Annotated in this window: 53 protein-coding genes and 1 tRNA gene (2 of these 54 only partly in view); 26 read left to right on the top strand and 28 right to left on the bottom strand. The window is 64.1% G+C overall.

Going from position 1 to position 55927, the window contains the following annotated elements; all coding sequences use genetic code 11:
- Together ACYPXD_RS24205 and ACYPXD_RS24200 are read right to left on the bottom strand one after the other, a co-directional pair.
- Window positions 1-821, bottom strand: partial view of a TCR/Tet family MFS transporter gene (locus ACYPXD_RS24205; protein ID WP_459717002.1) — the 5' portion only. 400 nt of this gene lie to the left of the window's left edge; the window shows 821 of its 1221 coding nt (coding positions 1-821); it begins with the start codon at window positions 819-821; the stop codon falls past the left edge of the window.
- Window positions 818-1570: an SDR family NAD(P)-dependent oxidoreductase gene (locus tag ACYPXD_RS24200; RefSeq protein WP_459717000.1), complete on the bottom strand. Its 753-nt coding sequence runs from the start codon at window positions 1568-1570 to the stop codon at window positions 818-820. The genes ACYPXD_RS24205 and ACYPXD_RS24200 overlap by 4 nt, the downstream gene beginning before the upstream one ends.
- An 858-nt stretch (window positions 1571-2428) precedes the next feature.
- On the opposite strand from ACYPXD_RS24200, the gene ACYPXD_RS24195 reads away from it, so the two are divergent.
- The gene (locus ACYPXD_RS24195; RefSeq protein ID WP_459716997.1) at window positions 2429-2746 is read left to right on the top strand and encodes a DUF736 domain-containing protein; all 318 of its coding nucleotides are present in this window, start codon (window positions 2429-2431) and stop codon (window positions 2744-2746) included.
- A gap of 70 nt (window positions 2747-2816) precedes the next feature.
- On the opposite strand, the gene ACYPXD_RS24190 is transcribed toward ACYPXD_RS24195, so the two are convergent.
- On the bottom strand, window positions 2817-3110 hold the full coding sequence (locus ACYPXD_RS24190) for a helix-turn-helix domain-containing protein (RefSeq protein ID WP_186151757.1): 294 nt from the start codon (window positions 3108-3110) through the stop codon (window positions 2817-2819).
- Window positions 3111-3428: 318 nt separating this feature from the next.
- On the opposite strand from ACYPXD_RS24190, the gene ACYPXD_RS24185 reads away from it, so the two are divergent.
- From ACYPXD_RS24185 to ACYPXD_RS24150, 8 genes are all read left to right on the top strand, one after another.
- Window positions 3429-3779: a DUF2958 domain-containing protein gene (locus tag ACYPXD_RS24185; RefSeq protein ID WP_459716992.1), complete on the top strand. Its 351-nt coding sequence runs from the start codon at window positions 3429-3431 to the stop codon at window positions 3777-3779.
- Window positions 3780-4105: 326 nt separating this feature from the next.
- Window positions 4106-4861 (top strand): DUF2285 domain-containing protein, encoded by a 756-nt coding sequence (locus tag ACYPXD_RS24180; RefSeq protein ID WP_459716989.1) that lies wholly within the window; start codon window positions 4106-4108, stop codon window positions 4859-4861.
- A gap of 125 nt (window positions 4862-4986) precedes the next feature.
- Entirely contained in the window at window positions 4987-5268 is a 282-nt protein-coding gene (locus ACYPXD_RS24175; RefSeq protein ID WP_459716987.1) for a helix-turn-helix transcriptional regulator, read from the top strand.
- 26 nt (window positions 5269-5294) lie between these two features.
- The gene (locus ACYPXD_RS24170) at window positions 5295-6134 is read left to right on the top strand and encodes a replication initiator protein A (protein WP_459717069.1); all 840 of its coding nucleotides are present in this window, start codon (window positions 5295-5297) and stop codon (window positions 6132-6134) included.
- Between the two features lie 229 nt (window positions 6135-6363).
- Window positions 6364-7002 carry a ParA family partition ATPase gene (gene parA / locus ACYPXD_RS24165; protein WP_459716985.1) on the top strand — a complete coding sequence of 213 codons (639 nt, stop codon included), beginning with the start codon at window positions 6364-6366 and terminating at the stop codon, window positions 7000-7002.
- Window positions 6999-7250, top strand: coding sequence for a chromosome partitioning protein ParB (locus ACYPXD_RS24160; protein WP_459716982.1), 252 nt, complete (start codon window positions 6999-7001; stop codon window positions 7248-7250). Before parA ends, ACYPXD_RS24160 begins: the two co-directional genes overlap by 4 nt.
- Entirely contained in the window at window positions 7247-7735 is a 489-nt protein-coding gene (locus ACYPXD_RS24155; protein ID WP_459716980.1) for a DUF2840 domain-containing protein, read from the top strand. The genes ACYPXD_RS24160 and ACYPXD_RS24155 overlap by 4 nt, the downstream gene beginning before the upstream one ends.
- Window positions 7732-8319: a S26 family signal peptidase gene (locus tag ACYPXD_RS24150; protein WP_459716977.1), complete on the top strand. Its 588-nt coding sequence runs from the start codon at window positions 7732-7734 to the stop codon at window positions 8317-8319. Before ACYPXD_RS24155 ends, ACYPXD_RS24150 begins: the two co-directional genes overlap by 4 nt.
- 457 nt (window positions 8320-8776) lie before the next feature.
- Here ACYPXD_RS24150 and ACYPXD_RS24145 read toward each other — a convergent pair whose 3' ends face one another.
- Genes ACYPXD_RS24145 through ACYPXD_RS24120 form a run of 6 tightly spaced genes read right to left on the bottom strand, consistent with a single transcriptional unit; the run spans window position 8777 to window position 13186 of the window.
- A complete protein-coding gene (locus tag ACYPXD_RS24145) occupies window positions 8777-9673 on the bottom strand; it encodes a LysR family transcriptional regulator (protein ID WP_459716975.1) in 897 nt (298 codons plus the stop codon).
- 54 nt (window positions 9674-9727) lie between these two features.
- Window positions 9728-10522 (bottom strand): SDR family NAD(P)-dependent oxidoreductase, encoded by a 795-nt coding sequence (locus ACYPXD_RS24140; RefSeq protein WP_459716972.1) that lies wholly within the window; start codon window positions 10520-10522, stop codon window positions 9728-9730.
- Window positions 10523-10570: 48 nt separating this feature from the next.
- On the bottom strand, window positions 10571-11431 hold the full coding sequence (locus tag ACYPXD_RS24135; protein WP_459716970.1) for an NmrA/HSCARG family protein: 861 nt from the start codon (window positions 11429-11431) through the stop codon (window positions 10571-10573).
- A 26-nt stretch (window positions 11432-11457) separates the two neighbouring features.
- Window positions 11458-11961: an SRPBCC domain-containing protein gene (locus ACYPXD_RS24130; protein WP_459716968.1), complete on the bottom strand. Its 504-nt coding sequence runs from the start codon at window positions 11959-11961 to the stop codon at window positions 11458-11460.
- 29 nt (window positions 11962-11990) lie between these two features.
- Window positions 11991-12485, bottom strand: coding sequence for an SRPBCC domain-containing protein (locus tag ACYPXD_RS24125; RefSeq protein WP_459716966.1), 495 nt, complete (start codon window positions 12483-12485; stop codon window positions 11991-11993).
- Window positions 12486-12538: 53 nt separating this feature from the next.
- Window positions 12539-13186, bottom strand: a complete 648-nt coding sequence (locus ACYPXD_RS24120) for an NADPH-dependent F420 reductase (RefSeq protein WP_459716964.1) — start codon at window positions 13184-13186, stop codon at window positions 12539-12541.
- Between the two features lie 51 nt (window positions 13187-13237).
- Here ACYPXD_RS24120 and ACYPXD_RS24115 point away from each other — a divergent pair, with 51 nt between their 5' ends.
- Window positions 13238-14119, top strand: a complete 882-nt coding sequence (locus ACYPXD_RS24115) for a LysR family transcriptional regulator (protein ID WP_459716962.1) — start codon at window positions 13238-13240, stop codon at window positions 14117-14119.
- Window positions 14120-14833: 714 nt separating this feature from the next.
- Here the strand turns inward: ACYPXD_RS24115 and hpnD are convergent.
- Window positions 14834-15667 (bottom strand): presqualene diphosphate synthase HpnD, encoded by an 834-nt coding sequence (hpnD, locus tag ACYPXD_RS24110; protein ID WP_459716959.1) that lies wholly within the window; start codon window positions 15665-15667, stop codon window positions 14834-14836.
- A gap of 417 nt (window positions 15668-16084) precedes the next feature.
- On the opposite strand from hpnD, the gene ACYPXD_RS24105 reads away from it, so the two are divergent.
- Window positions 16085-16171 (top strand) — tRNA-Leu (locus tag ACYPXD_RS24105).
- 122 nt (window positions 16172-16293) lie between these two features.
- Here the strand turns inward: ACYPXD_RS24105 and ACYPXD_RS24100 are convergent.
- Both ACYPXD_RS24100 and ACYPXD_RS24095 read right to left on the bottom strand, forming a co-directional pair.
- Window positions 16294-17349 carry a DUF1501 domain-containing protein gene (locus ACYPXD_RS24100; protein WP_459716957.1) on the bottom strand — a complete coding sequence of 352 codons (1056 nt, stop codon included), beginning with the start codon at window positions 17347-17349 and terminating at the stop codon, window positions 16294-16296.
- A 90-nt stretch (window positions 17350-17439) separates the two neighbouring features.
- Window positions 17440-17805 carry a hypothetical protein gene (locus tag ACYPXD_RS24095; RefSeq protein ID WP_459717066.1) on the bottom strand — a complete coding sequence of 122 codons (366 nt, stop codon included), beginning with the start codon at window positions 17803-17805 and terminating at the stop codon, window positions 17440-17442.
- 228 nt (window positions 17806-18033) lie between these two features.
- Between ACYPXD_RS24095 and ompR the strand changes: the two genes are divergently transcribed.
- The 4 genes from ompR to ACYPXD_RS24075 all read left to right on the top strand — a co-directional run bounded on the left by ompR (window position 18034) and on the right by ACYPXD_RS24075 (window position 21691).
- Window positions 18034-18768: an osmolarity response regulator transcription factor OmpR gene (gene ompR, locus ACYPXD_RS24090; RefSeq protein ID WP_007585880.1), complete on the top strand. Its 735-nt coding sequence runs from the start codon at window positions 18034-18036 to the stop codon at window positions 18766-18768.
- A gap of 43 nt (window positions 18769-18811) precedes the next feature.
- Entirely contained in the window at window positions 18812-20161 is a 1350-nt protein-coding gene (locus ACYPXD_RS24085) for an ATP-binding protein (RefSeq protein WP_459716953.1), read from the top strand.
- A 380-nt stretch (window positions 20162-20541) separates the two neighbouring features.
- Window positions 20542-21090 (top strand): peroxiredoxin, encoded by a 549-nt coding sequence (locus tag ACYPXD_RS24080; RefSeq protein WP_459716951.1) that lies wholly within the window; start codon window positions 20542-20544, stop codon window positions 21088-21090.
- A gap of 76 nt (window positions 21091-21166) precedes the next feature.
- Window positions 21167-21691, top strand: coding sequence for a carboxymuconolactone decarboxylase family protein (locus tag ACYPXD_RS24075; protein ID WP_459716949.1), 525 nt, complete (start codon window positions 21167-21169; stop codon window positions 21689-21691).
- Between the two features lie 201 nt (window positions 21692-21892).
- Here the strand turns inward: ACYPXD_RS24075 and ispF are convergent, their stop codons facing one another.
- Together ispF and ispD are read right to left on the bottom strand one after the other, a co-directional pair.
- Complete coding sequence (gene ispF / locus ACYPXD_RS24070) at window positions 21893-22372, bottom strand: 2-C-methyl-D-erythritol 2,4-cyclodiphosphate synthase (RefSeq protein ID WP_459716947.1); 480 nt, start codon at window positions 22370-22372, stop codon at window positions 21893-21895.
- Window positions 22373-22402: 30 nt separating this feature from the next.
- A complete protein-coding gene (ispD, locus tag ACYPXD_RS24065; RefSeq protein ID WP_459716945.1) occupies window positions 22403-23131 on the bottom strand; it encodes a 2-C-methyl-D-erythritol 4-phosphate cytidylyltransferase in 729 nt (242 codons plus the stop codon).
- Window positions 23132-23318: 187 nt separating this feature from the next.
- Between ispD and mfd the strand changes: the two genes are divergently transcribed.
- The 5 genes from mfd (at window position 23319) to mscL (ending at window position 31455) form a co-directional block, all read left to right on the top strand.
- Window positions 23319-26861, top strand: a complete 3543-nt coding sequence (gene mfd / locus ACYPXD_RS24060; RefSeq protein ID WP_459716943.1) for a transcription-repair coupling factor — start codon at window positions 23319-23321, stop codon at window positions 26859-26861.
- Between the two features lie 7 nt (window positions 26862-26868).
- A complete protein-coding gene (locus tag ACYPXD_RS24055; RefSeq protein ID WP_459716940.1) occupies window positions 26869-28335 on the top strand; it encodes a M20 family metallopeptidase in 1467 nt (488 codons plus the stop codon).
- Window positions 28336-28494: 159 nt separating this feature from the next.
- A complete protein-coding gene (gene argE / locus ACYPXD_RS24050) occupies window positions 28495-29805 on the top strand; it encodes an acetylornithine deacetylase (RefSeq protein ID WP_459716938.1) in 1311 nt (436 codons plus the stop codon).
- A gap of 55 nt (window positions 29806-29860) precedes the next feature.
- Complete coding sequence (locus ACYPXD_RS24045) at window positions 29861-30883, top strand: threonine/serine dehydratase (RefSeq protein WP_459716935.1); 1023 nt, start codon at window positions 29861-29863, stop codon at window positions 30881-30883.
- A 131-nt stretch (window positions 30884-31014) separates the two neighbouring features.
- Window positions 31015-31455, top strand: a complete 441-nt coding sequence (mscL, locus tag ACYPXD_RS24040) for a large conductance mechanosensitive channel protein MscL (RefSeq protein WP_459716933.1) — start codon at window positions 31015-31017, stop codon at window positions 31453-31455.
- 33 nt (window positions 31456-31488) lie between these two features.
- Here mscL and ACYPXD_RS24035 read toward each other — a convergent pair whose 3' ends face one another.
- From ACYPXD_RS24035 to ACYPXD_RS24025, 3 genes are all read right to left on the bottom strand, one after another.
- The gene (locus ACYPXD_RS24035; protein ID WP_459716930.1) at window positions 31489-33480 is read right to left on the bottom strand and encodes a hybrid sensor histidine kinase/response regulator; all 1992 of its coding nucleotides are present in this window, start codon (window positions 33478-33480) and stop codon (window positions 31489-31491) included.
- Window positions 33481-33571: 91 nt separating this feature from the next.
- Window positions 33572-34063: a response regulator gene (locus ACYPXD_RS24030; protein WP_459716926.1), complete on the bottom strand. Its 492-nt coding sequence runs from the start codon at window positions 34061-34063 to the stop codon at window positions 33572-33574.
- 179 nt (window positions 34064-34242) lie between these two features.
- Entirely contained in the window at window positions 34243-35856 is a 1614-nt protein-coding gene (locus tag ACYPXD_RS24025) for a sensor histidine kinase (protein WP_459716922.1), read from the bottom strand.
- Between the two features lie 606 nt (window positions 35857-36462).
- Here ACYPXD_RS24025 and ACYPXD_RS24020 point away from each other — a divergent pair.
- Window positions 36463-36954, top strand: coding sequence for a hypothetical protein (locus ACYPXD_RS24020; RefSeq protein ID WP_075157283.1), 492 nt, complete (start codon window positions 36463-36465; stop codon window positions 36952-36954).
- A 204-nt stretch (window positions 36955-37158) separates the two neighbouring features.
- On the opposite strand, the gene ACYPXD_RS24015 is transcribed toward ACYPXD_RS24020, so the two are convergent.
- Window positions 37159-39702 (bottom strand): AsmA family protein, encoded by a 2544-nt coding sequence (locus ACYPXD_RS24015; RefSeq protein WP_459716918.1) that lies wholly within the window; start codon window positions 39700-39702, stop codon window positions 37159-37161.
- Window positions 39703-39893: 191 nt separating this feature from the next.
- On the opposite strand from ACYPXD_RS24015, the gene ACYPXD_RS24010 reads away from it, so the two are divergent.
- Window positions 39894-40676 (top strand): ABC transporter ATP-binding protein, encoded by a 783-nt coding sequence (locus ACYPXD_RS24010; protein ID WP_459716915.1) that lies wholly within the window; start codon window positions 39894-39896, stop codon window positions 40674-40676.
- Window positions 40673-41470 (top strand): ABC transporter permease, encoded by a 798-nt coding sequence (locus tag ACYPXD_RS24005; RefSeq protein ID WP_459716911.1) that lies wholly within the window; start codon window positions 40673-40675, stop codon window positions 41468-41470. The genes ACYPXD_RS24010 and ACYPXD_RS24005 overlap by 4 nt, the downstream gene beginning before the upstream one ends.
- Before the next feature lie 11 nt (window positions 41471-41481).
- Here ACYPXD_RS24005 and ACYPXD_RS24000 read toward each other — a convergent pair whose 3' ends face one another.
- Window positions 41482-42063: a DUF6013 family protein gene (locus tag ACYPXD_RS24000; RefSeq protein WP_459717064.1), complete on the bottom strand. Its 582-nt coding sequence runs from the start codon at window positions 42061-42063 to the stop codon at window positions 41482-41484.
- 158 nt (window positions 42064-42221) lie between these two features.
- On the bottom strand, window positions 42222-43238 hold the full coding sequence (locus tag ACYPXD_RS23995) for a zinc-binding alcohol dehydrogenase family protein (RefSeq protein WP_459716909.1): 1017 nt from the start codon (window positions 43236-43238) through the stop codon (window positions 42222-42224).
- 132 nt (window positions 43239-43370) lie between these two features.
- On the opposite strand from ACYPXD_RS23995, the gene ACYPXD_RS23990 reads away from it, so the two are divergent.
- Window positions 43371-44351 carry a LysR family transcriptional regulator gene (locus tag ACYPXD_RS23990; RefSeq protein WP_459716906.1) on the top strand — a complete coding sequence of 327 codons (981 nt, stop codon included), beginning with the start codon at window positions 43371-43373 and terminating at the stop codon, window positions 44349-44351.
- Window positions 44352-44377: 26 nt separating this feature from the next.
- Here ACYPXD_RS23990 and ACYPXD_RS23985 read toward each other — a convergent pair whose 3' ends face one another.
- The 3 genes from ACYPXD_RS23985 to ku all read right to left on the bottom strand — a co-directional run bounded on the left by ACYPXD_RS23985 (window position 44378) and on the right by ku (window position 48680).
- A complete protein-coding gene (locus ACYPXD_RS23985) occupies window positions 44378-44680 on the bottom strand; it encodes a hypothetical protein (protein WP_459716903.1) in 303 nt (100 codons plus the stop codon).
- A 72-nt stretch (window positions 44681-44752) separates the two neighbouring features.
- Window positions 44753-47662 (bottom strand): DNA ligase D, encoded by a 2910-nt coding sequence (ligD, locus tag ACYPXD_RS23980; RefSeq protein WP_459716900.1) that lies wholly within the window; start codon window positions 47660-47662, stop codon window positions 44753-44755.
- A gap of 10 nt (window positions 47663-47672) precedes the next feature.
- The gene (gene ku, locus ACYPXD_RS23975) at window positions 47673-48680 is read right to left on the bottom strand and encodes a non-homologous end joining protein Ku (protein WP_459716898.1); all 1008 of its coding nucleotides are present in this window, start codon (window positions 48678-48680) and stop codon (window positions 47673-47675) included.
- A 354-nt stretch (window positions 48681-49034) separates the two neighbouring features.
- On the opposite strand from ku, the gene serB reads away from it, so the two are divergent.
- A complete protein-coding gene (gene serB, locus ACYPXD_RS23970; protein WP_459716895.1) occupies window positions 49035-49880 on the top strand; it encodes a phosphoserine phosphatase SerB in 846 nt (281 codons plus the stop codon).
- 6 nt (window positions 49881-49886) lie between these two features.
- Here serB and ACYPXD_RS23965 read toward each other — a convergent pair whose 3' ends face one another.
- From ACYPXD_RS23965 to rimO, 5 genes are all read right to left on the bottom strand, one after another.
- On the bottom strand, window positions 49887-51110 hold the full coding sequence (locus ACYPXD_RS23965) for a cystathionine beta-lyase (protein ID WP_459716893.1): 1224 nt from the start codon (window positions 51108-51110) through the stop codon (window positions 49887-49889).
- A 78-nt stretch (window positions 51111-51188) separates the two neighbouring features.
- On the bottom strand, window positions 51189-51824 hold the full coding sequence (locus ACYPXD_RS23960) for a hypothetical protein (protein ID WP_459716890.1): 636 nt from the start codon (window positions 51822-51824) through the stop codon (window positions 51189-51191).
- A gap of 154 nt (window positions 51825-51978) precedes the next feature.
- The gene (gene bktB / locus ACYPXD_RS23955) at window positions 51979-53163 is read right to left on the bottom strand and encodes a beta-ketothiolase BktB (RefSeq protein WP_459716886.1); all 1185 of its coding nucleotides are present in this window, start codon (window positions 53161-53163) and stop codon (window positions 51979-51981) included.
- 136 nt (window positions 53164-53299) lie between these two features.
- Window positions 53300-54238 (bottom strand): sugar kinase, encoded by a 939-nt coding sequence (locus tag ACYPXD_RS23950; RefSeq protein WP_459716883.1) that lies wholly within the window; start codon window positions 54236-54238, stop codon window positions 53300-53302.
- Window positions 54239-54241: 3 nt separating this feature from the next.
- Entirely contained in the window at window positions 54242-55702 is a 1461-nt protein-coding gene (rimO, locus tag ACYPXD_RS23945) for a 30S ribosomal protein S12 methylthiotransferase RimO (protein ID WP_459716880.1), read from the bottom strand.
- Window positions 55703-55868: 166 nt separating this feature from the next.
- Here rimO and ACYPXD_RS23940 point away from each other — a divergent pair, with 166 nt between their 5' ends.
- Window positions 55869-55927: the 5' end (the start) of a type II toxin-antitoxin system RelE/ParE family toxin gene (locus ACYPXD_RS23940; protein WP_459716878.1), read on the top strand. It continues 289 nt past the right edge of the window; 59 of the gene's 348 nt are visible here — the first part of the coding sequence; the start codon lies at window positions 55869-55871; its stop codon lies off the right edge, out of view.

Genomic DNA, 55927 nt, shown 5'->3' with positions numbered 1-55927 from the left:
TCTCCCAACATCTGTACCGCGCGGCCCGGTAGGAACGCTTGCGCCAGCGTCTGAAACACGCCGAAGGTGCCCAGTGAAAGGCCGATCCATCGGCCGTTCCACTGGAACACGTCATGGCCCCACAAGGCCCAGCAGGTGCCGTACACCTCGCCGGTCGCGCTCAGGAGGAAGAAGACGGTGACGACCGGCATCAGCGGTTTCATCGAGAGCGCCCAGCGCAAGGGGCGCAGCGGATTGAGCGCGGCCAGATCGATCTTCTCGCGGCTGGGCGTGCGGGATTGCGGCAACAGGAACAGCGCCAGCAACAGGTTGCCCGCATTGAGTACCGCAGCAGCGATGAACGGCAATCGCAGCCCGTAATCGCCGAGAGCGCCGCCGAGCACCGGGCCGAGGATGAAGCCAATGCCGAACATGGAGTTGAAAATGCCAAAGCGTTTTGCGCGCAACGCCTCGGGCGAGATGTCGGTGATGTAGGCCGTTGCGACCGAGATGTTGGCGCTCGTAAGCCCCGCGATGGCACGGCCGACGATCAGCAGCCCCAGCGATGGCGCGAACGCCATCAATACATAGTTGACGGCCGCGCCGCCCAGAGAGATCAGCAGCACGGGCCGGCGGCCCAGCCGGTCGCTCAAGGCGCCGAGGACAGGCGCGAAGAAAAACTGCATCGCGGCGTACAGCGCGGTGAGGATGCCGACGTAGGAGGCAACATTCGCGGCATGGGTCACGTCCTCGATCAGGCGCGGCAGGATCGGAAAGATCAAGCCAATTCCAACCGCATCGAGCGCGATGGCGGCGAAGATGACAACGAGAGCCTTGTTCATTGCGACATCGCTTGCACGGGCTGGCGATCACGGAAGACGCCGCCCGTGGGGCCATCGGCGCCCAGCGTTGCGGCCCAGACAATGCCCTTGGCGGCTTCGGCCGGAGGCAGATCGTTGGCGTCATCGCCGCGTTCGGGATGGGTGGCGACCGATCCCGGATCGACGGCATTGACGAGGATCGACGTATCGGCGAGGGCCGTGGCCAAGATCGCCGTCAGTGCGTTGACGGTGTATTTGGCAAAAGAATGGGCAGGTGAAAAGAAGGGGCCGGGTTCAGGCGTTTCTACTTGGCGTGTCGCCACGCTGGTGACATTGACGATCCGTGCCGCCGGTGCCCGCCGCAGCAGAGGAAGCAGGGTCTGGGTCAGGCACCAGCAACCGAACACGTCCACCTCGAACGCGGATTGCAGTTCATCGAAATCGACCTCCAGCACCGAGCGCGTATTGAAGTCGGGCATGGTGCTGGCGTTGTTCACCAGTACGTCCAGATGACCGATCGTTCGAGTGAGGTGGCTGGCCGCTTCGTGGATGCTGGATCGGTCGGCCAGATCGAGACGCAGTGCGGTCGCAGCATGGCCTGCTTCGCGCAATTGCGCGGCAAGCTGTTCTGCCTGGCTCTGCTTCCTTGCCGTCAGGATGACGTGATGGTTCAGTTCGGCAAGCTGCCTGGCAACCGCGAAGCCGAGGCCCAGCGAACGGCTGACGCCTGTGATCAGCGCCGTACGGGATACTGGGGGAAGGGTTTGCATGGAACGCTCCTTGGTCGGTGTTCGACCGGAGCGGTTCCATCGAAGTGAGGAGCCACACGGACGAACAGAAGATGCCCAAACGGCATCGGGTGTTCGTCGTGGGGTCCCTTGCGATGGCAGGAGACAGAGCTTTCGTTTTCCGAAAGGACTTGGGCTTACCAAACCAAGTCTGCCTTTTCCGACGGCGTCATTTTAGCAGTGGCTCTGTTTCACCTCAATTTGCCCGACGACCGCCGAGCTGACGGAAATGGCGGCGCGCGGCGCAGCAATCGGTGCATATTGACCCGGGCAATGTTTCGACAGTACCCCGCCGCAATGGGCAGCGCGCGGGCGGCTACGCCGTGGCCTGCTGCGGCAGGTTGTGCCAAAGCGTGCCGTCCTCGACGCTGGCGGTTCGCCTGTCCGTCACGAAGGACGGTTCACCGATGCGCCGTTCGGCCTTGCTTATGGAGCTTCCACACCACGCCTCACGCATGAGGCCGCCTGCTGCGGCGGGGGCATTCCCGTCTTTGTCGTTGGTGTTGGCCTTGCCCGCGTCAGGGTACAAGCCGGTGCAGCCGTTATGCACGGATGCCGAGGTCGGCCATATCTCCTTTCGGAAGCGGACGGCCACTGCGTCCTTGGCTTGTCGTGAATCCTGGCGAGGGCACGGCTGCGCCTTGGGCTTGATGGCTGCAACCTTCCAGCGAAAACAATTTCCCCGCCGCTACGCGGCTTCCTCGCGGAACAAATTGTTTTCGCTTCCAGGTGCTCCACGCTGTTGCGCCCGCTGAGCGATGCAGCCCGCCCATCCCCCGTCGGCCGGTTCACAACAAGGACGCACTGGCGCGACCTTGGTTCACCGAAAGGAGAAACATCATGGCTAACATCGGCACCTTCACCGCAGAGAAAGACGGCTTCACCGGCACGCTCCGCACCCTGACGCTCAACGTCAAGGTCAAGCTGGTTCCCAACGACAAGGGCGACAGCGAGCACGCCCCCGACTTCCGCGTGCAGGCGGCGGGTCACGACATCGGCGCGGCGTGGAAGAAAATCAGCAAGGCCGAACGGCCCTACGTGTCCGTGACCTTGGACGATCCTTCGTTCCCGGCAACGGTCTACGCCCGCCTGATCGAGAACGAGGACGGCACGCACGACCTGATCTGGTCGCGCAGCAAGCCGCAGGCGGCGGACTAACCGCCGCCCACCGCACCCCGCCCCATGCGGCGGGGTGCGGTGCTGCTAACGCAGCACGTCACGCACACGCCTATGGCGCGTCGCGCTCCTTCAAGACAGCCTCAAGTTCCTGGCGCACCTGCGCCAGAAGCTGATCGGCCTTGCGCGTGCTGTCGCCGGCGTAGGCCAGCGTCAGCAACGTCAACGGATGCACTTCCATGACCTCGCACAGCTCGGTCAGCTTGTGCATGGTCGGGCTTTTCTGGTCGCGCTCCAGCGAACTCAAATAGGTACGGCTGGACACGTCGGAGAACGCTTCCTGGCTCAAGCCGCGCGCTTTCCTGACTGTCCGTATCGCCGTCGCCAATGAGTTCTTCGCCGCCACCAATGGTTTTCCCTGAAAAACCAAGATGACAGCCGATTGCGCCCTATAGGGCTACAATCTATAGTGTTCATTTGGTGGTGTTGATTTCCGCATTAGTGCTTTTACGGAAATCAGCATCAGCGGATTCCGACAGAATCAGGGAACCGTATCCGTGCTTTTCCTGACATCCACGATTCCTCTTCTGCATTTCCGTGCTTGTACGGATTCGATAGCTTGTGCCTTCGTACATTCACACGAAAGCACGCATCCGCTTCGTCAGTTCCGTGCTTCGCAAGAAAAGCGCATCCTTGCACTGTCGGATTCGTGGGATTCCCGCCCATGACCCAGCAGCTCGTCACCGCAGAACAGCGCGCGCAGTTGCTCGCCGCCGGCGCGGCGCGTGCTGCGGGGGAGAACATTGACCCACTGCCTGCGGTGCGTCTGTTTACGCCGGACGCGCACGCGATCTGGCTACTGGCCGCGCTTGATCCGGCCGATGGCGATACCGCGTGGGGATTGATCGACCTCGGCATCGGGATGCCGTCGCTGGGAACGGTCAAACTGTCCGACCTGGCCAGCATCGTCGGGCCGCAGCAGCGGCCCGTCCTGCGTGATCTGTATTTCCACGCCGCACGGCCACTATCAGAGTACGTCAGGCTGGCGCAGCGTGACGGCTCCATTCCTGACTAAGCGGAGTGCATTGTGTCTTTCCCGGTCTTGTTCAAGACGGCTGCGGTCTAAATCAGCGTTCTTGCACCAGTCAAGTGCAACTATGACCGAAAAAGACATGGTGCATGGCGCGGTTTGCGGCAGGGTGTCCGACGCTGCACGCCATTTTTGCGCGGCGCAGCCGTCGCACCCGGACGACCCCTGCAAGGTTTCGGAGCCAATCGGTCTTGACACCCCTCGTTACCGCTTGAATTTATGTGTTCCTGATGGCGTTTTGATGTTGCTGATGCCGTAGCTCCCGTGTTCAACGCCCGCCGCGACGTTCCTGTTGAACAGGAGGTCGCGTCATGGCTGATCGAAGCGTCGAAGCCTGGTATCCCACTGCCGCGTATCTGTATGTGCTGCACTTGGATGGCCCCGCGCTGGCCTGGGAATATCTGCGCCGCCATCCTGATTATCGACGCGACTGGCTGCTCCGTCGCCGCCAGCAGGAAGCGGCGCACGCCTGGGGACTGCGCCTGCTGGAAGACCCGGCACTGGACGCGCGCGATGCGCATCCAGACTGGTTCCCAGATTCTGATGGCGTGCTCCAGCTCTACCCGGATGCCGACCCGCCACCGGGAGCTGACGCCTTCGAGTTCTGGCGTATCCCAGGCCGCAAACACCTGATCCATGACGGCAAGCGCCTGGTGTTGACGGCGCGCTGGCCCGGTTGCTGCGTGCGACTCGCACTGGCGCCCGGCCTGGCCGATGGCATGGCCTATCTCTATGCCGTCCGCGCGTGCTCGGCGCCCTGCGCGAGCTACCGCACGATCACGGCCGAGCTGGACATGTTGGCGACGGTGGACGCGACCGTGCCTGTGGCAGCGGTCCGTTCGCGGCCTACGCCCGCCGCGTTGCTGGAACTGCACACCTTGCAGGCGCTCGACGCGACCCTTGCGGGTGCGTCCTTGCGCGAAACCGCTGTCGGGTTGTTCGGCGCCGAGGCCGTGGCTGCTGGCTGGTACACCGATGGCGGCTTGCGCTCGCGTGTTCGCCGCCTGGTGCAGCGCGGTCGGGCGCTGATGCGCGGTGGCTACCGCCGCCTGGCACAGCTCGATTGACCTGTGCAGGGCCGTTTTGCCTGCGCTGCAAAACGACCCTCTGCGCAACGCATCGCTTTCCCAAGACTGCCTCCATCCGGTCACGTTGTGTGGCCGGGCGTTCCTGACCGATGGAGGTTCATCCGATGCGTCCCGCTCCCTTGCGGCCTGCTGCCGCTGCTGTCGCTACGACCCCGCAACCCCAACGCTACCTCACCAACGACGAAGCCGCCGAGTATTTGCGGCTATCACCGCGCACGCTCGAAAAGCAGCGCGTGATCGGCAACGGGCCGAAGTTTCGCAAGTTTGGCCGCCGCGTCATGTACGCGGTAGCCGACCTTGATGCCTGGGCCGACCAGCGCAGCTACGAAACCACGTCCGAACCCGAATACGCCGAGCACCACTCGGCCGACAGTCGTGCGCGCTGACAGGTGGCTCGCCGGTGGCCATCACCATGCCCACCAGCCCATCGGAGGAGCGGAAACAGCTCGACCTGTTTCGCGCGCTACCGGGCGATGGCATGGTGCCGCGCGACAGCCAGGACTTGATGGCCTTTCCGTTTTTCTCGCTGGCAAAGTCGCGGCGCACGGCGCCGATCGACTTCAAGAGCGGGAACGTCACTATCCGGGTGGAAGGGATGCAGGAGCACGGCATCGCCACGATCTGGGATGCAGACGTGCTGATATGGGCGGCCTCGCAGATCGTGGAAGCGCGCGACGCGGGCCTGCGCCCGTCGCGGCTGATGCAGGCCACGCCCTACGAGATCCTGCGCTTCATCGGACGCGGGGTGTCGCTGCGCGACTACCAGCGCCTCAAGGCCGCGCTCGACCGGCTGCAATCGACCACCGTAGCAACGTCCATCCGCGAGACGACCGGGCGGCGCCTGCATCGCTTCTCGTGGATCAACGAATGGAAGGAGCTGGCCGACGCCCGCGGCACGCCGCTGGGCATCGAATTGATCCTGCCAGACTGGTTCTATGCCGGCGTGCTCGACGCCGCGCTGGTGCTGACCATCGACCCGGCGTATTTCCGGCTGACTGGCGGCATCGAGCGGTGGCTGTACCGGCTCGTGCGCAAGCACGGCGGCAAACAAGCCGGTGGCTGGCAGTTCGACTTCCGGCACCTGCACAAGAAATCGGGCAGCACGGCGAAGCCTTACGACTTCGCCTGCGATCTGCGCGCGCTGGTCGCGCGGCAGTCGTTGCCCGGCTACGTGCTCGGCATCGAGCGAATGCCGGACAGCAATGCCGAACTGCTGACCTTCCGGCCCGTGCCGTTCACGGCACGGGGATAACTCGGGGAAAACTGGTGGACGGCCTCGTGCTATCAGGCGTGTCCCTATCGTGCTATCAGGCGTGCGAAATCGCTGCAAAGCCAATAACGGCGCGGGTTTGCGCTCCCACTAACTTCTCTAACTTAAAAGCTCTAACTGGTAGTAAGAGCACGCCGTTTCGGTGGACAACCGCCGAACGGCACCACGCGCAGCCGCGAAAGCTAGGCTTTCCCGCACGGAGGGCCGCGCCATGATCGTTGCGCTGCTCAACCAGAAAGGCGGTGTCGGCAAGACCACGCTCGCCACCCACATCGCCGGCGAGCTGGCGATGCGCGGCACGCACGTCATCCTGCTCGATGCCGACCCGCAAGGCTCGGCGCTGGACTGGACGCAGCGACGCGCCCAGCAGGGCTTGCCACGGCTGTTCAGCGCCGTGGGCCTAGCCCACGAGACGCTGCACCAGGAAGCACCGGAGCTGGCCCGTCGCGCCGATCACGTCGTCATCGACGGCCCGCCGCGCATCGCCGCCCTGGCGCGCTCCGCGCTGCTGGCGGCCGAGCGCGTGCTGATTCCGGTGCAGCCCAGCCCCTACGACTTGTGGGCGTCTGCGGAGATGGTGGCACTGATCCGCGAAGCGCAGGTGTTCCGGCCTGCGCTGCGCGCGGCCTTCGTCGTCAATCGGCGCGTCAGCACTACCGTCATCGGCCGCGAAGCGCGCGGCGCACTGGCCGACCAGCCGCTGCCGGCGCTGCGTGCGGAAGTGCATCAGCGCATCGTGTTCGCCGACAGCGTGGCCGCTGGCCGACTTGCACGCGAGACGGTGCCCGATAGCGCCGCCGCGCGAGAGATCGCGGCGCTCACCGACGAGCTGCTGCGGTGGCCGACATGAGCCAGCGCAACGGCAAGCGCGTCGGCATCGGCGCGCGTCCGCCGGCGAACCCTCACGCCGAGGCGTGGGTTCGGCAAGGCGACGCCGACGGCATCCAGAAAGGCGACCTCTACACCGCGCGCCTGACCCTCGACATCACGCCCGCGATGCGGGCGCGCATCAAGGTGTCGGCCTTCACGCAGGGCGTGACCGTGGCCGAATTGCTGCGCGCACTGCTGGAACGCGAGTTCCCGGAGAAGACCCCATGAACGCATCCGCTCTTGCGGCTACTGCTACGCCGTCGACCCGCGTATCGCTTGTCTACATTGAGCAACGCATCGACCTGTATCTACGCTTCGGCGAGCCGAACCGCACCGTCCGGCTTGACCGCTGGCGTCGCGTCGCGGTGTTCCTTCCGGGCGCGTTGTTCTGTCGCATCCGCTGGCACGCCAACGACTACGGCACGATCCGCTGGCAGATCATGGTGATGCAGGCTTGCACACCGCTGGACGCGGCGCAGCGCATCCCTGGCGTGCTGCCGGGTGCGCGCCTGCTGCTGCACGCCGAAGGTGAACCCGCCGTGCGCGCCATGCTCGCGCAGCTCGACGCCATCGAGGCGCAGGGCATCACGCCCGCCGACGTGTCGCCGGCGTACTGGCGCACGCTCGGCAACCGGCTCGCTGCACGCTTGCCGTTGCCCGCGTACACCGCCGAGCGGCACGCCGCCTGGCTGGCCGGGAGGGCGCTGCCATGACGACCGCTTCCACACCTGTTGCCCCGTCACGTCCTCACTCGCGCGGGCGCGCTCGCGTCGTCGTGGCGACAATGGCCGCCTGCGGCTTCGCTGCGCTGGCCTGGGCGTCCTTCGTGTCGCCGCTGCCGCGTCTGACCTACAACCCGTCCAATAGCGTGGCGATCGGCTGGTATCGCATCGATCCTCTCGACCACCAGGCCGGCTCGCTGCCACGTCCGTTGTCTGTGGGCAGCATCGTGCTTGTCCCGCTGCCCGTCGAGGCCGCCGCGCTCGCTGCACAGCGCGGCTACCTGCCGACGCGCGTGCCATTGCTCAAGCGCATCGGTGCCGTCGCGCCGCAGGAGGTATGCATCGCGGGCGGCATTGTCCGAATCGACGGCGTGCCTTCGGCCGCCGTGCTGCGTGCCGACCGGCTGGGCCGTCCGCTGTCGTCGTGGCCGCAGTGTCGCCGCCTCGAACCGGGCGAGCTATTCCTGTTGAGCGTGACCAATCCGGCGTCGTTTGACAGCCGGTATTTCGGCCCGGTTGCTGCGTCCACCGTGATCGGTATTGCGCATCCGGTCTGGCTGGAGACGCGCCGATGATGGCCGCCGATTCGCTGCGCTTCATCGTGCCATCCGGCGTGTTCTTCCGCTGGCCGTCGCCGTGTCGTCGCGCGTGTCGCGCGAGCGCATCCGCGCCGCACGTCGCGCAACATCCGGCGACGCTTTCCCCCGTGCAGGCATCTTGCCTTGAACGCGCCCGGCCGAGGGCCGTGGCCGCGTTCCCCGGCGCGCTGGCTGCGAGCAGCGCAGCGCCGCCGGGCCGCCGATGCCCGGAGCGACAGCGAAGGGCAAAGGCGGAAGGCAAGATAAAAGGTCACGGCACTTCGCCGCGAGGAAAGTCGGTCTGCACATGGGGTTGGCGCGGCACGCGCCATATCCGGCACCGTGCTGTCGAGATGCGCGAAGCTGCATGGCTACTGGCTTTGTTGCGTGCCACCTACGCAGCAACGCACCTCGCTGCACCAGAGCCGCAGCGCATCGAATATCGGAAAGGGAGTCAGCGGCGCGGGTCGGCGGCGTCAGAAATGGCGCGCTCGATGAAACGCGCCAGCGGTTCGGACGGTGCTGTGTCGGCCCGCAGCAGGTAGGTTGTCAGGACGGGTGACATGCCCGCCAGTGGGCGGCTGGTCACATCGGGAGAACGGCAGGCCGCGATCTGCGATGCCCCGACCAGCGCCAAGGCGTAGCCAGCCGAAACCAAGGTCAGCATCAGGTCGAGCGAGGCGACTTCTTCGGCGACCAGCGGCTCCACGTCCACGGTGCGCAGCACGCGTGCAATCTGCCGACAGTAGCCCTCGCAAACATGCGGGTCGCCCATCGCCAAGGGATAGCGTAGAACTTCTTCCAGCGGGATGTGCTTGTGGGTCAGCAGTGGATGCTTGGCTGGTACCGCCACGACCAACGGGTCATGCCACGCGGGCACCGCCAGCAAGCCGTCGTCCACGTCGTCGGACTGCGCGAATCCTGCATCGTAGAGGTCTTCGCGCAGTCCCGCGATCTGTTGCGACAGGGGTATCTCGGCCAGATGAATCCCGACTTCGGGATCGTCGTCCCGGCACTGCGCCAGAAAGGCGCTCAAACGTGGCGGCGTGATGCCGTCGGACAAGGCGATGCGCAGTTGGCCGTCGTAGCCGGCGGCAACCGTCTTGGCACCTTCGCGTGCCTGCTGCAAGGCGGTGAAGATGCGCGGCACATGTTCCTTGAAGACTTGCCCCGCACGCGATAGGCGCGTGCTGCGCGAGTTACGGATAAACAGCCGAACGCCCAGGTCTTCTTCCAGCTCCTTGATCGCCCGCGACAGCGGCGACTGCTCAATGTGCAGTCGTTCCGCTGCACGAGCGAAATGGAGTTCTTCTGCGACGGCGAGAAAGCAACGTAAGTGACGCAGTTCCATTGGCGTCGTCCTGGCGCAGCAATTCGTCTCAAATATTTCGCTCTACGGAAACCATCAGGCAATGGAGCGCAATACACCGCCGTCCACGCGCAAGGCCGCACCTGTTGTGGCCGATGCCTGTTCCGAAGCGACATAGACCACCATGTTCGCTACCTCGTCCGTAGTTGCGAAACGCTGGATCAGCGTGGTCGGGCGCATCGTTTTCAGGAAGTCCTGCTCGGCCTGCGTGGGCGTGATGGCTTGCTCCTGTGCAACCGACTTCATCCAGTTGGACAGGATTTCCGAATCGGTCGGGCCGGGCAGCACCGCGTTGACGGTAACGCCGCTGCCGGCGACGAGTTCGGCCAATCCGCGCGATACCGCGAGCAACGCGGTCTTGGTCACGCCGTAGTCGATCATTTCCTTCGGGATGTTCAGCGCCGATTCGCTGCTGATGAACACCACGCGTCCCCAGCCGCGCGCCGTCATTTGCGGAATGTAATGCCGCGACAAACGAACCCCGCTCAACACGTTGAGCTGGAACAGGTCGAGCCATTCCTCATCGGTTTGATCGAAGAAGTTGTTCGGGCGCGCGGTACCGGCATTGTTGATCAGGATGTCGGCATCCGGCACTTGCGCGATGAGTGCGGCGCAGCCTTCCGGCGTGGCGATGTCGGCAGCGACGCCGCGCAGTTCGGCCTGCGGCAGCAGCGCGCGTATGTCGCGCAGTGCCGTGTCCACGCGTTCCTGCGTACGGCCGTTGATGACGACCGACGCACCAGTGCGCGCCAGTCCCACGGCAATCGCGTGGCCAATCCCGGCGGTGGAGCCGGTCACGATGGCCTTGCGGCCCTTGAGTTCGATGTGCATGTGATTCGTCTCCAGATAGCAGATGGATGGCCGGATATCGGCGTTCGGTTACGTCGAGGAAGTGATGTCCCAGTGCGTGTTCAACCATTGACCGAACGTGTGAGTCTGGGGATAGACGTGCCGCACTTCGTCGATGTCGAAGTGAAAGCCCTTTTCCTCGAACCAGCGATACATCATCGTCAGCTCCCGCCCCATGTTCTTCTCGAACTGATCCCAGGACACCTGAACATACTTCACGTCTCGCATCGTGGCACGGCTGAATGCGTCCGCAATCTGCTGCATCGACAATTCATCGCCCGCCAGCGAAAACGTTCTGTTCTTCCATTCGTCGGGATGCTCAAACGCGAGCGAGGAAAATGCGCCGATGTCGTCTACCGCCACCATCTGCAGGGTTGCCGTCGGGTTCAACGGCTGCTGCAGTTGCCCGCTCCGGATCGATTCGCCGAATCCTCTATGCCAGTTTTCCATGAAGAAGACGGGCCGCAGGATCGTGTACTGCAAGCCGCTCGATCGCAGATGGGACTCCACTTCGATTTTGCTTTCGAAGTGAGGAAGGCCAGTCTTCTCGTCGGCCGAGCCGACCGAGCTGTAAACGACATGGACGACGCTCTGCCGCTTCGCTGCTTCGATGACCGCCGCGCCCTGCCGGACCTCGTTGGCCGAGTAAGGTTGTACGGAGAATACGCCGTACACGCCAGCCATCGCGCGCATCAGGCTGCCGGCGTCGTCGAGGCTTCCCTGCAGAACTTCCGCGCCAAGCCCAGCCAAGCGACGGGCTGCGTCGCCATGGGGATCTCGTACCAGCACACGCACACTGAATCCTTTCTTTTGCAGGTGCCGGCATACAGCGCCGCCCTGCCTGCCGGTGGCGCCCATCACCAGAATAATTTGTTCGCTGTGGTTCGACACGATAGTTGCTCCATCGATAGAGTGATTCAGACTGCCTGCTTCGCCGCTTCGGCTTCCGCCGCGAGCGCGAGACGTTCGACCCAGTCCTGGTGATAGCGATACAACGCACCCGGATGCCGGCGCCCGATCACGTCGAGGAAGAATTCACCTTGCTGGGTTTCCTCGGTCAGAAGGTGGCAGCCTGCGTCGGTCGGGGTGATGACCCAGCCGTGGTAGGCGCTCGAGCCGGTGTCGTCGCCATCCACGGTGGTCGCCCACGCGAGCCGGCGATTGGGAACGCATTCGGTCACCGTCAGCGACATCGGGTAGCCGACCGTCACCCGGTGGTAGTGCGTGCCCAACTCCAGCTCTGATTCTCCAGAGAGAATTTCCACCTGGTTTTCGGCGGGGAAATAGCGCGACCAGTGCGTGGCGTCGACCAGCAGCTTCCACACCAGTTCTGGCGGGGCCTTCACGTCGATGTCGTTGAGCGCGTAGATGGACGAGACGCTCGGGTGGTAGCGCTCGGGCCAGATGACTTTGTCGATCATGTTCGTAATCCCTGATGTATTTGGAAGGCTCAGGCGCGTGACCTTTCGCGGGCGACCGCGACGGCGGCCAGATCCTTGAGCAGCTTTTCGTGGGTGAGCCAGAAAATGTCTGGCGCCTGCTTGGCCAGTTCGAGCCAATGCGGGCCTTGCATCGTCTCTTCCGTCCACAGGTGGCAGCCGTTGGCGGTGGGCATGATGATCCAGGCGTGATAGGCCCTGGAATGCTCGGCTATCTTCGGATAGCCGCCCCAGGCGATGCGCGTCATCGGCTCGAATTCCTGCACCGAGGCGAACACATCTTGTCCGGCCAGATTGGTCTCGAAGCGCGTGCCACGGCCGAAGCGCGTGTGCCCGTCGAGCAACTGCACGTGCTGCACACCGGGATAGAAGCCCGGCCATGCGGCGGGATCGGTGAGCAGCTCCCAGATCGTCTCGACCGAAGCGGCAACTTCCAGCTCGTTGGTGAAATGGATCGGTGAGCGGCTTGGCTTCATTGCCTCGGGCCACTTGATGGCTTCGTACATGGATTTTCTCGGGATGTTTTGCGTGATGGAGTGCGGTGGATGCGCGTGTTGTTTCAGCTGGGCTTGACGAGATCCTGGAAGATCAACGGCGCCCAACTGCGGCCGCGCGCCTGCACGAGCGCACCACCTTCAGCGAGCTTGCCCAGCCAGACCGGTGCGAAGCCCAAGCGCTCGGCTAGGGTGGCGACTTGAGGCACCGCGTTGTCGTCGTCGCTGGCGAGGAACACGACACGGCGACCGCCATCGACATTCGGGTCAGCCGCCAACAAGCCGGCGGGCAGATGGTTGAAGCCCTTCACGAACTTCGCGCCGGCAAATGCCTTGGCGATGACGCTGGAAGACGGCAAGCCGCTGAGTTCTTCGACAGGTACGCCGTACGCGTTGGTCGCGTCGATGATCGTCTTGCCTTGCCAATTCGCCAGCGACTTGGCGACGGTCGCGTGCTCCCCGAACGGCACGGCGAGAAAGATGACGTCTGCCTGTAAAGCTTCCTGCAACGTCTTGGGGATAGCGGTCGAGCCGATTGCGCGTGCTCGCGATGCCAATGCTTCGGGTGCGCGCCGGCTGGCGACGGCCACTTCGATGTTGTTGCGGGCGAAGGCGTGGGCGAGGGCTTGCCCCACGGCGCCGAAACCGATGATTGCGTACGACATGGATTTCTCCTGCACGGATGTTTGCGTGGGGAGAATGGTAATTGCCATTTAATTGAACGATAATACGTATGTTTTTCATAAAACCTATTCCAAATAAGAATGGATAGATTCCAGGAATTGAACGCTTTCATCGCCGTGGTCGAGACTGGCGGCTTTTCCGCGGCGGCACGCAAGACCGGCGATTCGCAATCGGCGATCAGCAAGGCCGTGAACGCGCTGGAGAAGCGCCTTGGCGTGGCGCTGCTCCATCGCAGCACGCGCAAGGTGACGCTGACCGACCAAGGGCAGAAATACTACGAACGAACCAAGCCGCTGCTCGACGAAATCCAGGTGGCCGATGGCGAATTGACGAGCAGCGTGCAGGACGTGTCCGGCCTGGTCCGGATTGCCGCACCTTCAACATTCGGGCGCTTGCACGTGTTGCCGCTGATTCCCGAATTGCTGTCGCTGCATCCCGGCTTGCGCATCGATCTGGTGTTATCCGATGCGTTGCGCGACATGGCGGAAGACCGGATCGATCTGGCAATTCGCGTCAGCCAAGTCAATGATCCGGATTCCGTGGTACGTCGCGTGGCGGGCACGGCACTCGTGTGTGCTGGTTCCCGCAGTTACTTCGAGCAACATGGCATCCCGAAGACGCCCGCCGATCTGGCCGACCACAACTGCTTGATTTACGGCGAGATGGCAGAGTGGCCGTTCACCGGGGAAGACGGTCGTTTCAGCGTACCGGTACGCGGCACGCTCTCCTCCAATAGTGCTGAAACGATCTTGGCTGGTGTGATGGCGGGTATAGGCATTGGCCTGTTCCATCGCGCTTCGCTGGTTGGTGAGTTCCAACATTCGGATGTAATCACCGTGCTCGATGAATTCATGAACGAACCACGCGATGTCAGCCTTGTTTGGCCAAAACGTCGGTTCGTGCCAACCCGCGTGCGCCGCACGACGGATTTTCTTGCATCGGCTCTCTCGAAACGAATCTAGTCAGCGGGCGCCTCACGCGCAATCAGTGCCGGCACGATTCGCTGCTTGGCGTCGCTCGATATAGGTATCGTCCTGCTGCCCGCCTGTTTTCGCTGCGTATTACTGTCGCAATGCGTCTATGTGACCCTTGGCACGATGAAGCGTTAGGAGTCGATAGTGTCCCGATGCGGGCAATTCCATTGCGCTTCATGGTCTTTCTCGCTGCCAAGCCGACTCAACGAAGGCTTGACAGCGGACATTTTTCATTGCAGGGGATCGAGGATTCAGGAAAGGAGCGACGGCCAAGGCGGTGCCGCCGAAGCAGCCTTGATGATGCACAATTGCTTAACGACGAAAGCGCGGCCCACGGGCCGCGCTTTCGTTTCTGGCGGTTGGGATGGCAAGTCGAAGTTATGATGGCGGTGCGACCTTACCTGCTGATGTGTCCTTGGGCTTACCGCCGCTAGGCGCCTACATGGCACCTAGCTCGATAAGCAGCAAAAGTGTGCAGCGGTCGAAATCCGGCTTAACCTGTTGCCCCACAAGACCTTTCAGACCGCCGTTCGATTGCAACACGCACTTGACAGCGGACATTTTTTGTTGGCTCAGGTCCGCACGCAACCGCGTCACGCGCCAGGAACGCTGCGCCTCGATTCTGCGACCCGAAGTCCGGTGACCGGTTACCGACCGGTTACTACCGATCCCGCGTGACCCCACCAGGCGCTCGCACGCCGCTCAGGCACGCCGCGCCGCACGCCACGCGACCCAGAGCTTGCGGATCGGGGTCAACGCGATGCGCTGATGCAGCACGTGATACCCGTCGCGCTCGATTTCATCGAGCAGCGCGAGCGCCAGCGCCGCGAGCGCGCGCAGCGTGCGCTGCGTGCGGCGCTCGGCGCCGGGCAGCGCGGCAAGCGCGGTATCGATCGCGTCGCGCGCGCGCGTGGTCTGAAAGCGCATCAGGTCCGTGAACGCGTCGCTATAGCGGCGGTTGATCAGGTCCGCGGCCGTCACGTTGAAACGCTGCATCTCATCAATCGGAATATAAATGCGGCCATGACGCGCATCGTTGCCCAACTCGACGACGAACTGCGCGAGCATCAATGCCTGCCCGAGCGGCGCCGCCCAGTTTGCCGCCGCCTGCGGATCTTTCGCGGTCGCGCGCGCGACGACTGACGCAAACGTGCCGCCGACGCTATCGACATAGCGGCGCAGATTCGGGTAATCGAGGTAGCGGGCCTGATCGAGATCCATCTCGAAGCCGGCAAGCAGCGTCTGCAACGCGGGGTACTCGGTATGGACATTCGGCCAGTGCGCGGCCAGCGCCTTTGACACCGGATGCGACGGCTCGCCGGCCGCAAGCGCCGCGGCTTCCTTGTGCCACCACGCAAGCTTCGTGCGGCCGACAGTCGGATCGCTGGTTTCCTTTACCGTTTCTTCGAATTCACGACGCAACGCGAACAGCGCAGTGAGCAGCGGCTGCCGCGCGACCGGTGCTTGCCTGAGCGCGTAGTAGATGCTCGACCCGGGCGGCGCTGCTTTCTGCTGGCAATAGTCGTCGAAATTCACGGGATAGGCGGTATTGGGGTATGGGGTAACGTGGCGCACCGTACCGAAGCGTACCGACCCGTACTGAACCGGACGCAAGACATCGGTTGGGACAGTGCGGTTGAGACAGTTCGGTTGAGACAGCGCATGCGCCTCGGCGCCGCGTCGCTTCTTTCGGCGAGTCGAAAATTGTAGCATTGCAGTCGATGGTCGGCTGCAGACAAGCGCATGTGGTTCGGGTAGAATCTCGCGCTCACGCTTTCGACCATGCCGTGTCGGTACAAGATGTCGCGGAACCCCAGCGATAACAACGCGTAAAAAGCAGCAAAAAGCGACACGTAGCGACACGTAGCAATACGCAGCGACACGTAGCAATACGCAGCAATACGCACCGGCGTCTGTCGAGACGACAGAACATCGGGCGCTATGCGCCCGGCGGCGAGGATGGCGAAATTGGTAGACGCACCAGGTTTAGGTCCTGACGCCCGCAAGGGTGTGCGGGTTCGAGTCCCGCTCCTCGCACCAGAAAGCGCATGAAAACCGATGGGCTTCGCCCATCGGCCCGGGGGCCCCTGTAGTTGTCCCGCTGGTTGCCCCGCTAGTTGTCCCGTGGTTGTCCCGCTAGGTGTCCGTCAGTTACCCGCTTGCTATGCGCGCAGCAAGGGCAGCGGCTCGAAGCGCCGCTCGAGCACCGCGGCCGCATCGCATCGCCACCATGACCGGAGCACGGTCGCATACAGACACCTGAAATCGACCGCCATAGGCAAATTGCCATTGCCGTCGAGTCGCGACAGCGACGGCGGCGCGCCATACAGACCGCCGCGCACCCGGCCGCCGATGACGAAGTGCGGCGCGCTGCTGCCGTGCCCGGTACCACCGCTCTCGTTTTCACGAGGCCGGCGGCCGAACTCCGAATAGCTCACGACAAGCGTGTCGTCCCAAAGGCCGCGTTCGAGCCGTGCCGCATGCAACGCATCGATGCCTTGCGCGAACTGCGCGAGCAGCGCTGCATGCCGTTCACGCTGATTGAAGTGTGTATCGAAGCCGTTCAGCGTGATCCGGATGACCGCGTAGTCGAGCATGCGTGGCGCGCCTAGCACCGCTCCCATCGACGCTGGCATCGACGTTGTGACGGCACACGCGCCACCGGCGAGCGGCCCGTGCTCCGCACTACCGACCACGAGACCCGCGCCGCGCATCATCCCGCCCGTATCGCTTTGCGCAAACGCGCGCGCAACCCACCCATCGCGCAGATACCGCTGCGCATCCGACGCCGTGTCCCAGATCTCGGTTGCGCGAAAGTGCGACAGATTGAATTGCGGATAGCCGAGCCCTTGCACGATCGCGAGTTGACCGCTTTGCCAGAGCGGCATCAACGGATCGAGCGCGGGATGGAGCGCCGCGCGCTCGCTGATCGGCAGCACCGCATCGCGACTCACCGCGACACGTGGACGCAGCCGGTAGTAAAGCGGGTCGGCATAAGGCACGACGGTATTGAGCCCGTCGTTGCCGCCTTTGAGTTCGATGAGAACAAGCAGTTTGCGCTCGCGTGCCGCGGACGCCACAACACTGTTCGCCAGCACGCTGGAGCCGCCCGCGGCAACGTTTCCAGCACCGGCCAGCGTAGCGCCGGACGACCGATGAGGTAGCGAAAACGCTGCGGCAGCAGCGGCCGCAGTCGACAGAAACTCGCGTCGCTTCATGCCGTGTCTCGCTCCGTTATCGATAAGGCAGGGCTCGCCAACGGGCAAACAGACCACCGCGGATACACGAGCCTTGCTTAAGAAATACGCTTAACGCTTATACAACTCACGTACCGCGTCTTCGATATGCTGCCGCAATAGCCGCCGTTCTTCCGGCGTCATATGCCCGTCGCGGCGGCGTTGATCGAGATCCGGCGGCACAGCCGTGCGCACGATCGGATCGGAAGCCGGTGTTTCTTCGGGCTGTTTGCGCTGGGAGCGGGACGCCCGTGAACGGGGATGCGTATCGGGACGATCGGAACGATCAGAACGTGAAGCGGGATGAGGAGGAGCGGCGCGGTCGGCGAGAGGCGGAGGATCGGCGAAGGCAGGCGGGCTCAACGCGGCCGCGAACGTGGTCGCTGCTGCCAGCGCGATCACGCTCAGGCGCACGTTCGGCCAAACCCCTCCCTTCATCTTGTTCCCTTCGTGACGCAGCAACCGGCTACCTCAGATGCGTATGGTGATTCCGGCAAAAACCGGGCGCGAAAGTTTTGGTCTTGTGAAGTATCTACCGAACAGGCGCAAACAGTAAAGGAGTGTAAGCGCGCCCGCTTTACGCCGTGCCACAGGCCGGGTAAATTTTGTAACTGACTGTTACTCGATAAATGCCTCAAACGCGTTCCCCTTTCTAATCGCGCTAAGATGCCGACCATGGAAACCAAAAACCCTTCGAAAATCCTCGTCGTCGACGACGACCCGCGCTTGCGCGATCTACTGCGCCGCTACCTCGGCGAGCAGGGCTTTAACGTATATGTCGCAGAAAACGCGCCGTCGATGAACAAGCTTTGGGTTCGCGAGCGCTTCGATCTGCTCGTGCTCGACCTGATGCTGCCCGGCGAGGACGGGCTCTCCATCTGCCGCCGTCTGCGCGGCAGCAACGACCGCACGCCGATCATCATGCTGACGGCGAAAGGCGAAGACGTCGACCGCATCGTCGGCCTCGAAATGGGCGCCGACGATTATCTGCCGAAACCGTTCAACCCACGCGAACTGGTTGCGCGCATTCACGCGGTGCTGCGGCGGCAGTCGCCTTCCGAGCTGCCGGGCGCGCCATCCGAAACATCCGAAGTGTTCGAGTTCGGCGAGTTCGCGCTGAATCTCGCCACGCGCACGCTGACGAAGGCCGGCCAGGAAATTCCGCTTACCACTGGCGAGTTCTCGGTATTGAAGGTGTTCGCCCGCCACCCGCGTCAGCCGCTGTCGCGCGAAAAGCTGATGGAGCTCGCACGGGGCCGCGAATACGAAGTCTTCGATCGCAGTCTCGACGTGCAGATTTCGCGTCTGCGCAAGCTGATCGAACCCGATCCCGGCAGTCCCCGCTTTATCCAGACCGTCTGGGGTCTCGGATACGTGTTCATTCCTGACGGCGCAGCCTGAATTTGCGCGCTGCGTGGAGTCTGTTCTTCGATAAGAAGGCCGCATGCGGATCGACCGGCGCCTCCTGACGCTCGCGTTCGGCGGCCTCTTCTGGCGGACGTTTCTGCTGATCGCGCTGTTGATCGCGGTCAGTCTTGCCGCATGGTTCCAGAGCTTTCGCGTGATCGAGCGCGAGCCGCGCGCGCAGCGCGTCGCGCTGCAGCTCGTCGCGATCGTGAAGCTCACGCGCACCGCCCTGCTCTATTCCGATCCCGATCTTCGCCGCGCGCTGCTGCAAGACCTCGAGAGCAACGAAGGCGTGCGCGTCTACCCGCGCGAGACCACCGACAAGTACAAGCTGCAGCCCGATGAATCGCTGAACCGCCTCATCGAGCACGACATCCGCGGGCGTCTTGGCGACGACACGATCATCGCGCAGTCGGTGAACGACATACCGGGCGTGTGGATCAGCTTCAAGATCGACGACGACGATTACTGGGTCGCGCTCGATCGCGATCAGCTCGATAACGTGACCGGTCTGCAATGGGCCGGCTGGGGCATATTCGCGCTCGCGCTGTCGCTATTCGGCGCGGCCTTTATCACGAGCCTTGTCAACCGGCCGTTCGCGCGCCTCGCGATGGCGGCGCGCAGGGTCGGTTCCGGGCAATCGCCGGAGCAGTTGCCCGAACGCGGCCTCGGCGTCGCGGCCGAAACGAATCGAAGCTTCAACCAGATGGTGCGCGATCTCGAACAGCTCGAAGCGGATCGCGCGCTGATGCTCGCCGGCATTTCTCACGACCTGCGCACGCCGCTTGCCCGCCTAAGACTCGAGACGGAAATGAGCCCGTCCGATCAGACCACCAAAGACGCGATGATCGACGACATCGAGCAGATGGATATGATCATCGGGCGCTTCCTCGACTACGCCCGCCCGGTGCAGCGCATGCCCGAGCCGGTCGATCTGTCGGTGATCGCGGGAGAACTCGCGGCGCGCATGTCGACCGAAGATGGGATCCGGCTGATCACGCGCCTCGCGCCCTCCGCCGTCATTGAAGCGGACGAAACGGATATCCGGCGCGTCGTCGGCAATCTGATCGAGAACGCGCGCAAGTATGGCCTGAGCGAAGAGGACGGCATTCCGCACGTGATGCTCGAAACGCGCGTGTCGCATTCGCGCGTCGAGTTGTCCGTCGTCGACGAAGGTCCGGGCATTCCGGAAGACCAACTCGCGCTTGTCACACGACCGTTTTACCGTGTCAATTCGGCACGCACGCAGGCAAACGGTACCGGCCTCGGCATGGCGATCGTGCAGCGACTGGTCGGCCGGTATCGCGGCGCGCTGCGGCTGCGCAACCGGACGCCGGGTCCGGGCCTCGAGGTGACAATCGAGTTTCCGCTCGCGAAGAGCGGTTGAGCTTCGCCAGAAGCGGCAGGTTTTTCGGCAGATGCAGGCGTTTCCTCTGATTAATCGGAAGTTTCTGCGTTTTCTCCGTTTCGCCCCCATATAAAAACAAGATTACCTCGGATTGAAACCGAAACAATCTGGAGGGCTGCACACTATCGGTGCCTTGAAGAAAATCTATCCAATCCGTTAGTGAAAAACTATTGACCACAAATTGCAATAGAGTTATAGTCTTGTTTGTGCAGCGCATCGTAGGGCTGCAGCGAGCCAAGGCGCTCGGCAATATCTGATCCGTTTTATCTGGGCGTTGACGCTGTTCGGCAACCCCGTTTTGAATGACCCGCTTTTGACCGGCTCTTGACCGTTTGCCACTTTCACATAGGAGTGTCTGCATGAAAACCATCGGCGATAAACTCGAAGCTTTCACCGTCACCGCTGCGAAGCCTGGCTTTAACCACCACGAAGAGAACGGCGTGTCGGCGTTCGAAGAAATCACCGAACAGTCGTTCCCGGGCAAGTGGAAAATCGTGTACTTCTATCCGAAGGACTTCACGTTCGTCTGCCCGACCGAAATCGTCGAATTCGCCAAGCTCAGCAAGGATTTCGAAGAACGTGACGCCGTTCTGCTCGGCGGCAGCACCGATAACGAATTCGTGAAGCTCGCATGGCGCCAGGCGCACAAGGACCTCGACAAGCTGAACCACTACTCGTTCGGCGACGTCAAGGGCGAGCTGGTCGACCAGCTCGGCGTGCGCGACCGCGAAGCCGGCGTCGCGCTGCGTGCCACGTTCATCGTCGATCCGGACAACACGATCCAGCACGTGTCGGTCAACAACCTGAACGTCGGTCGCAGCCCGGCGGAAATCCTGCGTATTCTGGACGGCCTGCAAACGGACGAACTGTGCCCGTGCAACCGCGCAGTCGGCGGCGCCACGCTGTAAGCCATTGCAGCTGAAAGCCCGCTAAGCTTGAAAAAGCCGGCGGGCTTTTTTATCGGCAACTCGATAGGAGATATCTATGGAATTCTTGTCCGCGATCAAAGAACTTGTTCCCGACTACGCGAAGGACATCCGCCTGAACCTCGACGGCACGATCGCGCGCTCGTCGCTCGAAGGCAATGACGCAGTCGGCGTCGCGCTTGCTGCCGCATTTGCATCGAAGAGCGCGGTGCTGGTCGCCGCGATCCGCAACGCGGGCGTGCTGTCGCCCGAAGAAACCAATGGCGCGCTGACGGCCGCCGCGCTGATGGGCATGAACAACGTCTGGTATCCGTACGTCGAGATGACGGACAACGCGGACCTGAAGGGGCAGCCGGCCGGTCTACGGATGAACGCCTATGCGTCGCATGGCGGCGTCGACAAGCGCCGCTTCGAAATGTACGCGCTGGCCGCGTCGATTATCGGCAAGTGCCACTTCTGCGTGAAGTCGCACTTCGACACGCTGCTCAAGGAAGGCATGAACTCCACGCAGCTGCGCGACGTCGGCCGGATTGCCGCCGTGGTAAATGCAGCGGCGCTGGTAATCGCGGCTGAGGGCAAGTAACGCGTCCACCAAACAGCGGAGTCCACCAAACAGCGCGGCAATCACGCGCACCCTTGCGCGCGGCGATACACGATGTCGCCGCGCTCATGCAAAAACGCCACGCATGATCTGCGTGGCGTTCTGTTTTTCGCGACGGCTTTTCGCATGCCGCTTGCAGACGCAGCTGCGCGCCCGCGCCGCCCTTGCGCTTGCATGCGCCATTCAGTCGCGCATCAACAACACCGCGGCCTGCGCCTCGATCCCCTCGCCGCGCCCGAGATACCCAAGCTTCTCGTTGGTCTTTGCCTTCACGTTGACGCGTTCGAGCGGCAGCTTCAGATCCGCCGCGATATTCGCACGCATCGCATCGATATGCGGCGCGAGCTTCGGCGCCTGCGCGATCACCGTGCTGTCGACATTCGCGATCGAGAAGCCCGCGCGCGCGATGCGCGCCGCGCATTCGCGCAGCAGCACGCGGCTGTCGGCGCCGGCGAATTCCTTGTCGGTGTCGGGAAAGTGACGGCCGATGTCGCCGAGCGACGCGGCGCCGAACAGCGCATCGGTAATCGCATGCAGCAGCACGTCCGCATCCGAATGACCGAGCAGCCCCCGGTCGTAAGGCACTGTCACGCCGCCGATGATGAGCGGCCGGCCCGGCACGAGCGCATGCACGTCGTAGCCCTGTCCGATTCTGAAATTCATAGTGGGTCCGTTGTTCCTGGTCCGTTGTATTTATGAAGAAGCCGCGTTGAACGCGGCAGCCGGCCGACTCAGGATCGCGTCCGCAAGATCGAAGTCTTCCGGATAGGTGACCTTGAAGTTGCGCAGACTGCCCTGCACGAGCCGCGGCGCGTGGCCGATCCATTCGATCGCGCTCGCCTCGTCGGTCAGATCGTGGCCGTCCTGCTGCGCGCGCAAAATCGCCTCGCGCAGCATGCCGATGCGGAACATCTGTGGCGTCTGCGCCTGCCAGAGGCCGTCGCGGCCTTCGGTGCGCGCGATGCGGGTATCGGTGTCCGGCGCGATGCGCTTGAGCGTATCGGCAACCGGCAGCGCCATGATGCCGCCGATCGCATCGTCCTTCAGCGCATCGACGAGCGAGCGGATCAGCGCGGGCGTAATGCCGGGCCGCGCCGCGTCGTGCACGAGCACCCAGTCGTTATCGTGCGCGCCGAACTCGGCGAGCGCATGCAGCCCGTTCACTACCGACGCCTGCCGCGACGCGCCGCCGCAGCGCCGCACCGCAAAGCGCAGGCCGCTGAAACGGCGCGCGTCGAAATGCTGGTCGTTCGGCGCGAGCACGACAAGCGTCTGCGAAAACTCGCTGCACGCGTCGAACGCCGCGAGCGAGTAATGCAGCATGTCGCGTCCGGCGACGCTTCGGTATTGCTTGGGCATCGGCGCGCCGGAACGGCTGCCGGTGCCCGCACCGGGAATCAGGGCAAAGAGGCGGGGAGTCACAGAACGGACGCTGCGAAGTCAAAGTGAAGGTCGGATTTTATAATAGGTCCTTCGCTTGCACGTCCCGACACGCGTAAACTTGCCGTTTCTGTCGCGCTTTGGCCGACGCCTGTCCACAAGCCAGCACCGAATTTGCCCGAGTTTCAGCCCGAGTTTCAGCCCTATCAACGGCCATTCCTCCTCATTTATGCCCGACACCGCCGCATCCCCGTCGAATCCGCCGCAGCCGACTTCTCCGCAGGGGAATGCCGTCCAGCGATATGCCGCCCAGTGGCAGCCTCCTGTCGCACCCGTCAAAGCCGGCCAGCGTTTCGCGTTCGACGGCACCCAAGGCTCCGCCGACGCGCTGCTGATCGCCCGCTATCACCTCGCGTACAAGCCGCAATTGCCGCTCCTCGCCGTGGTCTGCGCGAGCGCGGTCGATGCGCAGCGCCTGTCGCAGGAGATTCCGTACTTCGCGCCGAACGCGCGCGTGCGGCTGCTGCCGGACTGGGAAACGCTTCCGTACGACACGTTTTCACCGCACCAGGATCTGGTTTCGGAACGGCTCGCGACGCTGCACGACCTCGGCGAGGGTCGCTGCGACATCCTGCTCGTGCCCGCCACCACCGCCCTCTACCGCATGCCGCCGGCGTCCTTCATGGCCGCTTACACGTTCGCGTTCGCCCAGGGCGAGCGTCTTGACGAAGCGAAACTGAAGTCGCAGCTCACCCTGGCCGGCTACGAGCACGTCAGCCAGGTCGTGCGCCCCGGCGAATACTGCGTGCGCGGCTCGCTCATCGATCTGTTTCCGATGGGTTCGCCGTTGCCGTACCGGCTCGATCTGTTCGACGATCAGGTCGATTCGATCCGCGCCTTCGATCCCGACACGCAACGCAGCCTCTACCCGGTGCGCGACGTGCGTTTGCTGCCAGGCCGCGAGTTTCCGTTCGACGAAGCGTCGCGCACCGCATTTCGCAGCCGCTGGCGCGAAGTGTTCGAGGGCGATCCGAGCCGCGCGTCGATCTACAAGGACATCGGCAACGGCGTGCCGTCGGCGGGCATCGAGTACTACCTGCCGCTCTTTTTCGAGGACACCGCCACCCTCTTCCACTATCTGCCCGACGGTTCGCATCTGGTGTTCACGGGCGACCTCGACGCGTCGATCAAGCGCTTCACCGCCGACACGAAACAGCGCTTCAACTTCCTCTCTCACGATCGCGACCGGCCGATTCTCGAGCCGCAGCGGCTCTTTCTGTCAGACGAAGATTTCTTTACGCTCGCCAAGCCGTTCGCGCGCCTCGTGCTGCCCGCGAAAGCCGAAGGCGGCTGGGCCGCGCCGCTGCCGAACCTCGCAATCGACCGTCACGCGGAAGACCCCGTCACCGCACTACGAGCGTATCTCGACACGACGCCGAACCGCGTGCTGTTCGCCATCGAATCGGCGGGCCGCCGCGAAACGATCGCGCAGCTGCTCGCGGAAAACGATCTGCGCGGCGGTTCGGCCGACAGTTTCGAAGCATGGCTCGCCGCCGACGCGCGTTTCGCGCTCGGCGTCGCGCCGCTCGCGAGCGGCTTTGCGTTGCCGGGCGAAGGCATCGCGATCATCACCGAAACCGAGCTGTACGGGCCGCTCGCGCGCCGCGCCGGACGCCGCCGCCAGGAGCAGGCGAGTAACGTCGACTCGATGGTGCGCGACCTGTCCGAGCTCAAGGTCGGCGATCCGGTCGTGCATGCGCAGCACGGCATCGGCCGCTACATGGGCCTCGTGACGATGGATCTCGGCGAAGGCGAAACCGAGTTCCTGCACCTCGAATATGCGGGCGAAAGCAAGCTCTACGTGCCGGTCGCCCAGTTGCATGTGATCTCGCGCTACAGCGGCGCGGATCCGGAAAGCGCGCCGCTGCATGCGTTGGGCTCGGGCCAGTGGGAAAAGGCCAAGCGCAAGGCCGCGCAGCAGATCCGCGATACGGCCGCCGAATTGCTGAATCTGTATGCGCGCCGCGCCGCACGCGAAGGCCACGCATTCAAGCTCGATCCGCGCGATTACGTAAAGTTCGCGGAAAGCTTCGGCTTCGAGGAAACGCCGGACCAGGCCGCGGCGATCGCGGCCGTGATCGGCGATATGACGAGCGGCAAGCCGATGGACCGGCTCGTGTGCGGCGACGTCGGTTTCGGCAAGACCGAAGTCGCGCTGCGCGCCGCCTTTATCGCCGTGATGGGCGGCAAACAGGTCGCGCTGCTGTCGCCTACCACGCTGCTGGCCGAACAGCACACGCAGACTTTCAGCGACCGCTTCTCCGACTGGCCCGTGCGTATCGCCGAACTGTCGCGCTTCAAAACCACCAAGGAAGTGAATGCGGCGATCCAGCAGATCAACGAAGGCAGTGTCGATATCGTAATCGGCACGCACAAGCTGCTCTCGTCGGACGTGCAGTTCAAGCGGCTCGGTCTTGTCATCATCGACGAAGAGCATCGGTTCGGTGTGCGCCAGAAGGAAGCGCTCAAGGCATTGCGCGCCGAAGTGGACGTGCTCACGCTAACCGCGACGCCGATTCCGCGTACGCTCGGCATGGCGCTCGAAGGCTTGCGCGATTTTTCGGTGATCGCCACGGCGCCGCGAAAGCGGCTGGCCATCAAAACCTTCGTGCGGCGCGAGGAAGACAGCGTGATTCGCGAGGCCATGCTGCGCGAGCTGAAGCGCGGCGGCCAGGTTTACTTTCTGCATAACGAAGTGGAAACGATCGAGAATCGCCGCGCGATGCTCGAGGCGCTCGTGCCCGAAGCGCGCATTGCGGTGGCGCACGGACAGATGCACGAGCGCGAACTCGAACGCGTGATGCGCGATTTCGTCGCGCAGCGCGCCAACGTGCTGTTATGTACGACGATCATCGAAACCGGCATCGACGTGCCGAGCGCCAATACGATTCTGATTCACCGCTCCGACAAGTTCGGCCTCGCGCAATTGCACCAGTTGCGCGGCCGCGTCGGCCGGTCGCATCACCAGGCCTATAGCTATCTGCTGGTGCACGATCCGCAGGGGCTCACGAAACAGGCGCAGCGGCGGCTCGAAGCGATTCAGCAGATGGAAGAACTCGGCGCGGGCTTCTACCTCGCGATGCACGACCTCGAGATTCGCGGCACCGGCGAAGTGCTCGGCGACAAGCAGTCGGGCGAGATTCACGAGATCGGTTTCCAGCTCTATACCGACATGCTCAACGATGCAGTCAAGGCGCTCAAGGACGGCAAGGAACCCGACCTCACTTCGCCGCTCGCGGCGACAACCGAAATCAATCTGCACGCGCCGGCGATTCTCCCCGCCGATTACTGCGGCGATGTGCAGGAACGCTTATCGCTGTACAAGCGTCTTGCCAATTGCGAACACAACGATTCGATCGACGGCATTCAGGAAGAACTGATCGACCGCTTCGGCAAAATGCCGCCGCAAGCGCATGCGCTCGTCGAAACGCATCGCCTGCGACTCGCCGCCCGGCCGCTCGGCATTTCGAAAATCGATGCGGGTGAAGCAGTGATCGCGCTGCAATTCATCCCGAATCCACCGGTCGACGCGATGCGCATCATCGAAATGGTTCAGAAGCACAAGCACATCAAGCTTGCCGGACAGGACAAGCTGCGCATCGAAACGCGCAGCCCCGATCTCGCGGTACGCGTTGCGACCGTCAAGGAGACATTGCGCGCGCTCGGTGCGCCGGCAAGAGGCGCGACAGGTCAGCGTGTGACAGCGCAGTGAAGCCGCGATGACAGACACATCCCGCAGCGGCAACCCCGCAAAGCGCGCGAGCGACGCGGCTCGAACTGCACGCGCCGCACGCACGCAGGACGCGCCCGATGCGCGCGACGTTCCCGACGTGCTTGATGCGCGCACGGCATCGATCGTCGATCTGCTCACGCAACTCGTGCGCATTCCGAGCCGCGGTGGAATCGATCCCGCGACGCCGATACTCGAGTGTATCGAGCAGTGGTTCGCGCGGCATGCGCCGACCGTGCCGCGCACCCGCCTCGTGTGCGCCGGGGGCGAACCGCTCGGTCTCTATGCGGAGGTTCGTGGAAGCGCCGCCATGCCGGGGCAGGCTCCGTCCCATTCATCGGATGAAACATCCGGACGCACATCGAGCAAAGCGCCGTTCTATGTGCTCAACGCAACCCTCGACACCGCCGGCTTCGGCGACGAAACCGTCTGGACTCAACCGCCGCTTGGCGCGCATATCGTCGATGGCTGGTTGTACGGCCGCGGCGCCGCCGACAGCAAATCAGGCGCTGCGCTGTTTGCGCATCTGCTGGTAGCGCTTTCACAACGCGCGACGGAATTCGCGGGCCGTGTCGGTCTGCTGCTCGACCTCGATGAACACACGGGCCGTTTCGGCGGCGCGCGGGCCTTCTTTGACAGGTTCGCCGACACCCCCAACGATACGACCGGCAAGCTTGACAGCGCTGCTAATCGAGAGACCGGAGAAGCCGGAGAGGCCGGAGAAAGCCGACCAGCCAGTCACGCCGGCACATCGCGCCCCGACGGCGTGCTGATCGGCTACCCGGGGCACGACCGCATAATGGCCGGCGCACGCGGCTTTGTGCGGGCCACGCTTGTCGTGCACGGCATCGCCGCGCATTCGGGCAGCGGCAGTTCGCGCGGCCTCAACGCGGCGGTGCGCGGCGGTGCGCTCGCCAATGCGCTGCACGATATGCCGCTGCCCCAGATCGACGACAAGACTTTTGACCGTCAGGCACAAGTGACCGTGACCGGCATCGAGGCGGGCGACGGCGGCTTCACCGCCGTACCCGATCGCTGCGAACTCAAGATCGATATCCGGCTCACACCCCGCTTCGACGCAAAGCACGCGCGCAGTCTGATCGAGGATGCGGTCCGCGCGCACGACATCGCCTATACCTCCAGTCCTGCAAATAAACTATTGACGGACATCGAATGGATCGACGGTTGGCCCGCTTATCGGGTGTCCGATACGCATCCGATGTTGAACGAATTGTGCAAAGCCGCACGGCGCATATTCGGCGCAGCGCCGCCATCTGCAGTGGCCGGCCCTTCGAATATCGGCAACTATCTCGCGTCGCTGTCCATTCCCGCGCTGTGCGGTTTCGGTCCGCGCGGCGAACAGCTGCACGCCAACGATGAGCGCGTCGAGCTGGCGAGCATCGCGCCCGTCTATCAAATCTACGAAAACGCGTTACACGCGCTATTGCGCCAATAACTACTGCCAATGCGAGACAAATGCAATTGCAAGCGCGCGCATAAGCGTTTTATGCTGCATTGCGCAAACGATTTAAGCGCCTTTTATGAACCCTTCAGCGCTTTGGCTTATTAAGGGTTTTTCGGTATGATCGGGCAGACAATCAAGCGGAGTCACGTCATGTCCCAGGTCGCTGAATCAGCAGCTCAGCCCTCAAAAACGTCTTCGCCATCCGCATCTGCCGTGTCAAACGTTTCCGCCAACGCCCCTTCCCCCGTTTCCTCCACGAGTCATTCGAGCACTGCTCCCGTTTCGCTTCCATGGATCGAGCGCCTCGTGGCATTCGATACGGTCAGCCGCAATCCGAATCTCGGCCTGATCGAAACGGTACGCGACGCATTGCGCAGCAAGGGCATCGAGGCCACGCTGACGCATGGAGAAGGACAAGGCGAAGGCGGCACATGGGCCAATCTGTTCGCGACGATTCCCGCGCACGACGGCGCAACACAGGGCGGCGTCGTATTGTCCGGACATACCGATGTCGTGCCCGTCGATGGCCAGAAGTGGGACAGCGATCCATTCAAGCCCGAAGTGCGCGACGGCAAGCTATACGGCCGCGGCACCTGCGATATGAAGGGTTTTATCGGTGCGGCGCTCACGCTCGTGCCCGAGATGCAAAGCACGAAACTCGCGCGGCCGATTCATCTCGCGCTGTCGTTCGGCGAAGAAGTCGGCTGCATCGGCGCCCCGTTGATGATCGAAGATCTGATCAAACGCGGCATCAAACCGGACGGCTGCATCGTCGGCGAACCGACGAGCATGCGGCCGATCATCGCGCATAAGGGCATCAACGTTTATCGATGCTGCGTGCGCGGTCAGGCCGCGCATTCGTCGCTCACGCCTGAAGGCGTCAACGCGATCGAATATGCGGCGCGGCTCATCTGCTATATCCGCGACATGGCCGATCAGTTTCGCGAGCAAGGGCCATTCGACGAACTCTACGACGTGCCGTTCACCACTGCGCAAACGAGCACGATCGAAGGCGGCAATGCAGTCAACACCGTGCCGGCCGAATGCCGCTTCGCATTCGAATTCCGCAATCTGCCCACGCTTGACCCTGAGCCGATCTTTGCGCGCATCGAGCAGTACGCGCGCGAAACGCTGCTGCCGAAAATGAAGCGCGAGCACGATGCGGCCGCGATCGAATTCACGAAGGTCGCTGCCGCGCCGGGGCTCGATGCGGCGGAGCAAACGGCCATCACACAACTCGTGCGCGCGCTCACCGCGAATCACGACAAGCGCAAGGTCGCCTACGGCACCGAGGCCGGACTTTTTTCGCGCGCCGGCATTCCGAGCATCGTCTGCGGGCCCGGCGATATCCAGCAGGCGCACAAGGCGAACGAATTCGTCGCCCTCGAACAGCTCGTGCAGTGCGAGCGCTTCCTCGCCAAGTTCATTCACAGCATGTCGGTCGACGCACACCCAAACTGAGTTTCAAAGCCGGCGCAATCATCCCCCACGAACGCAACCCACGTACGATCACGCCATGTCCACCGCCATCCAGCAGCACACCGACCACACGATCGACGGCGAGCCGATCCCGACGCTCGACGCGATCGCCTCGCAGCATTTTGCGTTGACGCCGTGGGTCGTGCGAACACCGGTGTTCGACCGGATGGACTTCCCGACGCTCGAAGGCACGCTCGTCAACTTCAAGTTCGAGCTGCTGCAGGCCGGCGGCAGCTTCAAGGCACGCGGCGCGTTTACCAATCTGCTCGCGCTCGACGAACCGCAGCGCAGCGCCGGCGTGACATGCGTGTCGGGCGGCAATCACGCGATCGCGGTCGCCTATGCGGCGATGCGGCTTGGCATTAGCGCGAAGGTGGTCGTGTTCCGCTCGGCGAATCCCGCACGCATCGCACTATGCCGGCAATTCCGCGCGGAAGTCGTGATCGCGGAAAACCCGGTCGAAGCCTTCGAAATCGTGCGCCGGATCGAAGCGGAAGAAGGCCGCTATTTCGTGCACCCGTTCAACGGCTATCGCACCGTGCTCGGCAGCGCGACGCTCGGCTACGAGTGGGCGACGCAAACGCCCGATCTCGATGCGGTGATCGTGCCGGTCGGCGGCGGCGGCCTCGCGGCCGGCGTATCGACTGCACTGCGCCTGGCGAATCCGCGCGTGCATGTGTTTGGCGTCGAGCCCGAAGGCGCCGACGTGATGAGCCGCAGCTTCGCCGCGAACCATACGGTGAAGATGGGCCATATGCATTCGATTGCCGATTCGCTGATGTCACCGCATACCGAGCAATACAGCTACGAGTTGTGCCGCCGGCATATCGACCGGCTCGTGACCGTCACCGACGATCAATTGCGCGCGGCGATGCTCACGTTGTTCTCGCAACTGAAACTCGCGGTCGAGCCGGCTTGCGCGGCGGCGACCGCAGCCCTGCTTGGCCCATTGCGCGAAACGCTGCAGGGCAAGCGCGTCGGCGTGCTGCTATGCGGCACCAATACCGATCCGCTCACGTTCGCGACGCATATCGAGCGCGCGCGTTCGCCACAGGTTTAGCAAGATGCAGCCGGGCACCGGCGAGGCCCGCGCAGCAAGGCTTGCACCAGGCGGGCCGCAAAAAAAACGTTCTACCCGCTGGCCGGATCGTTCGCTATCATGCGTGCATTGACCACCAGGAGAAATGCCTTATGAGCATGATCAAGGAATTCAAGGAATTCGCCCTTAAGGGCAACGTGATGGATCTGGCAGTCGGTGTGATTATCGGCGGCGCGTTTTCCACCATCGTCAATTCAGTGGTGAAAGACCTGATCATGCCTATCGTCGGCACGGCAACCGGCGGCCTCGATTTCTCGAATCTGTTCATTCTGCTCGGGCATATTCCCGAGAACTACAAGGGCAACCCCGGTTCGTATAAAGACTTGCAGACCGCGGGGGTCGCGGTGTTCGGCTACGGCGCATTCATTACGGCCGTGATCAACTTCGCGATTCTCGCGTTCATCATCTTTTTGATGGTCAAGTTCATCAACAACCTGCGCAAGCCGGCTGAAGCCGCCCCGCCGGCCGCGCCGCCCGAAGATACGCTGCTGTTGCGCGAGATCCGCGATTCGCTGAAGAATTCGCCGCGCTAACCGGCGTCAACGCACACGCCATAGCGGCGCACGTCAAGCGGCGGTCGCGCCGCCCGAGGCCTTTTGCGCCTTGGTATTTGCCGCGTTTTCAATCGCCTTTTCGAGCTGCATGAAGTTGACGGGCTTCGTCAGATGCGCGTTGAAGCCCGCATCGAGACTGCGCCGGATATCCTCGTCGGTGCCGAAGCCGGTCAGCGCGACGGCCGGCACGTCGGAGCGCTCGCGAAACGTGCGGATAAAGTCGATGCCCGTGCCATCGGGCAAGCCGACATCGCTCACGATCAGATCGAACGATGCGTCGAGTGTCGCCGCAAGCGCATCGGCCACACGGCCCACCACCGTCACTTCGTGTCCGAGCGTACGGATCAGCTGCGCCATGACTTCGGCCGTATCTTCATGGTCTTCGATCATCAGTATCGACAGCGCGCCGGCCGGATGACGGGTCGATGCGTCCGCAACGACCGGCGTTTCCGTCGGCGCTTCGGCCGTCGGCAAGGTGATCGTGAAGGTCGCGCCGCAATGCGCGCCGGGGCTATAGGCGGTGACCGTGCCGCCATGCGCATCGGTCAGCGCCTTGGTAATCGCAAGCCCGAGCCCCAGTCCGCCGAATTGCCGCGACATATTCTGGCTGCCCTGCTCGAACGCATTGAAGAGCTTGCCGATCTGCTCGGGCTCGATACCGACGCCCGTGTCTTCGACTGAAATCTGCACATGCATGCGCTCGTCGCGCGTGCGCACATAAATGTGCCCGCCGTCCGGCGTAAACTTCGCCGCATTGCGGATCAGGTTCCATAGCATCTGCTGCAGCCGCGCGCGGTCGCCGAGCACATAGTGATGGTGGGCCGCCTTGTCGACATGCACGTCCTGCTGCTTGACCTGGATCTCGCTGCGAAAGAGCTCGAGCACGCTGTCTATGACCTCGTGCACGTCGACCGTTTCGTGCGACAAACGCAGCTTGCCGTTCGCCACGCGCGTCAGATCGAGCAGGTCGTCGATCAGCCGCGCTTCGAGTTCGACGTTGCGGCGAATCATCGCGATGCCCGAGCGCGCCGCTTCGGGCAGCCCCGGAATCATCTCGACCATGCGCGCACCGGCCAGCACCGGCGTCAGCGGCGTGCGCAACTCGTGCGACAGCATCGCGAGAAAGCGGTCCTTCGCGCGGTTCGCTTCTTCGGCCGCCTGACGCGCGGTCTGCTCCGACTCGAGCAGCCGTTCGCGCTCCTCGATCGCCTCGCGCTGCGAATGGATGTCCGTGCAACTGCCGAACCATTTGCTGACCGTGCCGTCGGCATCGCGCATCGCGACGATGCGCGTATCGAACCAGCGATAGACGCCGTCGTGGCGGCGGATGCGCAGCTCGTGCCGGTACTCGGACGTGCCGCTGCGCACGGTCTTCAACCACGTGCGGCGCACTTCCTCGCGATCGTCGGCATGCACGGCGTCGAGCCATGCAAGGCCGAGCGAGGCCGCGCTTTCGAGCCCCGTGTAATCGACCCACTGCTTCGATACGAAGTCGCACGCGCCGCTCGCGTTGCATGTCAGCACAAGGTGCGGCAGCGCTTCGGAAAGCGTGCGGTAATGCTGCTCGCGGTCGCGCAGCATCAGCGCCTCGGCCGATGCACGCTGCAGTCGCACTTGCGACAGCACGCGCTCGACCGCTTCGGGCAGATAGTCGAGATAGTCGCCGGCCTTCGGCACGACGTCGGACACACCGGAGCGCAATGCCTCGATCACGCGCGATTCGTCGGTAAAGCCGGTCACGAGAATGGCGGGCACGCGCACGCCTTCGCTGCGCAGCCGCCGGAAGAAGTCGAGCCCCGTCTCCGCGCCGGTCAGCTGATAGTCGAGCACGAGCAGGTCCGGCTCGCTCTCGGCAATGCGCGCGCGCGCCGCAGCGACGCCCGCGCACAATGCGACCTTGCAGCCCGCGCGCTCGAGCGATTTGCGCGCAAGCCGCAGGATGCCCTCGTCGTCGTCGACGACGAGCACATGAGCCGCAGGTAGCGTGGATCCTTCTTGTGTCATGCTGTTTCTTCGTTGTCTCTGCTGTCGATGACCAATAACCGCACCGTCACCTCCCCCTCGCGCATCGTCATGCGCTATGGCGTGCGCCCCATCACGCGACGATCATCCGGTGGCCGGGCGGCAGTTTAACCACTTGCAGAAAGAACCCGAGCCGGCGCACCGCCTCGATAAACGCGTCGTACTCGACGGGCTTCGTGATGTACACGTTGCAGCCGAGTTCGTAGCACCGTTCGATTTCGCGCGGATCGTCGGTGGTCGTTAGCACGATGACCGGCATCGCCGCCGTCGCGGGCGACTCCTTGAGCCGCCGCAGCACCTCGAAGCCGTCGACGCGCGGCATCTTGAGGTCGAGCAGCACGACGTAGTTCGTCAGATCGTCGCGCGGCGGATACTTGCCCGCCTTCTCGCCGAGCGGCCGGTCGCCGAAGAAATAGTCGAGCGCCTGCTGACCATCGGCAAATCTTACGAAACCATTCGATATGCCGGCCCGGCGCAAGTTGCGCTCGACGAGCGTCGCGTGCCCGTCGTCATCTTCGACGAGCACGATGCCCACCGTCTTGCCCACTGCTGCCGAACCTGTCATGTTTTCTCCGTCTACCGCATGCATCGCTGCCCCCGCCGCTGTTTTTGACAATCGTGCTGATCGAGCACGCTGATCCAGCGCGCTCAACAGTCCCGTTTGCGGTCCCGTTTACAGTCCCGTTTGTCAACCGTGTTGCCGATTTCGTTAGCGACTTCACCCCGACTACCGCGCCTTTGAGCTTACTGCGTGCGTACCGGCTGATCCGGCAGCACGACGAAAAACGTCGACCCCGCCCCTTCCGCCGATTCGACCCAGACCCGTCCGCCGTGCCGCTCCACCGTGCGCCGCACGAGCGCGAGGCCGATGCCGTCGCCCTTCGATATATCGCCATGCAGCCGCTGGAACGCGCGAAACATCTTCGGCATATAGGCGGCCGGAATGCCGAGGCCATTGTCTCGCACATAGAAGGTTCGCGTCGTCGGCGCTTGCGGGTCGGCTTCGTCCTCCGGTTCGGCGGGGAGCGCGCCCACCTCGATGCGGCCCGGCCGGCCCGGATCGAGGAAGTTCAGCGCATTGCTGATCAGGTTGCTGAACACCTGCTCGATCGCGGCCGGATCGCCCCACGCGGTCGGCAAGTCGCGCACGGTGACTATCGCGAACCGTTCGTTAATCTGCGCCTCCAGCGCATCGACCGCGCGTGCGACCACGCGGCCGACGCTGACGCGCTGCCATTGATACTCGAGCCGGCCGGCACGCGAGATACGCAACAGCGCGTCGATGATCGCCGCCGCGCGTGTGACCGACGAGCGCAGAAACTGCAGCGACTCGCGCATATCGCCATCGAGCACGCGCGCGAGGCGCCGCTCTTCGACATCGGGCAGCTTCGCCGCATCGATCGTTGCGCGCACATCGTCGCAGGACACCTGCAATTCCTTCGAAAAGCCCTGCAGGTTCACGAGCGGCGAACGCAGATCGTGCGACACGCTGTAGATGAACATCTCGTTGTCCTGCGTCTCCTGGCGCAGCGCCTCGTTGACGCCGGCGAGCTCGGCCGCGCGCGCTTCGAGCCGCTTTTGCAACGTGACCTGCTCGTGCTCGGCGACGCGCAGACGGGCACTCGTCTGGTGCAGCGCGCGATCGAGCGCCGCGATTTCGTCGTTGCCGGCAAGCGGCGCGCTCAACGGCTGACCGTTGCCGAGACGCTCGGCGTTATCGGTCAGCACTTCGAGACGGCGGCCGATGTTGCGCGCGAACACGAGCGCCGTGATCCCCCAGATCACCATCGAGCCGACCACCGCGGCGATCAGCGCATATTGCTGGCGCGCACGCGTTTGCATGACCGACGCGCTGCGCGTGGCATCGAGACGCGACGCTTCGGCGATAAAGGCATCGAGCTCGTTGCGCACGATGCCGAGCTGCGCGGGCATCGCGTTCGCTTCGAGCGAAACGTAGGCCTTGGTGCTGCCGCCTTCGCGCAGCGTGTCCGCGGCATCGACCGCCTGCGCGTGGTAACGGTCGATCGCGTCGCGCATCGTACGCACGCGCGCGGCCTGCTGCGGCGTATCGCCCACGAGCTGATCGAGATGCATGAGCCGGTCCGACAGATCGACCCACGCCGCATGACGCTCGATAAACGCCGGGTCGCCGACGATCAGCCCGGTCCGCACGCGTGCAGCCTGGCGCAAGAGCGGGTCTTCGAGCGCGGAGGCCTGATAGAGAATCTGCTTGCTATTCGCGGCCGACTGCACCGCGAGCGCGGTCTGCTCCTGCGTATCGAACACCACCCCGAGCAGCGCGAGCTCGACGACGCTCGGCAATGCGATCAGCAGCAAACCCTTTGTGAATAGTTTCATATTCGCCTGGCAAACAATCCGGCCGCAGATCCAGCCGCAAACAGACGTTCCAGCCGCAACGATACCCGGTGCGATCGATCGACGACACAGACCGACCGAACAAGCGACACGACAAGCGGCAAGACGACGAGCGGCACAATGAGCAGCGAACCGGGCAGCGAACACAGCGCGAAGACGAGGCATCAGGACATGCACGGGTAGGCAACCACAACGACCTCAGGTAGCCTCAAAACCGGGCAGCACCGGCGCGACGAGCGCTGCGCGGCTGGAATCAAGCCATTATCGACGTGAATGGTCGAGATTTCAACGCGGCCCGGCGCTGCGGCATGGCGCATGCGAAGCAATGTGGCATGCCGCGCGGCGATTTATAGTGGAGAAGTGCTGGCGCACACAAAAATGCCTTTTTTATCGGTGACGGAATCAATCGCGTGGCCCATGCGTCTATGATGGAGACAGATGCACAAAAAGCGAAAGCGCACGGCGACACGATTCAGCATGTTCCGCACGGGCCGGTGTGAGACGGAACAATGTCGAATCACCGTGAATCCGGCATTTTCGTATGCTATAAAAGATCGACGTGCGGCGCGCGAAGCCGGGAGTGGTCGCATGAGGACGCTGCGTTTCTTGCAATTCTTTTTCAGGCGAATTTTTATGTCCTTCCCGAAAAAGCGTAGACGCGCGAAGGTGGACGGCGACGAGTCGTTCCTCGCGGTACTACGTCATTTCAAGGCATTCGGCCAGCTCGATACGAAAATCGCGCGCGCCCGAGCGCAGGACGAGCCGGTGCTCTATGCCCATGTGCTGCCGGGGCTCGACGTGTTGCTATGCTGCGTACGGGGTGCCCAGCCGCCGTATCCGGCCACGGCCGAGTTGCGCCGCCGCTGCATCGAATCGATTGCGAACGCACTGGAGCAACCGCTCGACGGGCTCGAGAACGGCGGCTACTGGTACGAGGCCGATGGCTTCGGCTTCCTCGTGTTCGCAAGCCGCGCGCGTGCGCGCATTCTGCCGGAGTTCGGCGCAACGCGGGCAGCCGCGGGGGCGCGACGCATGCGGCGTCAGGACGCCGGCGACGCAACGCCGCGGTCGCTGCGCTAGGCTTCACCGGTCATCGTTCGTTCACATGCAGAAAGAAGGCCGCGCCCATGCGCGGCCTTCTTCGTTTTTGCGGAAATGCACTTCATCGCCACTGCGTGCAGTCTCGTTAGGCAAAGTACTTCGCGGCCCGTATCGTCGATGACCTGCACGACAGCAATGCTCATCGAGATTTGATCTTTGCGCGTGACCGATACGCGACACAGGTCAGCTTCCCTTGTACTCGGCGGCCTGATCGGGCGTCGACGTTTTCGGAGCCTGCCTTGCAGGCGCGTTCGCCGGGGCGTGAGCAGGCGGCTTCCCACGCGTCGATGGCGTGTCCGATGCGGGCGTATTGTCCGGCGTCAGCAACGGCGCCTTCGGCTGCTGCTTCTGCCCCGGCGGCGGTGCGACAGGCTTCGTGCCGACCTTCGCAAGCAGTTCCTGGCAAGGCAAAGGCTTGTTGTTGCTCGGCGCGATCAGCGGGATCAGCGCGGCGAACGGATTGATGAGACCGAGTCCGACCGCCGCGCCGCCGCGCAACGCGAGCGCCGCCGCGTTCACGCCGACATGCGGGTTCTTGAAGGTCCCCTTCGCGTAGAGCGGCGAGCGCAGCGAAAAGACGCGGAAGCCCTTCGTATGCGGATGCACGCCGAGATCGAGCGTCTCGTCGCGCAGATTGATGTTGCCGTCGATGTTGATCACCGCATCGGTCGTATCGAGTGCGAAGACACGCGAGTCGAGCACGCCGTCGGTCACGACGAAGTCCGCCGCCGCGCAGTTGATCCTCACATCGTTTTTGCCGAAGAGTTTTTCGTATATCACATTCGCCACATTGAGCCCGGCTGCTTCCATCAGGAGGCGGCTTACCGTGCCGTCCGTGACGAGCAGTTTCACTTCGCCGTTCGACGTCGCCGCGAGCGCCGCCGGCGAATTGCCCGTTGCCGACAAGGCCGCGTCGCCGTTGATCTCGCCCAGCGCGCTTTGCATCGTTCCGGCTTTCGGGAACAACTGCTTGAGCTTGACATGGCGCGCCGAGGTCGAGAAACGTCCCTTGAGCGGGGTGCCGCTGCCGTCCAGCTTGATATTCGACGCAAGCGATCCGCCCGCGACGCCGAACTTCAGCGGCTCGAGCGTGAGCACGCCGTCCTTCATCACGACATGCGTGTAAAGGTCCGTGATCGGCAGGCTCGGATCCTTGATGATGCGCCGGCCCGTGAACTTGACGTCCGCATCGATCGCCTTCCAGCGGTCCGTCCTGAACGGTTCGACGGGCAGCACCTTGTCCGACGGCTGCCGGACCGCCTCGCCGCGTTTGGCCTTGCTCGCGTTGCTATCCGCGCCGATGATCGGCGCGAGGTCCGCGAAGCGCAGTTCGTTCGACACCAGTTCGCCCTGCAGCAACGGACGCGGCTCGCGGCCGACATACGTCAATGTGCCGTTCAGATCGCTGCCGCCGACCCGGCCTGTAAAATTTTCATACGTGAATACGTTTCCACTGTCCTTGAAGTGGCCGGTCAGATGGCCTTCGGTCGCGTACGGCGGCGTCTCGGGCAACGTGATGCCCGTGAACCCGTACAGCCGGTCGAGGCTCGTGCCGCGCAGCCACAGGCGCAAATCGACCGCGGCCAGATGCATCGGATCGGTAATCGTGCCGACGAGCGCGACATGCAGGTCGCCCGCGCGCACATCGGCCTGGATCGGGAACGGGCGATCGGGGTCCTGCAGCGCGAGCACGCCGCCGACCTTGCCATTGCCCGATACCGGCTGCCGGTTATACGTGCCCTTGACGGTCCAGCCGATCGCGTACGGCGCGATCACCTGGCGTCGCGGTCCTGCCACGGGGGGCGCGCTTGCGCCGCTAGCAGCGTGTTGACCGCGTGCCCCGCTCGCCACCACGGCTGCGTTACCCGACGCGTCGGACGCACGGGTTGCGCTCGCCGCACTGCCCGCGCCCGGCGCGGCGACGACGGTCGACGCACCCGACGCCGCCGCGCCCGAGGCCCCATGCGCGGGCTCGATGGCGGCCGAGGTGCCCGACGCAGTGGAGGCAGCCGCCGCCTCGGCCGTTTTCGCCTGCCTGGCGAACTGGTTCGCGCCGGCTCGCCCGACCTGCTGCGCCGACTCGGCGCGCGACTTGTCCTGTTGCTGCTGCAGCGCCTCGCCGATCGGAATCGGCTTGCCCAAGGTATCGACGACCACCTGCATATCGACCTTCTTCTGCTGGTCGCTGACCGCGATATGCCCTTTGTCGAACTCGATGTCGTGCAGATCGAGCTTCCATTCCGATGGGCTTGCCGACTGCTTGAACTTGAACGTCCAGTTATTGCGCCCGTCGACGAGCCGCTCCACATCGATCGACGGGTTCACGAGGTGGATCGCCGGAATCACGATGTCATGCGCGATCAGCGGCAGCACCTTCACCTGGAAGTCGATCTCGTCGAGCGTCGCGAAGTGCGGCTGCTTCGTCCAGTCGGGATTCGCAATCGTAATGTTGGCCGCGGAAAAACGCGGCCACGGCACCCAGGCGCGCCAGCCCGTCTCGCCGACCGGATGCCGCCATCCGACCTTCAGATCGCCTTCGATCGCAAACGGCCGGCCAATTGCTTCGCTAACCTTTTCATTGACCCACGGGCGCGCGCGATTCCAGTCGAACGTCAGAATGAAGACGACCAGTATCGCGATCAGGATCGCAAGCACAGCGATACACCATGCGACGATCTTGCCGATGCGTCGCGTGAGCGACGGGTGGGTCTTCTGCGAGACATTCATTAGGCCTAGGCTCCGGTCTTATTCCCTGCGCCCGACTGGTCAGCAGATGGCGTGCCCGGTTTGCTCGTACGCGCCGCGCGGCTTAACATGACAGGCGCGCCGCCGCCGCGTTGTGCGATGCAATGCAAGGCCATACGATGCGATGCCATGCGATGCGATAGAGCGGCGCAATCTTCCCACATACGAACATGATGACGGCTACTCCTCTCGTGCAGGCCGACGGCATCGTGCGCCGCGACGCAATGCACGGCACGACCCTGTTGCAGCCAACCGACTTCGCGCTCGACAGCGGCGATCGCGTCGCGATCACCGGGCCGTCCGGCTCGGGCAAAAGCGTGCTGCTGCGCGCGCTCGCGCTGCTCGATCCGCTTGACGCCGGCCAGGTGCGCTGGCGTGGCAAGAGCGTGTCGCGCGCGGCGATTCCGCGCTATCGCCGCGCGGTCGCTTATATCCGCCAACGCCCCGCGCTGCTCGACGGCAGCGTCGAAGACAATCTGCGCTATCCGTTCTCGCTGTCCGTCTATCGCGATGCGCGCTTCGACCGCGGCTACGCCGAAGCGCTCGCGACACGCGCTGGCCGCGGCACGGGCTTTCTCGAGCGTCAGGCGAGCGAACTGTCGGGCGGCGAAGCGCAGATCGTCGCGCTGATCCGCGTGTTGCAACTCGTACCCGACGTGCTGCTGCTCGACGAGCCGAGCGCCTCGCTCGACCCCGAGTCGACGGTTGCGTGCGAAGCGCTGATCAACGCGTGGTTCGACGATGCCGCCACACCGCGCGCGTGGGTCTGGGTTTCGCACGATGCGACGCAGGCCGCGCGCGTCGGCAAGCGGCAGCTGACGATGCGCGCGGGCGTGCTGAGCGAACCCGCGGCGGGCTTGCCCGAAACGCATCATGACAGCGCACAGAGCGCGGGCGGCGGCGCACAAGGCCGCGCACCAGCCGACCTCAAGACCAGCAAGGAATCGACGCGATGACATTGCAAGACCTGAGCCTGTGGCAAGTCGGCATCGCCGCGCTGCTGATCGTCGTCAACGGCGCGCTGTCGCTGCTGCTCAAGCTCGATCTCGAACGCAAGCTCGCATGGGCGGCCGCACGCACCATCGTCCAGTTGCTCGCGGTCGGCTATGTGCTCGGCTGGGTGTTCAGCCACGCGCACTGGTATTTCGTGCTGCCGCTGATGATCGTGATGACGCTGATTGCCGGCTTCGCGGGCGCCGGGCGCGGCAAACGGACCTACGCGGGCCAGCGCGCCGACAGCATTCTGTCGATCTGGGCCGGCTCGTGGCTCGTCGCGGCCGTCGGCCTGTTTGTCGTGATCCGCATCCATCCGTGGTACGAACCGCAATACGCGATCCCCATTCTCGGCATGATCCTCGGCAATGCGCTGACGGGCGTATCGCTCGGTATCGAGCGGATGACCGAGGAACTGACCGCGCGGCGCGACCGCGTCGACATGGCGCTCGCGCTCGGCGCGACGCGTTGGGAAGCCGCGCAGGGACCGGCGCGCGACGCCGTGCGCGCCGGCATGATTCCGACGCTCAATCAGATGACGGTAGTCGGCGTGGTCAGCCTGCCCGGCATGATGACGGGCCAGGTGCTCGCCGGCCAGTCGCCGCTGCAGGCGGTTCGCTATCAGATCGTCATCATGTTCCTGATCGCGGCCGCGTCGGCGCTCGCCACGGTCGGCGCGGTGCTGCTCACGTACCGCAAGCTGTTTTCGGCCGAGCACCGGTTTCTCGCGGCGCGGCTGATCGAGCGGACCCGATAAAGCCACTCCGCTCAACGCTTCGCGCTCACCGCGACCTGCGAGCCATCGCTCAGCGTCAAGGTCTTGGTGCTGCCGTTGGTCGGCATCGTGAAGCGCAGGACCTGACTCACCGCTGTGTAGTTCGGACATTTGAGCGTCTTGCCCCCACTCGTCACGTCCTTCGTCCCGTGCGGCGTCTGTGCCTGGAAGCTCAGCTGCACCGTCGCCGTGCCGTCTTTCGCGACGACCGGCGCGAAGCGGATCTGCGTCTGGCGGATCATCGCGCCATTCGAATCGACAGGTAACGAAGCGTAGTTCGGGCACTCGCTCGTCGCCGGCACCGGGCCGCCGGGCGGCACGGTCTTCCACGTGAAGTCGTCGGACTCGCCGGAGCGGATTGTGCGCGTTTCCTGCGAATTGCCGAACTGCTTCGACGTGACCTTTACCGTGTAGCGGATCGGCCCATCGGTCGCCGCTTTCGACGTGACCGTGATCGGCGTCGCGGCGAAGCCGACCGCGGGTAACACAGCAGGCAAGAAGACGGCCAGCGCGGCAAGCGGACCGGCAAATGCGGCAGCAACAGAAACGGCGGAGAAGCTCAAGCTGATACGCATGCTTTTGCTCATAGGTCACCTCGTTGTTGTGCTGGCGGGCGGTCGTACCTCATGCAAACGCCCTGCCAGTCAGTCTAACGCGGTGCGCCGTGCGTGCGTGCATCGTCCGGATCGGGTATTACCCCGCTTGCCGCGCGCGGATCAGCTCGCGCCGTGGCTCAGAAGCCTGTCAGCACGAGCTTGCCGATCGCGCGTCCTTCTTCGAGCATCTGATGCGCGCGGCGCAGATTCTCCGCATTGATGCGGCCGAGATCCTCGCCGACCGTCGTGCGCAGCGTACCCGCGTCGACCAGCCGCGCGACCTCGGTCAGGAGCTTGTGCTGCTCGATCATGTCGGGTGTGCCGAACATCGCGCGCGTGAACATGAACTCCCAATGAAACGCCGCGCTCTTCGCCTTCAGCAGCTCGACGGGCACGGGCCGTTCGTTCTCGACAATCGTGCAGATTCCGCCTTGCGGCTTGACGACCTCGGCGGCGGCCGGGAAATGCCGGTCGGTATCGTTGAACATCAGCACATAGTCGACTTGAGGAATACCGAGCGCTTTCAACTGCGCGGGCATATCGCCGAAATGGTCGACGATATGATCGGCGCCCAGTTCTTTCGCCCACTTCGCCGACGCCGGCCGCGACGCGGTCGCGATCACCGTGAGCTTCGCCAGCTGTTTGGCGAGCTGGATGCCGATCGAGCCGACCCCGCCCGCGCCGCCGATGATCAGCACGGTGCGGCCTTCGTCGGCGCCTTGCGGCGACACATGCAGGCGCGCGAACAGCGCTTCCCACGCGGTGATCGCCGTAAGCGGCAAGGCGGCCGCGTGCGTGAAATCGAGCGACGCGGGCTTGCGTCCGACGATCCGTTCGTCGACGAGATGAAACTCGCTGTTCGCGCCGGGGCGCGTGATGCTGCCCGCATAGAACACCGGATCGCCGACCTTGAACAGCGTGACGTCCGGGCCAACCGCGGCGACCGTGCCCGCCGCATCCCAGCCGAGCACGCGCGGCGTTTTTTCGATCGTATCTTTAGGCGCGCGCACCTTGTAGTCGACGGGGTTCACCGAGATCGCCTCGACCTTCACAAGCAGGTCGCGGCCGGCCGGCGCCGGCTTGTCGAGGTCGACATCGATCAGCGCTTCGGGGTCGCTGATCGGCAAATAGCGATAAAGGCCTACGGCTTTCATGAGGGTTCCTTTTCAGTGATCGTCGGGTTTTGCGGTTGATGGGGTTGGCGACTGCGTGAATACATCGTAGTCGCCCGCCGCCTTGCCGAAAACAGCGATAATCACTGAAACATTTTCAGGAATTTCCGAAAAATGACCCTGGTCGTCCCCGCGCCCGCTCCGCGCGACAGGCTCGATCTGCTCGACGTCGCATTGTTCGTGCGCGCCGCGTTGCTGGCAAACGTATCGGCGGCCGGCCGCGAATTCGGGCTCTCGCCGGCGGTGGCGAGCGCGCGGATCGCGAATCTCGAACACGAACTCGGCGCGCGCCTGCTGCATCGGACCACGCGCCGCATCAGCCTCACGCAGGATGGCGAAGTGTTTATGAGCCGCGCGCAGCCGCTGCTCGAAGCGGCCGCGGCGGCCCGCGCATCGGTCGGACGCGCGCAGGCCGAGCCGCAGGGACGTCTGCGCGTATCGATGCCGTCGTCGTTCGGCCGGCAGCATGTGTCGCCGGCGATCGCCACATTTCTACGGCGCTATCCGGGAGTCAGCGTCGACTTGCGGCTGACCGATCACATCGTCGATCTCGTCGACGGCGGCGTCGATCTCGCGATCCGCATCGGCGCGCTGAAAGATTCGTCGCTCGTCGCGCGGCGGCTCGCGACGAACCGGCGCGTGCTGTGTTGCGCGCCCGCTTATCTCGCCGAGCACGGTACGCCGCATCATCCGTCGGACCTGGCCGCGCACGAATGCATCGTGCTGGCGGACCAGCGCGACTGGTCGTTCGTGACACCCGCGGGTCCCGTCAATGTGCGCGTCGAAGGTAGGCTCGCCACCGACAATGGGGAAGTGATTCGCGACGCGCTGCTCGACGGCTTCGGCATCGCGCTGAAGTCGACGTGGGACGTCGCGCCGTATCTGAAAAGCGGCGCGCTCGTCACGGTGCTCGACAGCTATCCGCTTGCGGAGACCGTCGCGATCTGGGCCGTCTATCCGAGCCGCGCATTCGTGCCGCCAAAGACGCTCGCGTTTATCGATTTTCTGGCCGAACGCTTCGGCGACCCGCCGTATTGGGACAAGCCGTATTGGGGCAAGCCGTATTGGGACGAGCCGTATCGGAACAAGCCGTAATCCGGCAGCCGCGACGCGATGGCGAGTCAGTGCTTGCGCGTGCCCTTGCCTTGCGAATTGCGGTTCGCATGCCCGTCGTTCTGCGTGCGCTCCTGATAGTCGTCGCCGCCGCGCCGGTCGGTGTCTTCAAGACCCTGCTCGACGTCGCGATGCGCCTGCTTGCCGATGCCGCGCGCGTCATCCTCATGCTGCGATTCGGGGCTCTGATCCGTCTCGTGCGGCAAGGGCGCCGACGCTTCGTGCGACGCGTGCTGCTGTCCTGCATGCTGCTTGTCGCGCTCGACCGGCGGCTTCTGGTCGCCGGTTGCGCGTTCAGTTGAAGTCTTCATGGTCAGGTTCTCCGTCTGGTTTCGGGTTTCACTCGATAGAGAGCGGACAGCGGTAATCGGATGGGATAACCGCTACCCGCGCTCGCTCTCGAGGCGTTTTCTCATCGCCGCCGTGATGCGCTGCCGCGTCTTCGCATAAGCGGCCCACGGGTCCTCGCGCAACGACTGCAAGCGCTCGTGCAGATTCGCGATATTCCACTGGTTGCCGGCCGTCGTCTCGGGCACTTCGTCCCATGTGAGCGGCACTGACACGCCGAGACCCGGCCGCGCGCGCGCCGAGTATGCGGCGACCGTGCTCGAGCCGCGGTTGTTGCGCAGGTAGTCCACGAAAATCTTGCCCTTGCGGTTCTGCGCGCCCATCTTCGCCGCGAAATTCCTCGGCAGCGTCGTCGCCATATGCTGCGCGACGGCCTGCGAAAACGCCTTCACCTCGTCCCACCCCTCGTGCTTCGTGAGCGGCACCACGACATGCAGGCCCTTGCCGCCGCTGGTTTTGCAGAACGACACCAGGCCGAGTTCGTCGAGCAGCGTATGTGTCAGTTGCGCGGCTTCGATCATGCGCTCCCAGCCGAGCGCCGGGTCCGGGTCGAGATCGAATACGACGCGATCGGGCTTCTCGATGTTCGACGCCAGCGCATTCCATGTATGCAGTTCGATCGTGCCCATCTGGGCCGCGCCGACCAGCGCCGTCGCGCTTTCGATCGTGATCAGCGACGGGTGTCCGGGGTCGAGCCCCGGGTGCTGCGTGATGTTCGGGATCGACAGCTTTTCCGCATGCTTCTGGAAAAACAGCTCGCCGCCGATGTCCTCGGGCGCGCGCACGAGCGACACGGGGCGATCGCGCAGATGCGGCAGCATCCAGTCGGCCACCGATTCGTAGTAGTGCACGAGATCGATCTTGCGCGTGTCGGTGTGCCTGTCGATCACGCGGTCGGGATGCGAAATGCGCACGCCCGCCACGGTCTGCGTGGCAGCGCCCTTCGTTTTCGATGTGCCGCGCGGTGCGGCAGCCGGCGCCGGCTCGTCGCCGTCCTCACTCTTCGCGGTCTTGCGTGAGGACGACGCCTTGCCTGCCCGTTGCGCGGCCGCCGTGCCGTTGACGTCGTCTTCCAGCGCAGCCTGCGATTTCGCCGCCCGCGCCTTCGTGCGCGATGCGGCTCGCGTGGCGGCCCTTTCTTCGTCACTGGTCTGTTGCACGTCAGCTCCTTTGCGCGGCGCTTCGATCACGATCTGCCGCGCGGGTTTATCGCTGCGCAGGCTGATAAACGACGCCTGGCGAACGATGCCTTCATCGGTCAATTCGGCGAAATTGCACTCGGCAACCAGCTCGGGCTTGACCCAGTGCACCGGCGTGCGGCTGCGTTCGCTGGGCACGCTCGCGAACGGCATCTTCGACGTTTCGCGCGCGTCGAGCTCTTTTTTCACGGCGCGCAGCCGCTTCGCATCGAAGCCCGTGCCGACGCGGCCCGCGTAGCGCAGCTTGCCGTCCTCGTCGTAGACGCCGAGCAGGAGCGCGCCGAAGTCCGCGCGGCTGCCGCCTGGCTCCGTATAGCCGCCGATCACGAATTCCTGGCGCCGCCGGCATTTGAGCTTGATCCACGCCGACGAACGGCCCGACGTATAACGGCTGTCGCGGCGTTTGCCGATGATCCCTTCGAGCGACATCTCGCAGGCGCTTTTCTGCAGTGCTTTGGCGTCGGTGCCGAAGTCGGCCGAATAGCGCAACACGTCGTCGTCGAGCGGTTCGATCAGCGCGCGCAGCAAGGCGCGCCGCTGTTCGAGCGGCACGTCGCGCAGGTCGTAGCCGTTCAGATAGGGCACGTCGAACAGGTACACCGTGATGTCGCGTTCGCGATGCGTATCGAACGCGTTTTGCAGCGCCTGAAAGCTCGGAACGCCGCGCGCGTCGAGCACCACGGCTTCGCCGTCGAGCCACGCGCTGTCCACGCCGATCTTCGCGAGCGCCCGCGCCTGCTTGCTGAACTTCTCTGTCCAGTCGTTGCCCGCGCGCGTGAAGATGCGCACCGGGTCCTTCGCGTGGCGATGATCGATGCGCGCGAGCACGCGGTAGCCGTCGAGCTTGATCTCGTAGATCCACGCGTCGCCGGCTGGCGGCGTGTCGACGAGCGTGGCGAGCTCCGGTTTCATGGCGGCCGGCAGCGAGGCCTTTTTCGCGCCTTCGATTGCGGGCGTTCCGGCAAGCTCGCGCAGCGACTCGCTGCTGCGTGTCGCCACGATGTCGGGGTGTCCGCCGCGCGTTGCGGCACTCGAGCGGCGCGTCGTTTTCGGCTGCGCGAGCGCGGTGGCGCCGGTGGTCGCGGCAGCTGCGCGGCGCGAGGGCTTGCCATCACTGGCGGCGCCGTCGCTGTGTCCGCGCGCGCCCGGCGCATCGGACAGCACGCTGCCCGGATACGCATCGAGCACGTCGAATTCGCTTTCGCTGTGGGCTTCGCCGTCGCGTTCCTTGATCAGCAGCCACTGCTCCTTGTCGCCACTGCCGCGCATATGGCTGCGCACAAGCGTCCAGCTGCCATGCAGCTTGGCGCCGTGCAGCTGGAACTTGAGCTTGCCGGCTTCGTATGCGGCGCGCGCCGCGTCTTCGCCGCCGACGGGCTCCCACGTGCCGCGGTCCCAGACGATAACGTCGCCCGCGCCGTAATGGCCTTCCGGAATCGTGCCCTCGAACGATCCATAGTCGAGCGGATGATCTTCGACGTGCACGGCGAGACGCTTTACCGACGGATCGAGGCTCGGCCCTTTCGGCACCGCCCACGATTTCAGCGTGCCGTCGAGTTCGAGCCGGAAGTCGTAGTGAAGACGCCGCGCATCGTGCTCCTGAATGACGAAGGCGAGCGCATGTGCCGATTTGCGCGCCGCGCGCGCGCCGCGGCTGCCGGCTCTGCGCCGCGCGCTCGCACCGGACGGTTCGGGTGTTTCATCGAAGCGCCGTTTGCGCTGATAGGTCTCGAGTTTGTCGGCCATGATTCATCGCTTACGCGGCGCGGCGCTTGCGCGCACTCGAACCGCTCGCGGTTCGCCGCGCAGGCGCCTTGCTCTTCGCGGTGCGGCGCGATGCGGGCCGGGCTTGCGCGTCGTCATCCGGTTCGGCGTCGTCGTCGCGATTCGCACGCGCCCGCGCCGACTTCGTCTCTGTTTTGCCCGCCGCCTTCGCCGCGGTCTTGCGCGCGGGTTTCCCCGCGGTTTTGCCCTTCCCGAGGCTGCGCTTGAGCAGTTCCGACAGATCGAGAATATCGGCGCTCGGCCGCGTTTCGGCCGGCTCCTCGACCTCGCCGATTTCCTCGGTCTTGCCTGCGCGTATCTTGCGGTCGACGAGCGCCATGATGTCGTCGTGGAACGTGTCGTGATACGCGGACGGGTCCCACGTGTCGCTCATATCGTCGATGAGCTTCTTCGCCATCTCGAGCTCGCGCGGCGTGACGCCAGCCTTCTTCCGGTTATCGTCCGGAAGCTTCAGTTCGTCGTACGATCGAACCTCGCCCGCCCAGCGCAGCGTGTTCAGGGCCAGCACCGGCCCGATCGGAATCAACGCGGCAAGATGCTGCTTGTTGTGCATCACGACGTTCGCAATGCCGACCTTACCGCTATCCTTGAGCGCTTCGCGCAGCAGCGCATAGACCTTTTCGCCCTTGCGATCGGGCGTCAGGTAGTAAGGCGTATCTAGGTACAGGAACGAGATCTCTGGCGCTTCGACGAACGCGAGAATGTCGACCGTCTGCGTCGATTCGGGGTTCGCCGAACGAATCTCCGCATCGGACATGACGACGTACTTGCCCTTCTCATATTCGAAGCCGCGCACGATGTTCTCGTGCGCCACTTCCTTGCCCGTGCGCTTGTTGATCTGCTTGTAGCCGATCGGGTCGATCGAGCGCTTGTCGAGCAGATTGAAGCCGACCTTCTCCGATTGCGTCGCCGGATACAGTTGCACCGGCACATGCACGAGACCGAAGCTGATTGCGCCCTTCCAGATCATATGTGCCATCGTGCGCTCCCGAGGTTCAGACTTCGGTGAAGCAGCAAGCATGCCACGCGGCGTTCCGTGCGTCGCGGCGCAGGCGCGCGCATGCGTGTGAGCATCGCGCCGCGCGCGGCCTGTAAGACTTGCTTGCCGGGCGGCAAAAGATGCGGGCGCAGTCTCGCAGCGGATGCGCATCAGGTGCCCGCAGCGAGGCCTCGGCGGCGCTTGCGGTACGCGTCGCTTTACACGCCACCGAAGCCGCGCCGGGAGAGTGGGCGCCACCCGTTACAATATGCAGATTTTCTGCGCCACAAGCAGATTTTCTGCGCCTTTTTGCGCCCGCTTCCAGCCCGGCTTCCAGCCCTTTTCCGCGTCGACATGAACCTCGTCATCCAAAGCCCTGTGCCGCTTTCCGCCGATCATCGCAAACCGCTTGCCGCGCTCGCGCACGGCTCGCCGGCCGTCGTCATCGACGAGTACGCGCTTCGCGTCGACAACGTGAACCCGGCGCAGCGCGCGGATCTCGACGTGTACTGCGGCACGCACCAACTCGATTACGCGTTCGTGGAACCGGGCCTGCGTCTCTCGAGTTTCGGCCTCGTCGCGATGGACATGGATTCGACGCTGATCACGATCGAATGCATCGACGAGATCGCCGATTTTTGCGGGCTCAAGGCCGAAGTGGCGGCCATTACCGAAGCCTCGATGCGCGGCGAAATCAAGGACTTCAACGAAAGCCTCACACGGCGTGTCGCGTTGCTCAAAGGGCTCGACGCGAGTGCGCTCGAGCGCGTCTACGAAGAGCGGCTGCAGTTGTCGCCGGGCGCCGAACGGATGCTGGCGGGCGCGAAGGCCGCGGGGCTCAAGACACTGCTCGTGTCGGGCGGCTTCACGTTCTTTACCGAAAAGCTGCAGGCGCGTTTGAACCTCGATTTCACGCGGGCGAATACCCTCGAAATTATCGACGGCAAGCTGACGGGGCGCGTGCGAGGCGAGATCGTCAACGCGGATGTGAAGGCGCGCACGCTGCGCGAAGCATGCGCGACGCTCGGTATCGAACCGGGCCGCGCAATTGCGCTCGGCGACGGTTCGAACGACCTCAGGATGATGGCCGACGCCGGCCTGTCCGTCGCATTTCGTGCGAAGCCCGTGGTGCGCGAGGCAGCGAGCGTCGCGTTCAATTACGTCGGCCTCGACGGGCTGCTGCGGCTTTTTTCGAGCTGAGCGCTGTCAGCCCGCGCGTGTGGAACGTGCGCCGGGTTCGCCGGGTGTGCTGAGTCTATTGAGGCAGTGCTCGATATCCGCGCGCAAGTCCGCTTCTTCCTCGAGGCCCATGAAGAAACGCACCAGCGTGCCGCGATACGGCCATGCGGACGCGCTGCGCATCGACGCGATGTCGTACGGCATCACGAGGCTCGCGACACCGCCCCAGCTCCAGCCGATCGCAAACAGTTCGAGCGACTCGCAAAACGTATCGATCTGCGCGGCGCTGTAGCGTTCGTCGAACACGACCGAAAACAGGCCGCCGGCGCCGGTGAAATCGCGTCGATAGAACTCGTGACCCGGGCAATCGGGCAGCGCGGGATGCAGCACCGCGGCGATCTCGGGCCGCGTCTTCAGCCACTGTGCGAGCGCGAGCGCGGTGCGGTCATGCTGCAGGAAGCGCACCTGCATCGTCGGCAGGCTGCGCAGGATCAGCGAGCAGTCATCGGACGAAACGCCGAGACCCATGCGCATCCGCGCCAGTTTCAGCTTGTGATGCATGGCCTTGTCCGCCGTGATGGTCGCGCCCATCAGCACGTCCGCGCCGCCCGACTGATACTTCGTCAACGCCTGCACCGAGATATCGACGCCATGGTCGAACGGACGGAACGTGATGCCCGCGGACCACGTGTTGTCGATCGCCGTCACGATGTTGTGCGCGCGCGCCACCGCGGTAATCGCAGGAATGTCGGGAACTTCCATCGTGACCGAACCCGGCGCCTCGAGCCAGATCAGCCGCGTGTTCGGCTGGATCAGGTCGGCGATGCGCGCGCCGATCATCGGGTCGTAGTAGCGCACGGTCACGCCGAAGTCGCGCGCGAGCCAGTCGCCGTGATCGCGATTCGGCGAGTACGCGTTATCGGGAACGAGCACGTCGTCGCCGGACTTCACGAACGCGAAGTACACGTTCGAGATCGATGACAGCCCCGACGGCTGCAACAGCGTGTGATTGCCGCCTTCAAGCGCTGCAAGGCGCTGCGCGAGCACGATCGACGTCGGCGTTGCGTGCAGGCCGTAGCGCCACTGCGCATCGTTGCGCCAGTCGAGCGCGCGCATGGTCGCCAGATCCGGAAAAATCACGGTCGACGCACGCGCGACCGGCACCGATAACGATTCGAAACCCGGCGTCAGGTCATCTTCCGGATGGACGATGCGCGTTTGCAAACCGTGTTTCGGAGGGGATTGGCTCATATTCGTGTTCCGCTGGTGTTGACCGATCGGCTTTGCCGATCGCGTTTAACGGGTCGGCCTTTTTCGGTCTCGTTGAAGTTATTCGCCAGTACGCAGGTTACTCACGCCATTGACGGCCTGGCCACCGGGTTGCGCACCGCTTTGCTGTTCCGACGGAGTCGTCGCAGTGGGCGCGGCGGATGCGGGCGCCGCGGCTGCCGCGCGTGCAGTCGGCGGCGGTACCGCTGCGCCGGCTGCCAGCGGGCGCAAATCGAATTCCTGCGGGTTCGAATCGTCGACGTTCATGCGCTCGCCGGTCAACGTGCCGTCGGCGGCGAACTTGCCGACCCAGTTGCCGGTGATATGCGTGCCGTCGTTCGACTCTTCGACCTCGAGCGTATCGTCCGTGCGATCACCGGCGATCAGGATCACTTCGCCGTTATCGGTGAACTGATATTCGCCGTGCACGCCGGATGGATCGTCGGTCTTCGGCCCGAGCCGCAACACGATCTGCCGCGCGCCGAGCATGCCCGCATAACGTGGAAACTTCGCGTATTCGGCGCTCGGCTTCAGCGGCAACTGGATCGGCGGCGGCGCGGCCAGTTCCTTCACCGCATTGCTTTGCGCATGCGCCGCGGGCACGAGCGTTGCGCTCGCAACGACTAGCGCAACGGCGATCGTCCGGAGCGCGCCGCGCGTCGTTGCGCGAGTCTCGTTCGGCTTCGTGTGCTGCATTCGTGGTTCCTGTGGTTCGTTCGTCATGCCTGCTTGTGCCGCGGTCGCGGCAGGTTCGCGCCAATCCGTGTTCCGCGACGCGCCGATGCGGCGCTGTGCGGCGCGGCGGCGGCGTCGTGGGACCACGCGGCGCGCCTGCTTCAGTAGCCGCGGTTCAGATGCGCTCGAAGATCGCGGCGATGCCTTGCCCGCCCCCGATGCACATCGTCACCAGCGCATAGCGGCCGCCGGTGCGCTGCAGTTCATACAGCGCCTTGACCGTCAGCAATGCGCCGGTCGCGCCGATCGGATGGCCGAGCGAAATGCCCGAGCCGTTCGGATTGACCTTCGCGGGATCGAGCCCGAGTTCGTTGCTGACCGCGCACGCCTGCGCCGCGAACGCTTCGTTCGCTTCGATCACATCGAGGTCCGCCACCGTGAGGCCTGCGCGCTCGAGCACCTTGCGCGTCGCCGGCACCGGGCCGATGCCCATATATGCGGGATCGACACCCGCATGCGCATACGCGACGAGACGTCCGAGCGGCTCGATACCACGCTTTTCGGCGACGCCGCGTTCCATCAGCACGAGTGCGGCAGCCGCATCGTTGAGGCCCGATGCGTTGCCGGCCGTCACCGTGCCGTTCTCCTTCGCGAATACGGGCTTCAGTTTCGCGAAGTCTGCCGCTTTCGCGTCGATGCGCACGTGCTCGTCGGTATCGAACACGATCTCGCCTTTCTTCGATGCGATCGCGAGCGGCAGGATCTGATCGTTGAAATAGCCGGCCGCGATGGCATGCGCCGCGCGGCGATGCGATTCCAGTGCGAGCGCATCCTGCGCATCGCGCGTAATGCCGTACTTTTGCGCGACGTTTTCGGCGGTGATGCCCATGTGGACCGTCTGGAACGGATCGTTGAGCGCGCCGAGCATCATATCGACGACGCGCGCGTCGCCCATGCGCTGGCCGAAACGCGCGGCCGGCATGATGTACGGCGCCCGGCTCATGCTTTCGGCGCCGCCGGCGAGCGCGATGTCCGCGTCGCCGAGCAACACGCTTTGCGCGGCGGACACGACCGCCTGCAGCCCGGAGCCGCACAGGCGATTCACCGTGAGCGCAGGGGCATGCTGCGTCACACCGCCATCGATTGCCGCGACGCGCGCAAGATACATGTCCTTCGGTTCGGTATGGATCACGTTGCCGAACACGACGTGCCCGACTTCGTCGCCGGCCACGCTCGCGCGCGACAATGCTTCGCGCACGACGCGCGCGGCGAGCCCGGTGGGCGCGACCTCCTTGAGGCTGCCGCCGAAGTCGCCGATCGCCGTACGCACGCCGCTTGCCACGATGACTTCACGTTGCATTGCTCGCTCCTCCTGATGTCCCTGGGTGTACCTGGGCGGTTTCTGTTAGCCGCACGGATGGGTCTTGCCGGGTCTTGCCGCATCAGAGCGTTTGCGTGGCTCCGTTGCCCCACCACGGCACGCGCACACTACGCCACTACGCCGCAAGCAACTGCTCGACGGTCTCGCGATCGGGAATCGGTGCGACCGCGCCATAACCTTGCGTCGACAGCGCGGCCGCTGCGTTCGCGTAACGCGCGGCGGCAAACGCATCGTCGCCGGCCACGAGACGCGCGACGAACGCGCCACCGAAGCAATCGCCCGCACCAGTTGCATCGACCGCGTTCACGAGCAGCGCGGGCACGACGCGGCGCTCGTCGCGCGTCGCGATATACGCGCCTTCGCTGCCCAGCTTCATCGCGACGATGCGCGGCCCCTGCGCAAGAAGGAAGTCGACGATCTCGTCGCGGTCCGTGAGGCCCGTTAGCACGGTGACATCGTCCCAGCTCGGCAGACAGATGTCACACTGCCGTATCGCTTCGAGCATCACCGCACGCGCCCGCGCGAGCGGCCACAGCTTTAACCGCAGATTCGTATCGAAGCTGATGCGCACGCCGTGTGCGCGCGCATGCGCGATCGCGGCAAATGCCGCATCGCAGGCGCTCACGCTGATCGCAAGACTGATACCCGACAGATGCACAACTTTCGCCGCGGCAATCGGTTCGAGCGGCAGATCGTGCGGCGTGTAGCGGCTCGCGGCGGAACCCGCACGCAGATAATCGAAGTGATGACCCGCCGCACCGTGCGACACGAAATACACGCCCGTCGGCGCGCTTTCGTCGATGCGCACGCACGACGTATCGACGCGTTCGCTGCGCCACAGTTCGAGCAGCAACTCGCCGAACCGGTCGCGCCCCACCGCCGACACGAAACCCGTCGACGCATCCTGACGCGCGGCCGCGATGCAGAAATTCGACGTGTCGCCACCGAACCCTTGCAGCCACGTCGGCAGACCCGGCTGAGCCTGGTTGAATTCGATCATCGCTTCGCCGAGCGCGAGAATGTCGGGCGCGGCGGCGCGCGCGTGATTAACCATCGCCTAGACCTCGCCCCACAGGTCGTGACCGTCCGCGCCGGTGATCTTCACCGAGACGAACTCGCCCACCTTGTAGCGCTTCGACGCTTTCGTCGACGGCGCAATATAGACGACGCCGTCGATTTCAGGCGCATCCGCCGCGGTACGGCCGATCCCGCCGTCGGCGTTGATTTCGTCGACGAGCACCTTCAGCGTCTTGCCGACCTTGCGCGCGATGCGCTTCGCGGACATCTGCTCGGCCACCTCCATGAAGCGCGCGCGGCGTTCCTCGCGCACGTCGTCGGGCAGCGCGCCGTCGAGCTCGTTCGCACTCGCGCCTTCGACCGGCGAATAGGCGAAGCAGCCGACGCGGTCCAGTTCCGCCTCGCGGATAAAGTCGAGCAGCGTGTCGAACTGCGCTTCGGTTTCGCCCGGAAAGCCCGCGATAAACGTGCTGCGGATGGTCAGATCGGGGCAGATCTCGCGCCAGGCGCGCACGCGTTCGAGCACCTTCTCGGCATTGGCCGGGCGCTTCATGCGTTTCAGCACCTCGGGGTGCGCGTGCTGGAACGGCACGTCCAGATACGGCAGCACGTGGCCCTTGAACGGACCCTCGGCCATCATGGGAATCACCTCGTCGACGCTCGGATACGGATAGACGTAGTGCAGCCGCACCCACGCGCCGTATTGCGCGGCCAGTTCGCCGAGCGCCGCGACGAGATCCGTCATGCGCGTCTTGATCGGCTTGCCGTTCCAGAAGCCCGTGCGATATTTGACGTCGACGCCGTAGGCGCTCGTGTCCTGCGAAATCACCAGCAGCTCCTTGACGCCGGACTTGAACAGATTCTCCGCTTCGAGCATGACCTCGGCGACCGGCCGCGACACGAGATCGCCGCGCATCGACGGAATGATGCAGAAGGTGCAGCGGTGATTGCACCCCTCGGAGATCTTCAGATACGCATAGTGGCGCGGCGTGAGCTTCACGCCGGCCGCGGGCACGAGATCGATGAACGGATCGTGCGGCTTCGGCAGGTGGCTGTGCACCGCCTGCATCACTTCGCCGACCGCATGCGGACCGGTTACCGCGAGCACCTTCGGGTGCACCTCCTCGATCAGGCCCGAGCCGCTCGCGCTTTTCTTCGCGCCAAGGCAGCCGGTGACGATCACCTTGCCGTTTTCGGTCAGCGCTTCGCCGATCGCGTCGAGGCTTTCCTGCACCGCTTCGTCGATAAAGCCGCAGGTGTTGACGACGACGAGGTCGGCGCCATCGTACGTGCCGGAGATCTCGTAACCTTCGGCACGCAGCTGCGTAATGATTTGTTCGGAGTCGACCAAAGCTTTCGGGCAGCCGAGTGAGACGAATCCCACTTTCGGCGTTGCCGACGGCTTATTCCTAGGGTCTGCGGGGTTTGTATGGGCGTTCAACTTATTACTTCCGGACGAGGGGCGAAAAAATCGCCGCGTAGATAGACTGGCTGTCCGCATTTTACCCGCAGCGGCAGTTGCGCAAGGACAGAGTTCAAATGAGTCAGCCCGTTTTCCCCAGAGTTTCCCCCGTCGTTTCCTCCGTCGCTTTCCCCGCGGCTTCCCCCCAATCGCTGTTCCACGCGCAGGGCTTGTGCACGGATAGCAAATTTGCTAATATTTGCCTATGACCTGGAGCGTCGTTTATTTCAATGACCAGGTCAAACGCGAAGTCTTCGAACTGCC

The sequence above is a fragment of the Paraburkholderia sp. 2C genome (assembly GCF_054589215.1).
The sequence above is the reverse complement of the archived record's forward strand: the minus strand, read 5'-3'. Positions and strand labels throughout refer to the sequence as shown.

Excerpts from the sequence above, each read along its gene's own strand:
- ACYPXD_RS24200 (WP_459717000.1), bottom strand. The coding sequence starts at position 1,570 with ATGCAAACCCTTCCCCCAGTATCCCGTACGGCGCTGATCACAGGCGTC.
- ACYPXD_RS24195 (WP_459716997.1), top strand. The coding sequence starts at position 2,429 with ATGGCTAACATCGGCACCTTCACCGCAGAGAAAGACGGCTTCACCGGC.
- ACYPXD_RS24185 (WP_459716992.1), top strand. The coding sequence starts at position 3,429 with ATGACCCAGCAGCTCGTCACCGCAGAACAGCGCGCGCAGTTGCTCGCC.
- ACYPXD_RS24180 (WP_459716989.1), top strand. The coding sequence starts at position 4,106 with ATGGCTGATCGAAGCGTCGAAGCCTGGTATCCCACTGCCGCGTATCTG.
- ACYPXD_RS24175 (WP_459716987.1), top strand. The coding sequence starts at position 4,987 with ATGCGTCCCGCTCCCTTGCGGCCTGCTGCCGCTGCTGTCGCTACGACC.
- ACYPXD_RS24170 (WP_459717069.1), top strand. The coding sequence starts at position 5,295 with ATGCCCACCAGCCCATCGGAGGAGCGGAAACAGCTCGACCTGTTTCGC.
- parA (WP_459716985.1), top strand. The coding sequence starts at position 6,364 with ATGATCGTTGCGCTGCTCAACCAGAAAGGCGGTGTCGGCAAGACCACG.
- ACYPXD_RS24160 (WP_459716982.1), top strand. The coding sequence starts at position 6,999 with ATGAGCCAGCGCAACGGCAAGCGCGTCGGCATCGGCGCGCGTCCGCCG.
- ACYPXD_RS24155 (WP_459716980.1), top strand. The coding sequence starts at position 7,247 with ATGAACGCATCCGCTCTTGCGGCTACTGCTACGCCGTCGACCCGCGTA.
- ACYPXD_RS24150 (WP_459716977.1), top strand. The coding sequence starts at position 7,732 with ATGACGACCGCTTCCACACCTGTTGCCCCGTCACGTCCTCACTCGCGC.
- ACYPXD_RS24145 (WP_459716975.1), bottom strand. The coding sequence starts at position 9,673 with ATGGAACTGCGTCACTTACGTTGCTTTCTCGCCGTCGCAGAAGAACTC.
- ACYPXD_RS24140 (WP_459716972.1), bottom strand. The coding sequence starts at position 10,522 with ATGCACATCGAACTCAAGGGCCGCAAGGCCATCGTGACCGGCTCCACC.
- ACYPXD_RS24130 (WP_459716968.1), bottom strand. The coding sequence starts at position 11,961 with ATGATCGACAAAGTCATCTGGCCCGAGCGCTACCACCCGAGCGTCTCG.
- ACYPXD_RS24125 (WP_459716966.1), bottom strand. The coding sequence starts at position 12,485 with ATGTACGAAGCCATCAAGTGGCCCGAGGCAATGAAGCCAAGCCGCTCA.
- ACYPXD_RS24120 (WP_459716964.1), bottom strand. The coding sequence starts at position 13,186 with ATGGCAATTACCATTCTCCCCACGCAAACATCCGTGCAGGAGAAATCC.
- ACYPXD_RS24115 (WP_459716962.1), top strand. The coding sequence starts at position 13,238 with ATGGATAGATTCCAGGAATTGAACGCTTTCATCGCCGTGGTCGAGACT.
- ACYPXD_RS24100 (WP_459716957.1), bottom strand. The coding sequence starts at position 17,349 with ATGAAGCGACGCGAGTTTCTGTCGACTGCGGCCGCTGCTGCCGCAGCG.
- ACYPXD_RS24095 (WP_459717066.1), bottom strand. The coding sequence starts at position 17,805 with ATGAAGGGAGGGGTTTGGCCGAACGTGCGCCTGAGCGTGATCGCGCTG.
- ompR (WP_007585880.1), top strand. The coding sequence starts at position 18,034 with ATGCCGACCATGGAAACCAAAAACCCTTCGAAAATCCTCGTCGTCGAC.
- ACYPXD_RS24085 (WP_459716953.1), top strand. The coding sequence starts at position 18,812 with ATGCGGATCGACCGGCGCCTCCTGACGCTCGCGTTCGGCGGCCTCTTC.
- ACYPXD_RS24080 (WP_459716951.1), top strand. The coding sequence starts at position 20,542 with ATGAAAACCATCGGCGATAAACTCGAAGCTTTCACCGTCACCGCTGCG.
- ACYPXD_RS24075 (WP_459716949.1), top strand. The coding sequence starts at position 21,167 with ATGGAATTCTTGTCCGCGATCAAAGAACTTGTTCCCGACTACGCGAAG.
- ispF (WP_459716947.1), bottom strand. The coding sequence starts at position 22,372 with ATGAATTTCAGAATCGGACAGGGCTACGACGTGCATGCGCTCGTGCCG.
- mfd (WP_459716943.1), top strand. The coding sequence starts at position 23,319 with ATGCCCGACACCGCCGCATCCCCGTCGAATCCGCCGCAGCCGACTTCT.
- ACYPXD_RS24055 (WP_459716940.1), top strand. The coding sequence starts at position 26,869 with ATGACAGACACATCCCGCAGCGGCAACCCCGCAAAGCGCGCGAGCGAC.
- argE (WP_459716938.1), top strand. The coding sequence starts at position 28,495 with ATGTCCCAGGTCGCTGAATCAGCAGCTCAGCCCTCAAAAACGTCTTCG.
- ACYPXD_RS24045 (WP_459716935.1), top strand. The coding sequence starts at position 29,861 with ATGTCCACCGCCATCCAGCAGCACACCGACCACACGATCGACGGCGAG.
- mscL (WP_459716933.1), top strand. The coding sequence starts at position 31,015 with ATGAGCATGATCAAGGAATTCAAGGAATTCGCCCTTAAGGGCAACGTG.
- ACYPXD_RS24035 (WP_459716930.1), bottom strand. The coding sequence starts at position 33,480 with ATGACACAAGAAGGATCCACGCTACCTGCGGCTCATGTGCTCGTCGTC.
- ACYPXD_RS24030 (WP_459716926.1), bottom strand. The coding sequence starts at position 34,063 with ATGACAGGTTCGGCAGCAGTGGGCAAGACGGTGGGCATCGTGCTCGTC.
- ACYPXD_RS24025 (WP_459716922.1), bottom strand. The coding sequence starts at position 35,856 with ATGAAACTATTCACAAAGGGTTTGCTGCTGATCGCATTGCCGAGCGTC.
- ACYPXD_RS24020 (WP_075157283.1), top strand. The coding sequence starts at position 36,463 with ATGAGGACGCTGCGTTTCTTGCAATTCTTTTTCAGGCGAATTTTTATG.
- ACYPXD_RS24015 (WP_459716918.1), bottom strand. The coding sequence starts at position 39,702 with ATGAATGTCTCGCAGAAGACCCACCCGTCGCTCACGCGACGCATCGGC.
- ACYPXD_RS24010 (WP_459716915.1), top strand. The coding sequence starts at position 39,894 with ATGACGGCTACTCCTCTCGTGCAGGCCGACGGCATCGTGCGCCGCGAC.
- ACYPXD_RS24005 (WP_459716911.1), top strand. The coding sequence starts at position 40,673 with ATGACATTGCAAGACCTGAGCCTGTGGCAAGTCGGCATCGCCGCGCTG.
- ACYPXD_RS24000 (WP_459717064.1), bottom strand. The coding sequence starts at position 42,063 with ATGCGTATCAGCTTGAGCTTCTCCGCCGTTTCTGTTGCTGCCGCATTT.
- ACYPXD_RS23995 (WP_459716909.1), bottom strand. The coding sequence starts at position 43,238 with ATGAAAGCCGTAGGCCTTTATCGCTATTTGCCGATCAGCGACCCCGAA.
- ACYPXD_RS23990 (WP_459716906.1), top strand. The coding sequence starts at position 43,371 with ATGACCCTGGTCGTCCCCGCGCCCGCTCCGCGCGACAGGCTCGATCTG.
- ACYPXD_RS23985 (WP_459716903.1), bottom strand. The coding sequence starts at position 44,680 with ATGAAGACTTCAACTGAACGCGCAACCGGCGACCAGAAGCCGCCGGTC.
- ligD (WP_459716900.1), bottom strand. The coding sequence starts at position 47,662 with ATGGCCGACAAACTCGAGACCTATCAGCGCAAACGGCGCTTCGATGAA.
- ku (WP_459716898.1), bottom strand. The coding sequence starts at position 48,680 with ATGGCACATATGATCTGGAAGGGCGCAATCAGCTTCGGTCTCGTGCAT.
- serB (WP_459716895.1), top strand. The coding sequence starts at position 49,035 with ATGAACCTCGTCATCCAAAGCCCTGTGCCGCTTTCCGCCGATCATCGC.
- ACYPXD_RS23965 (WP_459716893.1), bottom strand. The coding sequence starts at position 51,110 with ATGAGCCAATCCCCTCCGAAACACGGTTTGCAAACGCGCATCGTCCAT.
- ACYPXD_RS23960 (WP_459716890.1), bottom strand. The coding sequence starts at position 51,824 with ATGCAGCACACGAAGCCGAACGAGACTCGCGCAACGACGCGCGGCGCG.
- bktB (WP_459716886.1), bottom strand. The coding sequence starts at position 53,163 with ATGCAACGTGAAGTCATCGTGGCAAGCGGCGTGCGTACGGCGATCGGC.
- ACYPXD_RS23950 (WP_459716883.1), bottom strand. The coding sequence starts at position 54,238 with ATGGTTAATCACGCGCGCGCCGCCGCGCCCGACATTCTCGCGCTCGGC.
- rimO (WP_459716880.1), bottom strand. The coding sequence starts at position 55,702 with ATGCGGACAGCCAGTCTATCTACGCGGCGATTTTTTCGCCCCTCGTCC.